54 protein-coding genes (1 of these 54 running past the window's edge) are annotated in these 57671 nt (G+C 43.6%); 21 read left to right on the top strand and 33 right to left on the bottom strand.

Features of this window, described 5'->3' with window-relative positions; genetic code table 11:
• The 3 genes in view from ccoG to FCV43_RS17850 are tightly spaced (at most 48 nt apart) and all read left to right on the top strand, a layout consistent with a single transcriptional unit that may run on beyond the window.
• Window positions 1–919, top strand: partial view of a cytochrome c oxidase accessory protein CcoG gene (gene ccoG / locus FCV43_RS17860; RefSeq protein ID WP_136995911.1) — the 3' portion only. It extends 500 nt beyond the left edge of the window; only the last 919 of its 1419 coding nucleotides appear in the window; its start codon lies off the left edge, out of view; its stop codon occupies window positions 917–919.
• A gap of 48 nt (window positions 920–967) precedes the next feature.
• A complete protein-coding gene (locus FCV43_RS17855) occupies window positions 968–1954 on the top strand; it encodes a serine/threonine protein kinase (protein WP_017051913.1) in 987 nt (328 codons plus the stop codon).
• A 48-nt stretch (window positions 1955–2002) separates the two neighbouring features.
• Window positions 2003–2602, top strand: coding sequence for a thiol:disulfide interchange protein DsbA/DsbL (locus tag FCV43_RS17850; protein WP_136995910.1), 600 nt, complete (start codon window positions 2003–2005; stop codon window positions 2600–2602).
• Between the two features lie 61 nt (window positions 2603–2663).
• Here the strand turns inward: FCV43_RS17850 and FCV43_RS17845 are convergent, their stop codons facing one another.
• Window positions 2664–4187 carry a YifB family Mg chelatase-like AAA ATPase gene (locus tag FCV43_RS17845; RefSeq protein ID WP_136995909.1) on the bottom strand — a complete coding sequence of 508 codons (1524 nt, stop codon included), beginning with the start codon at window positions 4185–4187 and terminating at the stop codon, window positions 2664–2666.
• A gap of 495 nt (window positions 4188–4682) precedes the next feature.
• Here FCV43_RS17845 and ilvG point away from each other — a divergent pair, with 495 nt between their 5' ends.
• The 5 genes from ilvG (at window position 4683) to ilvA (ending at window position 11041) form a co-directional block, all read left to right on the top strand.
• On the top strand, window positions 4683–6329 hold the full coding sequence (gene ilvG / locus FCV43_RS17840; RefSeq protein ID WP_017051916.1) for an acetolactate synthase 2 catalytic subunit: 1647 nt from the start codon (window positions 4683–4685) through the stop codon (window positions 6327–6329).
• The gene (gene ilvM / locus FCV43_RS17835) at window positions 6329–6613 is read left to right on the top strand and encodes an acetolactate synthase 2 small subunit (protein WP_017051917.1); all 285 of its coding nucleotides are present in this window, start codon (window positions 6329–6331) and stop codon (window positions 6611–6613) included. Before ilvG ends, ilvM begins: the two co-directional genes overlap by 1 nt.
• Before the next feature lie 10 nt (window positions 6614–6623).
• Complete coding sequence (locus FCV43_RS17830) at window positions 6624–7562, top strand: branched-chain amino acid transaminase (RefSeq protein ID WP_113798243.1); 939 nt, start codon at window positions 6624–6626, stop codon at window positions 7560–7562.
• Window positions 7563–7623: 61 nt separating this feature from the next.
• Window positions 7624–9480 (top strand): dihydroxy-acid dehydratase, encoded by a 1857-nt coding sequence (ilvD, locus tag FCV43_RS17825; protein WP_136995908.1) that lies wholly within the window; start codon window positions 7624–7626, stop codon window positions 9478–9480.
• 31 nt (window positions 9481–9511) lie between these two features.
• Window positions 9512–11041, top strand: coding sequence for a threonine ammonia-lyase, biosynthetic (gene ilvA / locus FCV43_RS17820; protein WP_136995907.1), 1530 nt, complete (start codon window positions 9512–9514; stop codon window positions 11039–11041).
• Window positions 11042–11147: 106 nt separating this feature from the next.
• Here ilvA and punR read toward each other — a convergent pair whose 3' ends face one another.
• On the bottom strand, window positions 11148–12071 hold the full coding sequence (gene punR / locus FCV43_RS17815; RefSeq protein ID WP_017054334.1) for a DNA-binding transcriptional activator PunR: 924 nt from the start codon (window positions 12069–12071) through the stop codon (window positions 11148–11150).
• Between the two features lie 147 nt (window positions 12072–12218).
• Between punR and punC the strand changes: the two genes are divergently transcribed.
• Window positions 12219–13421, top strand: coding sequence for a purine nucleoside transporter PunC (punC, locus tag FCV43_RS17810; protein WP_017054333.1), 1203 nt, complete (start codon window positions 12219–12221; stop codon window positions 13419–13421).
• 82 nt (window positions 13422–13503) lie between these two features.
• Here the strand turns inward: punC and FCV43_RS17805 are convergent, their stop codons facing one another.
• Window positions 13504–14277 carry a transporter substrate-binding domain-containing protein gene (locus FCV43_RS17805; RefSeq protein WP_017054332.1) on the bottom strand — a complete coding sequence of 258 codons (774 nt, stop codon included), beginning with the start codon at window positions 14275–14277 and terminating at the stop codon, window positions 13504–13506.
• A 93-nt stretch (window positions 14278–14370) separates the two neighbouring features.
• Here FCV43_RS17805 and FCV43_RS17800 point away from each other — a divergent pair, with 93 nt between their 5' ends.
• Window positions 14371–15114, top strand: a complete 744-nt coding sequence (locus FCV43_RS17800) for an amino acid ABC transporter permease (protein WP_029203545.1) — start codon at window positions 14371–14373, stop codon at window positions 15112–15114.
• 97 nt (window positions 15115–15211) lie between these two features.
• On the opposite strand, the gene glmU is transcribed toward FCV43_RS17800, so the two are convergent.
• From glmU to FCV43_RS17685, 23 genes are all read right to left on the bottom strand, one after another.
• A complete protein-coding gene (gene glmU / locus FCV43_RS17795) occupies window positions 15212–16576 on the bottom strand; it encodes a bifunctional UDP-N-acetylglucosamine diphosphorylase/glucosamine-1-phosphate N-acetyltransferase GlmU (protein ID WP_017054330.1) in 1365 nt (454 codons plus the stop codon).
• Window positions 16577–16724: 148 nt separating this feature from the next.
• Entirely contained in the window at window positions 16725–17147 is a 423-nt protein-coding gene (locus FCV43_RS17790; RefSeq protein ID WP_017054329.1) for a F0F1 ATP synthase subunit epsilon, read from the bottom strand.
• Window positions 17148–17165: 18 nt separating this feature from the next.
• The gene (gene atpD, locus FCV43_RS17785) at window positions 17166–18569 is read right to left on the bottom strand and encodes a F0F1 ATP synthase subunit beta (protein ID WP_017054328.1); all 1404 of its coding nucleotides are present in this window, start codon (window positions 18567–18569) and stop codon (window positions 17166–17168) included.
• A gap of 52 nt (window positions 18570–18621) precedes the next feature.
• The gene (gene atpG / locus FCV43_RS17780; RefSeq protein WP_017054327.1) at window positions 18622–19488 is read right to left on the bottom strand and encodes a F0F1 ATP synthase subunit gamma; all 867 of its coding nucleotides are present in this window, start codon (window positions 19486–19488) and stop codon (window positions 18622–18624) included.
• Between the two features lie 42 nt (window positions 19489–19530).
• Window positions 19531–21072 carry a F0F1 ATP synthase subunit alpha gene (atpA, locus tag FCV43_RS17775; RefSeq protein WP_017054326.1) on the bottom strand — a complete coding sequence of 514 codons (1542 nt, stop codon included), beginning with the start codon at window positions 21070–21072 and terminating at the stop codon, window positions 19531–19533.
• Between the two features lie 13 nt (window positions 21073–21085).
• Window positions 21086–21619: a F0F1 ATP synthase subunit delta gene (gene atpH / locus FCV43_RS17770; RefSeq protein ID WP_136995906.1), complete on the bottom strand. Its 534-nt coding sequence runs from the start codon at window positions 21617–21619 to the stop codon at window positions 21086–21088.
• A gap of 15 nt (window positions 21620–21634) precedes the next feature.
• On the bottom strand, window positions 21635–22105 hold the full coding sequence (gene atpF / locus FCV43_RS17765) for a F0F1 ATP synthase subunit B (RefSeq protein ID WP_017054324.1): 471 nt from the start codon (window positions 22103–22105) through the stop codon (window positions 21635–21637).
• A 57-nt stretch (window positions 22106–22162) separates the two neighbouring features.
• Window positions 22163–22420: a F0F1 ATP synthase subunit C gene (gene atpE / locus FCV43_RS17760; protein WP_005372317.1), complete on the bottom strand. Its 258-nt coding sequence runs from the start codon at window positions 22418–22420 to the stop codon at window positions 22163–22165.
• 54 nt (window positions 22421–22474) lie between these two features.
• Window positions 22475–23287 carry a F0F1 ATP synthase subunit A gene (atpB, locus tag FCV43_RS17755; RefSeq protein ID WP_017054323.1) on the bottom strand — a complete coding sequence of 271 codons (813 nt, stop codon included), beginning with the start codon at window positions 23285–23287 and terminating at the stop codon, window positions 22475–22477.
• Window positions 23288–23295: 8 nt separating this feature from the next.
• The gene (locus tag FCV43_RS17750; protein ID WP_017054322.1) at window positions 23296–23685 is read right to left on the bottom strand and encodes a F0F1 ATP synthase subunit I; all 390 of its coding nucleotides are present in this window, start codon (window positions 23683–23685) and stop codon (window positions 23296–23298) included.
• A gap of 191 nt (window positions 23686–23876) precedes the next feature.
• Entirely contained in the window at window positions 23877–24758 is an 882-nt protein-coding gene (locus FCV43_RS17745) for a ParB/RepB/Spo0J family partition protein (RefSeq protein WP_136995905.1), read from the bottom strand.
• Between the two features lie 24 nt (window positions 24759–24782).
• Window positions 24783–25556 carry a ParA family protein gene (locus tag FCV43_RS17740; protein ID WP_017054320.1) on the bottom strand — a complete coding sequence of 258 codons (774 nt, stop codon included), beginning with the start codon at window positions 25554–25556 and terminating at the stop codon, window positions 24783–24785.
• 13 nt (window positions 25557–25569) lie between these two features.
• The gene (rsmG, locus tag FCV43_RS17735) at window positions 25570–26202 is read right to left on the bottom strand and encodes a 16S rRNA (guanine(527)-N(7))-methyltransferase RsmG (protein ID WP_136995904.1); all 633 of its coding nucleotides are present in this window, start codon (window positions 26200–26202) and stop codon (window positions 25570–25572) included.
• Window positions 26202–28097 carry a tRNA uridine-5-carboxymethylaminomethyl(34) synthesis enzyme MnmG gene (gene mnmG / locus FCV43_RS17730; RefSeq protein ID WP_017054318.1) on the bottom strand — a complete coding sequence of 632 codons (1896 nt, stop codon included), beginning with the start codon at window positions 28095–28097 and terminating at the stop codon, window positions 26202–26204. The genes rsmG and mnmG overlap by 1 nt, the downstream gene beginning before the upstream one ends.
• A 487-nt stretch (window positions 28098–28584) precedes the next feature.
• Entirely contained in the window at window positions 28585–29019 is a 435-nt protein-coding gene (gene mioC, locus FCV43_RS17725) for an FMN-binding protein MioC (protein ID WP_017054317.1), read from the bottom strand.
• A 53-nt stretch (window positions 29020–29072) separates the two neighbouring features.
• On the bottom strand, window positions 29073–30434 hold the full coding sequence (gene mnmE / locus FCV43_RS17720; RefSeq protein ID WP_017054316.1) for a tRNA uridine-5-carboxymethylaminomethyl(34) synthesis GTPase MnmE: 1362 nt from the start codon (window positions 30432–30434) through the stop codon (window positions 29073–29075).
• Window positions 30435–30582: 148 nt separating this feature from the next.
• Window positions 30583–32202: a membrane protein insertase YidC gene (yidC, locus tag FCV43_RS17715; RefSeq protein ID WP_136995903.1), complete on the bottom strand. Its 1620-nt coding sequence runs from the start codon at window positions 32200–32202 to the stop codon at window positions 30583–30585.
• A gap of 2 nt (window positions 32203–32204) precedes the next feature.
• Entirely contained in the window at window positions 32205–32462 is a 258-nt protein-coding gene (gene yidD, locus FCV43_RS17710; protein WP_084654886.1) for a membrane protein insertion efficiency factor YidD, read from the bottom strand.
• Window positions 32429–32752 carry a ribonuclease P protein component gene (gene rnpA, locus FCV43_RS17705; protein ID WP_017054314.1) on the bottom strand — a complete coding sequence of 108 codons (324 nt, stop codon included), beginning with the start codon at window positions 32750–32752 and terminating at the stop codon, window positions 32429–32431. The genes yidD and rnpA overlap by 34 nt, the downstream gene beginning before the upstream one ends.
• Window positions 32753–32795: 43 nt before the next feature.
• A complete protein-coding gene (gene rpmH, locus FCV43_RS17700) occupies window positions 32796–32930 on the bottom strand; it encodes a 50S ribosomal protein L34 (protein ID WP_017054313.1) in 135 nt (44 codons plus the stop codon).
• Window positions 32931–33135: 205 nt separating this feature from the next.
• A complete protein-coding gene (locus tag FCV43_RS17695) occupies window positions 33136–33873 on the bottom strand; it encodes an amino acid ABC transporter ATP-binding protein (protein WP_136995902.1) in 738 nt (245 codons plus the stop codon).
• A complete protein-coding gene (locus FCV43_RS17690) occupies window positions 33870–34541 on the bottom strand; it encodes an amino acid ABC transporter permease (RefSeq protein ID WP_017054311.1) in 672 nt (223 codons plus the stop codon). Before FCV43_RS17690 ends, FCV43_RS17695 begins: the two co-directional genes overlap by 4 nt.
• A gap of 84 nt (window positions 34542–34625) precedes the next feature.
• On the bottom strand, window positions 34626–35387 hold the full coding sequence (locus FCV43_RS17685) for an amino acid ABC transporter substrate-binding protein (protein WP_136995901.1): 762 nt from the start codon (window positions 35385–35387) through the stop codon (window positions 34626–34628).
• 309 nt (window positions 35388–35696) lie between these two features.
• On the opposite strand from FCV43_RS17685, the gene dnaA reads away from it, so the two are divergent.
• The 5 genes from dnaA to FCV43_RS17660 all read left to right on the top strand — a co-directional run bounded on the left by dnaA (window position 35697) and on the right by FCV43_RS17660 (window position 42694).
• The gene (gene dnaA, locus FCV43_RS17680) at window positions 35697–37103 is read left to right on the top strand and encodes a chromosomal replication initiator protein DnaA (protein WP_017054309.1); all 1407 of its coding nucleotides are present in this window, start codon (window positions 35697–35699) and stop codon (window positions 37101–37103) included.
• A 26-nt stretch (window positions 37104–37129) separates the two neighbouring features.
• A complete protein-coding gene (gene dnaN / locus FCV43_RS17675; protein ID WP_017054308.1) occupies window positions 37130–38230 on the top strand; it encodes a DNA polymerase III subunit beta in 1101 nt (366 codons plus the stop codon).
• 7 nt (window positions 38231–38237) lie between these two features.
• Window positions 38238–39317 carry a DNA replication/repair protein RecF gene (gene recF, locus FCV43_RS17670; protein WP_136995900.1) on the top strand — a complete coding sequence of 360 codons (1080 nt, stop codon included), beginning with the start codon at window positions 38238–38240 and terminating at the stop codon, window positions 39315–39317.
• Between the two features lie 18 nt (window positions 39318–39335).
• On the top strand, window positions 39336–41753 hold the full coding sequence (gene gyrB / locus FCV43_RS17665) for a DNA topoisomerase (ATP-hydrolyzing) subunit B (RefSeq protein WP_017054306.1): 2418 nt from the start codon (window positions 39336–39338) through the stop codon (window positions 41751–41753).
• Between the two features lie 503 nt (window positions 41754–42256).
• The gene (locus FCV43_RS17660; RefSeq protein ID WP_017054305.1) at window positions 42257–42694 is read left to right on the top strand and encodes an Hsp20 family protein; all 438 of its coding nucleotides are present in this window, start codon (window positions 42257–42259) and stop codon (window positions 42692–42694) included.
• An 87-nt stretch (window positions 42695–42781) separates the two neighbouring features.
• Here the strand turns inward: FCV43_RS17660 and FCV43_RS17655 are convergent, their stop codons facing one another.
• From FCV43_RS17655 to glyQ, 3 genes are all read right to left on the bottom strand, one after another.
• Window positions 42782–44032, bottom strand: coding sequence for a valine--pyruvate transaminase (locus tag FCV43_RS17655; RefSeq protein WP_017054304.1), 1251 nt, complete (start codon window positions 44030–44032; stop codon window positions 42782–42784).
• Window positions 44033–44324: 292 nt separating this feature from the next.
• The gene (gene glyS, locus FCV43_RS17650) at window positions 44325–46391 is read right to left on the bottom strand and encodes a glycine--tRNA ligase subunit beta (protein WP_136995899.1); all 2067 of its coding nucleotides are present in this window, start codon (window positions 46389–46391) and stop codon (window positions 44325–44327) included.
• 2 nt (window positions 46392–46393) lie between these two features.
• Window positions 46394–47314 (bottom strand): glycine--tRNA ligase subunit alpha, encoded by a 921-nt coding sequence (gene glyQ, locus FCV43_RS17645; RefSeq protein ID WP_017054302.1) that lies wholly within the window; start codon window positions 47312–47314, stop codon window positions 46394–46396.
• 403 nt (window positions 47315–47717) lie between these two features.
• Between glyQ and FCV43_RS17640 the strand changes: the two genes are divergently transcribed.
• Window positions 47718–47975, top strand: coding sequence for a hypothetical protein (locus tag FCV43_RS17640; RefSeq protein WP_017054301.1), 258 nt, complete (start codon window positions 47718–47720; stop codon window positions 47973–47975).
• Window positions 47976–48056: 81 nt separating this feature from the next.
• On the opposite strand, the gene tusA is transcribed toward FCV43_RS17640, so the two are convergent.
• Window positions 48057–48308, bottom strand: a complete 252-nt coding sequence (gene tusA, locus FCV43_RS17635) for a sulfurtransferase TusA (protein ID WP_017054300.1) — start codon at window positions 48306–48308, stop codon at window positions 48057–48059.
• A gap of 141 nt (window positions 48309–48449) precedes the next feature.
• Here tusA and FCV43_RS17630 point away from each other — a divergent pair, with 141 nt between their 5' ends.
• Window positions 48450–48635: a hypothetical protein gene (locus FCV43_RS17630; RefSeq protein WP_136995898.1), complete on the top strand. Its 186-nt coding sequence runs from the start codon at window positions 48450–48452 to the stop codon at window positions 48633–48635.
• Window positions 48636–48764: 129 nt separating this feature from the next.
• Window positions 48765–49709 (top strand): LysR family transcriptional regulator, encoded by a 945-nt coding sequence (locus FCV43_RS17625; RefSeq protein ID WP_136995897.1) that lies wholly within the window; start codon window positions 48765–48767, stop codon window positions 49707–49709.
• A 157-nt stretch (window positions 49710–49866) separates the two neighbouring features.
• Here FCV43_RS17625 and FCV43_RS17620 read toward each other — a convergent pair whose 3' ends face one another.
• From FCV43_RS17620 to fadB, 3 genes are all read right to left on the bottom strand, one after another.
• Entirely contained in the window at window positions 49867–50847 is a 981-nt protein-coding gene (locus FCV43_RS17620) for an MDR family oxidoreductase (protein ID WP_017054297.1), read from the bottom strand.
• Between the two features lie 304 nt (window positions 50848–51151).
• Entirely contained in the window at window positions 51152–52315 is a 1164-nt protein-coding gene (gene fadA, locus FCV43_RS17615) for an acetyl-CoA C-acyltransferase FadA (RefSeq protein WP_136995896.1), read from the bottom strand.
• A gap of 27 nt (window positions 52316–52342) precedes the next feature.
• Entirely contained in the window at window positions 52343–54514 is a 2172-nt protein-coding gene (fadB, locus tag FCV43_RS17610) for a fatty acid oxidation complex subunit alpha FadB (protein WP_136995895.1), read from the bottom strand.
• A gap of 216 nt (window positions 54515–54730) precedes the next feature.
• Between fadB and FCV43_RS17605 the strand changes: the two genes are divergently transcribed.
• The 3 genes from FCV43_RS17605 to hemG are packed head-to-tail and all read left to right on the top strand — an operon-like array spanning window position 54731 to window position 57398.
• Window positions 54731–55354 carry a YigZ family protein gene (locus FCV43_RS17605; RefSeq protein WP_136995894.1) on the top strand — a complete coding sequence of 208 codons (624 nt, stop codon included), beginning with the start codon at window positions 54731–54733 and terminating at the stop codon, window positions 55352–55354.
• A 48-nt stretch (window positions 55355–55402) separates the two neighbouring features.
• The gene (locus FCV43_RS17600) at window positions 55403–56860 is read left to right on the top strand and encodes a TrkH family potassium uptake protein (RefSeq protein ID WP_029203544.1); all 1458 of its coding nucleotides are present in this window, start codon (window positions 55403–55405) and stop codon (window positions 56858–56860) included.
• 10 nt (window positions 56861–56870) lie between these two features.
• Window positions 56871–57398 (top strand): menaquinone-dependent protoporphyrinogen IX dehydrogenase, encoded by a 528-nt coding sequence (gene hemG / locus FCV43_RS17595; RefSeq protein WP_017054292.1) that lies wholly within the window; start codon window positions 56871–56873, stop codon window positions 57396–57398.
• The last annotated feature ends 273 nt before the right edge of the window (window positions 57399–57671 follow it).

Here is a 57671-nt window from a genome sequence, read left to right as displayed (position 1 = left end):
AGCTTGGATAGGTATCGCGTTACTAACAGGCTTAACCTTTGTCGGCTATTTTGTACCAGTCAAAGATTTGGTGATTGATTTCTTTACCTTTAACGCCAGCTTTTGGCCTGCATTCTGGGTCATCTTTTTTGCGGCATGTACTTATGGCAACGCAGGTTGGATGCGATCCATTGTTTGCCTTCACATGTGCCCATACGCTCGTTTCCAATCAGCTATGTTTGATAAAGATACGTTTATCGTCGGTTACGACACTAAACGTGGTGAAAACCGTGGTCCTCGCTCACGCAAAGCCGATCCGAAAGCATTAGGATTGGGCGACTGTATTGATTGTGATTTATGTGTTCAGGTATGCCCGACAGGTATTGATATTCGTGATGGTCTGCAATATGAATGCATCAACTGTGGTGCTTGTATTGATGCATGTAATAAAACCATGGATCGAATGGGTTACCAACAAGGTCTGATTAATTACACCACTGAACACCGCTTATCTGGTAATCATACTAAGGTCATGCGACCGAAACTATTAGGTTATGGCGGCATTTTAGTATTAATGATTGGCCTCTTCTTTGTTCAAATCGCCAGTGTTGCACCGGTTGGCTTAAGTGTACTGAAAGATAGAAACCAGTTAGTCAGAGTCAATAGCCAAGGTTTCTTTGAAAACACTTATACCTTAAAAGTCATTAATAAAACTCAGCAGACCCAAAGCTATGATTTAGAGGTAACAGGATTGCCAGGTGCTATTTGGTATGGCAACCAAACTGTCACCGTTGAGCCAGGGGAAGTACTGAACTTACCGATGAGCTTAGGGATTGATCCTGAAAAAATCAGCTCTCCAGTTTCAAAGATTCAGTTTATACTCACAGACAGTGACCAGTTTACAGTTGAAGTGGAAAGCCGCTTTATAAAAAAACTGTAACCCTTAATTTTTAATGGAAAAAGGCTCAGTAATGAGCCTTTTTTATTTATGACTGAGCAAAATTTTAACTTCAATGCCCTAACGCCTGACTTCATGTGGTACGCACTAGAGAGTATCGGCGTCCGCGCAGAATCAGGCTTGCTGGCTTTAAATAGCTATGAAAATAGAGTCTACCAATTTGTTGATGAAGACAAAAAACGCTACGTCGTAAAGTTTTATCGACCTGAGCGTTGGAGTTCACTACAAATTCAAGAAGAGCATGACTTCACCCTAGAATTGGTTGAACAAGAGATCCCTGTCGCTGCGCCATTACGTATCAATGGACAGACGCTACATTTTTATAAAGGCTACACATTCGCACTGTTTTCTAGTGTTGGCGGGCGTCAGTATGAGGTCGATAACTTAGATCAACTTGAAGGTGTGGGCCGATTTTTGGGTCGCATTCATAAAGTAAGTTCACAAAAACTATTTCAACACCGACCAACCATTAGCCTTGAAGAGTACTTATACCAGCCAAGAAAACTTCTACAGCAATCGACCTTTATACCATCTCATTTAGAGTCGGCTTTTTTTAATGATCTTGATCTGCTGATTAATTTACTCGAACAACATTGGAGCGACGATTCACAAATCATACGTCTGCATGGCGACTGTCATCCCGGCAACATTCTATGGCGTGATGGCCCCATGTTTGTCGATTTAGATGACGCGAGAAATGGCCCAGCAGTACAAGATTTATGGATGTTAATGAATGGCGAGCGCCAAGATAAACTCGTTCAACTGGATATCATCTTAGAAGGCTATCAAGAGTTTTGTGACTTTAACCCTACAGAATTGAAACTTATTGAACCATTACGTGGTCTACGAATGGTGCACTACATGGCATGGTTAGCAAAAAGATGGCATGATCCTGCTTTCCCACTCGCCTTCCCTTGGTTTAACGATCCTAAATATTGGGAAAGCCAAGTGTTAGGATTTAAAGAACAAATTGCGGCGCTCAACGAAGCTCCTCTTTCACTTATGCCGCAGTGGTAATACATTCGATCCCTCGCTTAAAGGGACTTACTATAATGGAGAACAACAATGAAGAAGCTACTCGCACTTGCAGCAACTCTACTACTGAGCCTATCCGCTCATGCTGCTCAATTTAGTGAAGGCGAACATTACAAAGTATTGGATCTTGAAGCTTCCAAAAAGCCTGTCGTAAATGAGTTTTTCTCTTTTTACTGCCCACACTGCAATAGCTTTGAACCTATTATTGAGCAATTGAAAACCAAACTTCCAGAAGGCGTGAAACTGAATAAAAATCACGTATCTTTCATGGGTGGCCCGATGGGTAAATCAATGAGTAAAGCTTACTCAACCATGATAGCTCTAAAAGTCGAAGATAAGATGGTTCCGATTTTATTCAATCGAATCCACAACATGCGTAAAGCACCGAAAGACGACGCTGAATTACGTCAAATTTTCCTTGATGAAGGCATTGATGCAGCAAAATATGACGCAGCGTTCAACGGCTTTGCTGTCGATTCAATGGTTCGTCGTTCAGACAAAGCCTTTAAAGACAGTGGACTTACAGGCGTTCCAGCAGTCATTGTGAATAACCGTTACCTTGTGGAAGCACAAAGCATTCAGAGCCTTGATGAGTACTTTGAACTCGTGAACTTCTTACTGAAAAAGTAATTCATGATAAAAGGGAGCCTCGTTATCGGCTCCCTTTTTACAAACCTACTCCGTAAAAACGTTATACCGCCTGTGCTGTCAATTGTTTCAATAATCTATCCATAGAGCGATAACCTAACGCTTCCGCTAAATGCTTCTTCTCAATACTTTCAACGCCTTCAAGATCCGCAATCGTCCGCGCCACTTTAATGATTTTATGGTAAGCACGAATCGATAAACCTAACCGATGCAGTGCATTCTCCAAAAACTCAGAATCTTGTTTCATTAAAGGGCAAAACTGCTCAATTTCACGACTGCCTAATAATGAGTTAACCTTTCCATTTCGGGCCTGCATTCGTTCTCTTGCAATCAAAACTCTCTCTTTTACGACTTGTGTGGCTTCACCTCGATCGCCACCTTCAGATAGCATTCCTTTCGGTAATAAAGGGATTTCAAGTGACATATCAAAACGATCCAACAGTGGCCCTGATAAACGATTTAAATAGCGCAAAATAATCTGTGGATTCGTTCGTGATTGCTCACCTTCGTAATACCCTGTTGGACTAGGGTTCAATGCACCGACTAATTGAAAACGGGCTGGAAATCGAGTTTTCCCCGCAGCACGAGAGATGATGATCTCTCCAGATTCAAGCGGTTCCCGTAACGAATCCAGCACCTTACGTTCAAATTCCGGCATTTCATCCAAAAACAGCAAACCATTATGTGCTAATGATATTTCACCTGGCCGTGGTATCGATCCCCCTCCCACCAGCGCTGCCATCGAACTCGAATGGTGCGGTGAACGAAAAGGCCGCTGTTTCCAGTTATGTTGATTGATCTCCTGCTGAGTCAACGACGCGACCGAGGCAGTATCCATTGCTTCCGCTTCATTCATATCAGGCAATAAGTCACACAACCGAGAGGCGAGCATGGTTTTACCTGTACCGGGCGGCCCAAGAAAAAGCAAATTATGATTGCCAGCCGCCGCGATCTCTAACGCCCTTTTCCCCTGTTGCTGACCAATAATATCCTGTAAATCCCGTTCTAAAGGCTTGTGAACATGAATCGATGGCGTTTGAAATAGACTAAGAGTCTGTTGCCCGCATAAGTCAGCACATACTTCGAGTAAACTCTGTGCGGATTTATGGTTATCCTTGCCAACCAGAGCCGCTTGATCGCCATTTTCATGCGGAACCACCAAACACCGTTGTTGTCGATTTGCGGCTAACGCGGCAGGTAGAACACCTTTTACCGCGCGTAATTCACCAGATAATGCCAACTCTCCAATAAACTCACACCCTTCTAATTTCGTTAGCGCGATTTGCTGAGATGCAGCCAATATCCCAAGCGCAATAGGCAGATCAAATCGCCCTCCCTCTTTAGGCAAGTCCGCTGGAGCCAAGTTAACGGTGATCCGCTTGGCTGGAAACTCAAATTTAGAGTTAATGATCGCACTGCGTACCCGATCCCGAGACTCTTTAACCGTGGTTTCAGGTAACCCAACCAAAGCAAAACCGGGCATCCCATTACTAATATGTACTTCTATCGTGACTTTGGGTGCTTCCACCCCAACGCTGGCCCGACTATGAATAATCGCTAATCCCATGAGCATCCCTAAGTGGCGGAGTTACAAGAATTTATCCTCAATAAAGAGCTTAAACTCACTTCAATAAGATGTTATATAGCGTGTTTGTATTAGTAGGAAATGTGAAAAAAGTATGAGTTTTCTCTTGTCACGTAGCAGATTTGTATGATAACACTAGAGACGCAAACCATTTCGTAAGACATTACGTAACAAAAATAAGAGATGTATGAAATTTAACGCCCGCACTTACGCACTGATTAACCTGATTATCGTGGTCATTATTAAGACCGCGCGGGGGCGAGTGGGCAGAAAATAACCACAAGATTTTACAAACCCTCGCACTGAAAAGTCCGGGGGTTTTTTCTAATTTATAGACCTAAAATTACACTTTATAACTCAAGAAAATATCACTCAATACGATATTCAGACAGATCGATGACAGGAAGAATGGGAGCACAAGATGTGCAGTCAAAATGGATTAAGCTACCAACCAAAAAGTAGCACAGGAGGATTACGATGAGAGGTGCAGATTTAGTCGTATCCGCATTAAAACAACAGGGCATTAAAACCATTTTCGGTTACCCCGGTGGGGCCATTATGCCCATTTATGATGCACTCTATGATGGCGGCGTGGAGCATATCCTTTGTCGTCACGAACAAGGCGCAGCAATGGCGGCTATCGGTATGGCTCGTGCCACACAAGATGTCGCGGTATGCATGGCGACCTCAGGCCCAGGTGCAACGAACCTCGTCACCGGCCTCGCCGATGCTTTCCTTGATTCAATTCCTCTTGTAGCGATTACTGGGCAAGTTGCCAGTTCTCATATCGGCACCGATGCATTCCAAGAGATGGACGTCATTGGAATGTCTTTAGCTTGTACCAAACACAGCTACCTGGTGACTCATATTGACGATCTCGCACCAACACTCTCTGAAGCGTTTGAAGTTGCAAAAACAGGCCGCCCTGGCCCTGTTATTGTCGATATCGCAAAAGATGTACAGCTTGCCGAAGCTCCTGTTTCTGTCATTCCTCCATTTGTGCCACCAGCAATGCCCGTTGCAAGCGAAGCCTCACTTCAACAAGCTCAAGCACTGTTAGCCGCCAGCACGCGCCCTGTACTGTATGTCGGTGGCGGTGTTCAACTTGGCAAAGCCACTGAATCAGTGCGCGAGTTTTTACGCTTAAACCCAATGCCATCGGTCAGCACACTGAAAGGATTAGGTACGGTTGAACGTCATGACCCGCACTTTTTAGGCATGCTAGGGATGCATGGAACCAAAGCGGCAAACTTAGTGGTTCAAGAGTCTGATCTGCTGATCGTCGTCGGCGCAAGGTTTGATGACCGTGTGACAGGCAAACTTGATACTTTTGCGCCACATGCAAAAGTCATCCATATCGATATTGATGCCGCAGAGTTCAATAAATTGCGTGTTGCCAATGCGTCATTGCGCGGCGATATCAACTTGATCCTTCCACAGTTAGAGCTATCACAAGACATTAGCCCTTGGGTACATCACTCAGAAAGCTTACGTTCAGGCTTTAAGTGGCGTTATGACCATCCTGGCGATCTGATTTTTGCTCCATTAATGCTTAAACAGCTATCGGATATGATGCCGGAAAATTCAATCATCTCGACCGATGTTGGACAGCACCAAATGTGGGCAGCGCAACATACTCAACCTCGTGAACCACAAAATTTCATTACATCCGCAGGTCTTGGCACCATGGGCTTTGGCCTACCTGCAGCGATGGGCGCAAGTGTTGCTCGACCAGATGACCAATCCATTCTCATCTCTGGTGATGGCTCGTTCATGATGAATGTGCAGGAGTTAGGTACGCTGAAACGCCGCCAGATCCCCGTAAAAATCGTACTGATCAACAACCAACGATTAGGCATGGTACGCCAATGGCAATCACTCTTTTTTGATGGCCGCCATAGCGAAACGATCTTAGATGACAACCCTGATTTCGTTATGCTTGCCAAGGCTTTTGATATCCCAGGAAAAACCATTACTCGTAAAGAAGAAGTCGAGCCCGCGCTAAAAGAGATGCTAGAAAGTAAGACAGCTTACATGCTGCATGTTCTTATTTCTGAAGAAGAAAATGTATGGCCGCTGGTTCCACCGGGCGCATCAAACAGTGACATGTTGGAGAACACCTAATGGAAAGATACTTATTAGATATCAAAGCCGATGATAAGCCCGTATTGCTTGAGCGTGTATTACGTGTGATCCGCCACCGTGGTTTCATCATCAAACAAGTTGCTGCGACACAAAACCATGAAAGCAAAGTGGCTAGCGTCGAAATTATTGTCGACAGTGACCGCCCTATCTCTTTCTTAGTGAATCAAATCGAGAAGCTATGGGACATCAAAAATGTTGATGTGATCACGATTAGTAAGAACGAATTGCCAAACAATAATTTACAACAGAGCATAAATGCATAAGGACATCAAAATGACTGCAAAAACAGCCGACTACATTTGGTTTAACGGTGAAATGGTTCCTTGGGCAGAGGCAAATGTTCATGTTCTTACTCATGCGATGCACTACGGTACTTCCGTTTTTGAAGGCGTTCGTTGCTATAACACGCCAAAAGGCCCAGTGATTTTCCGTCACCCTGAACATGCCAAACGTCTTAAAAATTCAGCCAAGATTTACCGCTTTCCGATCCCTTACACTGAAGAAGAGATCATGGAGGCAACACGCGAAACTCTCCGTCAAAACAAACTGCAATCCGCTTACATTCGCCCACTAGGCTTTGTTGGCAATGTAGGGCTTGGCGTCTGTCCACCAGAAAATACTGAGATGGATTTAATTATCGCGGCCTTCCCTTGGGGTTCGTACTTAGGCGAAGAAGCGCTTGAAAATGGCGTTGATGCGATGATCTCAAGTTGGAATCGCGCGGCACCTAATACCATCCCAACCGCAGCAAAAGCCGGCGGTAACTACTTATCGTCCCTACTTGTTGGCGGAGAAGCTCGCCGCAATGGTTACGATGAAGGTATCGCTCTCAGTGTAGACGGTTACTTATCCGAAGGCGCTGGTGAAAATATCTTTGTCATTCGTGATGGCATTCTCTCTACACCACCAGCGACCAGTGCCATTTTGCCGGGAATCACTCGTGACTCAATCATGGTGCTTGCCAAAGAGATGGGTTACGAAATTCGCGAAGAAAACATTGCCCGCGAAGCGTTATACCTTGCTGATGAAATTTTCATGACAGGCACCGCAGCTGAAATCGTACCGGTTCGTACCGTCGATAAAATCACGATCGGAGAAGGCAAGCGAGGCCCGATAACACAACAAGTTCAAGCGGCTTACTTTGGGCTGTTCAACGGCAAAACAGAAGATAAATGGGGCTGGCTAGACTACGTTTACCCACAAGACGTTTAACCATAGAAAGTGCCACCCCAGATAACGCTTAATTAGCAAAATATTGAATAAGGAAATACAAATGCCAACGGCTCCTAAGAATAAATATCGCAGTGCTACCACCACTCACGGACGTAACATGGCTGGTGCTCGTGCCTTATGGCGCGCAACTGGTGTAAAAGAAGAAGATTTCGGTAAACCGATTATTGCCGTCGTCAACTCTTTCACTCAATTTGTACCTGGCCACGTTCATCTTAAAGACATGGGTCAACTGGTGGCGGGTGAAATTGAGAAAGCAGGCGGCATAGCCAAAGAGTTCAACACCATCGCGGTCGACGATGGCATCGCAATGGGTCATGGAGGTATGTTGTACTCACTACCATCACGTGAGTTGATTGCTGATTCAGTCGAGTACATGGTCAACGCACACTGCGCCGATGCGATGGTTTGTATCTCTAACTGTGACAAAATTACTCCGGGAATGATGATGGCCGCCATGCGCCTTAATATCCCAGTGATCTTTGTATCAGGCGGCCCAATGGAAGCGGGTAAAACCAAGCTTTCCGATCAGATCATCAAACTCGACCTTGTCGATGCCATGATCCAAGGTGCCGATCCAACGATTTCGGATGAACAGAGTGAGCAAGTGGAGCGATCTGCGTGCCCAACTTGTGGCTCATGTTCAGGTATGTTTACCGCTAACTCAATGAACTGTTTAACCGAAGCGCTAGGGTTATCTCAACCGGGCAATGGTTCAATGCTCGCCACTCATGCAGACCGTGAGCAGTTGTTTATCAATGCGGGTAAACGCGTGGTTGAATTAACTAAGCGCTATTACGAGCAAGGTGATGACTCCGCTCTGCCACGTAACATTGCCAATAAAGCTGCGTTTGAAAATGCCATGGCACTTGATATTGCGATGGGCGGATCGAGTAATACTGTGCTTCACCTAATCGCCTCAGCTCAAGAGGGGGATATTGACTTTGATATGGAAGATATCGACGCAATGTCTCGCCGTGTTCCACATTTATGTAAAGTTGCCCCTTCTACACCTAAGTACCACATGGAAGATGTACACCGTGCTGGTGGCGTAATGGCGATTCTAGGTGAACTAGATCGTGCAGGTCTATTAAATGGTGAAACCAATACCGTATTGGGTTTAACCATGAAAGAGCAATTAGCTCAATACGACATCATGCAGACTGAAGATGAAGCGGTACTTAAGTTTTTCCGCGCGGGCCCAGCTGGCATTCGCACCACGAAAGCTTTCTCACAAGATTGTCGCTGGGATCGATTAGACGATGATCGTGAGAATGGATGTATTCGCACCAAAGAGAACGCTTTCAGCCAAGAAGGTGGGCTTGCGGTGCTGTCTGGCAACATCGCGGTTGATGGCTGTATTGTCAAAACCGCAGGCGTTGATGAAGAAAACCTTAAATTCCAAGGCCCAGCGGTCGTATTTGAGAGCCAAGATACTGCGGTTGACGGTATTTTAGGTGGCCAAGTTAAAGCTGGTGATGTTGTGGTGATCCGCTACGAAGGACCAAAAGGTGGCCCAGGAATGCAAGAAATGCTCTACCCAACCACGTATCTAAAATCGATGGGGCTAGGTAAAGCGTGTGCATTATTAACCGACGGTCGATTCTCAGGCGGAACATCCGGCCTCTCAATTGGTCACGTATCTCCAGAAGCAGCAAGTGGTGGCACCATTGGTTTGGTTCAACAGGGCGATATCATCACTATTGATATTCCAAACCGCTCGATTACATTAGATGTTACTGAAACTGAATTGGCCGCTCGTCGCAGCGCTCAAGATCAACAAGGCTGGAAACCAGTTAACCGCCAACGTGAAGTTTCGTTTGCTTTGAAAGCGTATGCCAGCATGGCAACCAGTGCCGATAAAGGCGCGGTTCGTGATAAGTCGAAATTGGACGATTAGTTCGGCCACAGAGAAAAGGATTACTGTTCTTATGACGACAACTCAACAAACTGGCGCAGACTATCTGCGTCAGATCTTACGTGCTCCCGTCTATGAAGTAGCAACGGTCACCCCATTGCAAGCGATGCCGCGCTTATCTGAACGCATGGGGAACCACATTCAGATCAAACGTGAAGACCGCCAACCAGTACACTCTTTTAAGCTAAGAGGAGCCTACAATATGGTCTCTAGCTTGTCTGATGTACAAAAACAAGCAGGGGTCATTGCAGCCTCGGCAGGCAACCACGCTCAAGGCATGGCGCTGTCTGGAACAAAATTGGGGATCCAAACCACCATTGTGATGCCCAAAACAACACCCGATATCAAGGTCGAAGCCGTTCGTGGATTTGGTGGTAAGGTTATTTTACACGGCAGTAATTTTGATGAAGCCAAAGCAGAAGCAGAACGTTTATCCGCTGAGTATGGCTATACGTTTGTTCCTCCGTTTGATCACCCATTAGTGATCGCAGGGCAAGGCACGATTGGCATGGAAATGCTGCAGCAAAATGGTCATTTAGATTATATTTTTGTTCCTGTTGGTGGCGGTGGTTTAGCAGCAGGTGTTGCGGTATTAATCAAACAGTTGATGCCGGAAATCAAGATCATTGCAGTTGAACCTGAAGATTCTGCCTGCCTAAAAGCCGCCTTAGATGCCGGAGAACCTGTCGTTCTTGATCAGGTCAGCATGTTTGCCGATGGTGTTGCGGTGAAACGTATTGGTGAAGAGACTTTCCGACTTTGCCAGCAATATATCGATGGCCATATTACGGTTTCCAGCGATGAAATCTGTGCTGCCGTTAAAGATATTTTTGAAGATACTCGCGCCATTGCGGAACCTTCCGGTGCGCTGGCACTTGCTGGATTAAAAAAATACGCAGAAGCCAATCAACTCAAAGATAAACAACTTGGCACGGTTTTATCAGGTGCTAACACCAACTTCCACGGTTTGCGCTATGTTTCCGAACGTTGTGAACTCGGTGAAAAACGCGAAGGGTTACTCGCGGTGACTATCCCTGAACGCCAAGGTGCATTCTTAGAGTTCTGCAATATTATTGGTGGTCGTGCGGTTACTGAGTTTAACTATCGTTATAACGATAATCGCTTAGCGAATATCTTTGTTGGTGTCCGTTTGCAAGGCGGTCAAGATGAGCTTCTCAGCATTATTGATGATTTGCGTGAAGGTGGCTATCCCGTCGCCGATCTTTCTGATGATGAAATGGCGAAACTCCATGTTCGCTATATGATAGGCGGAAAACCCTCTAAGCAACTCAAAGAGCGGTTATACAGTTTCGAGTTTCCGGAATACCCAGGAGCGCTACTTAAGTTCCTCAGCACTTTAGGAACACATTGGAATATAAGCCTGTTTAATTACCGAAATCACGGAGCTGATTATGGACGAGTTCTTTGTGGTTTTGAGCTTGATGAGCAAGATTTAGCTCAGTTTTCGACGCATTTACGCGAACTTGGCTACCAGTGCAAAGATGAAAGTGATAACCCATCGTATAAGTTTTTTCTTTCATAAAAGAGAGTGTTAAGAAGGTCATTTCTTCTTAAAAACGGTCGTTAGATAAACAAGCGAGATACTCATATCTCGCTTGTTTTATTTGTGTAGCTGATGCTCATTTTTATTACCCGATATCACCTAATCGACGCTCATCCAACCAATCATGATACAACTGTTCACTCGACCCTAAATAGTCCACCATCCATTTAATCAGCTTGTGGTTATCGTCTTTTCGCCAAACTAAACAACACTGACTCAATGGTTTATCATCAGGCATGACTTTTTCAACCAACTGACCATCGGCGATCAATGGTGCGGCGATATGGCGCGGCATATAACCCACACCAACCCCATTCTTCAAACACTCAATCGCACTATACCAATTAGGCAATAGCAGACGTCTTTGCTGCGGATAATGCCCAGTATGACGCTTGGGTAGCACACTGGATGTATCATCTAAACATATGGCAGGAAACTGGCTAACGAACGATTCTGTGAGGTTTTGTTCTTTCACACATGGATGACTTGGTGACATCACTAGAGCCCAATCCAAGAGACCCATCTCTTTTACCTCAAAATCGCCGCCTACTGGAATAGCAGAGGTCGCACCAATAACAATATCCGCCCTGCCTTGTGCGATCGCTTCCCAAGAACCATTAAAAACCTCCATATTGATCTGCAGTTCAGCAAACTCAAATGTCTGGTAAAAATCTTCAATCATGGGTTTCATTTTATCGAGCTTAACCACGTTATCTAGGGTTAACTTTAGCGTTTTCTGCCAGCCATGAGCCGCTCGTTTGGTTTGCGCTTTTACTTCTGACATCTGCCTAAGTAGCACGCGAGCTTCTTCAATAAATAACTCACCAGCCGGTGTTAACTCGACCTTTCTTGGTAATCGCCGAAACAAGATGACATCCAAATCTTGCTCAACCTGTCTAACTCCATAACTGATCGCAGAAGGAACTTTATGTAACACCTCAGCGGCGGCGGTAAAGCTACCGAGTCGAGCCACCGTATCGAGCATTTCCAATGATGATTTAGAGAACATAAGCTTTCAAATTTTTTGATTGATAACCACAAATTTTAACGTTTTATTTTATAAAGGTCGAAGGAATACAATGAAAACGTAAATAAACAAGGGCTGGCGCCAACCTAAACAGTTCATCAACAGACAAATATTTTGAATGGAAATCGTATGAAAATCTCCAAGTTACAACTCATCTACTTAGCTGCGCTTTCGATGTTAGGTTTTATAGCCACAGATATGTATCTCCCTGCGTTTAAAATTATGGAGACAGACTTCGCCACAGGCCCAGAACAAATCGCTCTTTCTCTCACCGTATTTCTTGCGGGTATGGCGATAGGGCAACTGCTATGGGGCTTAGCTTCTGATAAATTTGGCCATAGAAACACCTTGGTTGTCGGCCTAGGCGTGTTCACTCTCGCTTCATTTGGTTTAGCCTTTAGCACTGAAGTTTGGCAACTATTAAGCTTGCGCTTCATTCAAGCGATCGGCGTATGTGCACCTGCGGTTATTTGGCAGGCGATGGTCATAAAACGTTATCCAGCAAGTGGTAGCCAACAAATTTTTGCGACAATTATGCCCTTAGTCGCGCTATCACCAGCCCTAGCACCTCAGTTAGGTGTGTTACTTGCGGACAACTTTGGCTGGCACAGTATTTTTATCACATTAACGTTAATGGGTGTCATGCTGGTATTAGCAACCATGAGCCAACCTCAAGAGAAGGTTGAAAGTAAGCAAAGCTCAATCAAAACAGATATCAAAGCGTTACTGCACTCTAAAACCTATGTGGGCAATGTCATGATGTTTGCAATGGCGTCCGCTGCATTCTTCGCTTACTTAACGGGGATGCCTGAAATCATGAGCCAACTAGGCTATGAACCAAAAGACATCGGTTTAAGCTTTATCCCGCAAACCATCGCTTTTATGGTCGGTGGTTACATGGGCAAAGTTGGTGTGAAAAAATTTGGTGATGAAAAGGTTCTGAAGCAATTAATTGGTCTTTTCAGTGTCGCGACTCTGCTTATTTTCATCGCATCTCAGTGGACGCTATCATCCATTTGGCCAATTTTAGCCCCCTTCTGCTTAATTGCGGTAGCAAATGGTGCGTTATACCCAATCGTCGTAAACCGCGCACTATCTAGCGCAAAAAACAGCCCAGCAACCGCTGCGGGCCTACAAAATAGCCTGCAAATCTGTGTCAGTGGTTTTGCAAGCGCACTTGTAGCGGTCTTCGCAAGCCAAGCTCAGATGGTGACTGGTATTGCGATAATCATTTGCCTAGGCGGTTTATGGGTAGGTTATATCGTGTCGAACAGAGAGCTATCTAAACACTTCAGAGCACCAGACAACGCTCGAGTGGTCAGCGACGAATAATTAAAAATTGATTAATAGACAACTCGGTTAGCTAGAAAACAAAAAAGCCGCGAAATTCGCGGCTTTTTTATATGATACATCACTATAAACTTTTCAAGCCCCACTTTTCAGCGGTCGCTTTGAAAAAACCTTGCGTCTTTTTCAGCTCAACCCAGTGGTTCACATAATTGATCCACACTTGGTCATCTTGAGGAAGTAACATCGAAATGGGTGTTGGTCGACGCGGATCTTCGACAGGCACAATCGCTAACTGTTTAAATTTCTCCACCAGCGTCGCGGCTTCAACATTGGACGTCACTGATACATCAGCACGGCGAGCCAGTAATTCCTGAAAATCACGAGCAGGCGCTTCTATAACAATGTGTTTTGCTTCAGGGAAAAACTCTTTAACCATCTTCTCTTGCACAGTACCCAGTGTCGCCGCAACTTTGATGTTCGAATCATTAAAGTCCTCCCAACTGGAAAATTTAGTCAGGTCTTTTTTTTGTACAACTGGAACAAAAGCTAAATAAAAGTAAGGCTGACTATAACCCGCAACTTTGGCACGCGACATATTCAGCGACGCACTTCCGGTAATGTCATATTTATTCGCGGTAATGCCATTAACCAAGGTTTTCCAATCGGTTGCGATATATTCGACCTTGACTCCAAGATCTTTCGCCAATTCCGTCGTGACATCAATATCAAAACCGCGATAACTATTGGTTGCTGGATCTTTCATGGTCATCGGGTTCCAGTCTCCCGTTGTTCCCACTCGCATTACGCCAGTGTCTAAAATCTCTTTTAAACGGCTATCCGCCGAAACTTGTCCAACCGCGAGCAAACACATTCCTAATGCTATAATGAATCTCTTCATTGTCTATTCCTTAATATTATTAACTTTTTTTCTCATAGTCTTGATAACATAGCAGTAACATCGAAATTTTATTAGTTAGGATAGTAACTTATTGTGAATTACCGACACTTTTTCTTCCTTTTTACTCCCTTACTTATCACTGGTTGCTCTAGTTATGAGTGGGGATGGTATGTGCTTGATCCTTCCACCGAGCAAGGTCGGACAAACATCGGTTTTCTCTTAGGTGGTTTTGAAGATACGATAGCAGTATCCCTCCTGAGTATGCTCTTTGCTATGTCGATTGGACTAATGATCGCACTACCCGCTCTTTCAGATAAGAAATGGCTCAATCTAATCAACCGTGTTTATGTAGAGACGATCCGCTCTATTCCGGTTCTGGTGCTTTTACTGTGGGTTTATTACGGTATGCCTACACTGATGGATATCTCACTCAACCACTTTTGGGCTGGGGTGATCGCATTAACCATCGCAGAAAGTGCCTTTATGGCCGAAGTATTTCGTGGTGGCATTCAAGCGATTCATAAAGGTCAGCACGAAGCCGCAGAATCACTTGGATTGAATTATTGGCAGAAGATGCGCTTTATTATTCTTCCTCAAGCATTAAGACAAATTCTGCCACCGCTAGGTAATCAATTTGTCTACATTCTCAAAATGTCTTCGCTGGTGAGTGTAATCGGCTTAAGTGATTTAACTCGACGAGCTAACGAGCTGGTGGTTAATGAGTACTTACCTCTAGAGATATACACATTCTTGGTACTTGAATATTTAGTGCTTATCCTAGTGGTTTCACAAGGAGTAAGAATGTTGGAAAAACGAATTGCGGTACCGAGCCACTAATCAGTCATAAGTGGGTAATTGATTCACACGATTTGAACATAAGACACAAAAAGTAAAAAAGCCGCAAACAGTGCGGCTTTTTCGTTTAACTCTTGAATTACTTCTTAATTTTCGCAGGTCTCTGCCAGTTTGCGATTTTACGCTCTTTCGCTCTGCTAATAACCAATTCGCTTTCCGCGACATCTCTGGTAACAGTCGAACCAGCACCAATAGTTGCACCGTCTGCAATAGTGACAGGAGCAATTAATTGGCTATCTGAACCAACAAAAACATCATCACCAATAATGGTTTTAAATTTATTAGCACCATCATAATTACAAGTGATTGCACCAGCACCAACATTCACACGTTGGCCAATTTCAGCATCACCCAAGTACGTTAGGTGATTGGCTTTAGAGCCTTCGCCTAAACACGTATTTTTCACTTCCACAAAGTTACCTACATGCGAATTATTACGCATATCGGCACCAGGGCGTAAGCGAGTAAATGGACCCACAGTACAGTCTTCACCAACGGTTGCACCTTCAATGACACTGTATGGACGAACGATAGTGTTATCATCAATCTCACAGTCTTTTAGTACACAGCCAGCGCCAATTTTGACATTATCACCAATGGTAACAGTACCTTCGATAATCACATTCGCATCGATCTCAACATCCATACCATATTGAATTGAACCACGTAGATCAAAACGAGCAGGATCGCGTAGCATAACACCTTGCTCTAATAAGTACTGAGCTTGCATTTGCTGATAGGCACGCTCTAATCGAGCTAACTGAGCACGGTCATTCACCCCTTCCACTTCGATAGGGTTCGCAGGATGAACCGCTTCAACCGCACGTCCTTCATTATGCGCAGCAGCGATAACATCAGTAAGGTAGTATTCGCCTTGGGCATTTTGGTTATTTAAGCCAGATAACCAACGTTTCAGATCACCACCTGTCGCCACCATGACGCCGGTGTTGATCTCTTTAATTAGTTTTTGTTCATCAGTCGCATCTTTCTGCTCAACAATCGCCACAACAGGACCATTCTTACGCACAATACGGCCATAGCCCATCGGGTTATCAAGCACAACGGTAAGCAGTGCGATACCGCCAGTAGGTTGTGCTTCCAGTAAGTTTTCAATGGTCTCAGAAGAGATCAATGGAACATCGCCATAAAGCACTAAGATCTTTTCATCATCTTCAAACTTTGGTGAAGCTTGATCCACAGCGTGACCGGTACCCAACTGATCCGCTTGAAGGATCCAGTTAACTGGCTCTTCTGCTAATACACTCTTCATTTGATCACCACCGTGACCATATACAAGGTGAATGTTATGTGCTCCAAGATCGCTGCAAGTATCAATCACATGCTTAACCATTGGCTTACCCGCCAATGTATGAAGTACCTTTGGCATATTGGAGTACATACGAGTGCCTTTACCCGCAGCCAGGATAACTGAGCTAAATTTCATGTTCTAACCTATGACGTTTTTTTAATGCGACTATTTTAGCCGGAATTCATTAAGCTGTTAAATCTGTATTACAAATTATTGATATCAAATAAGCAAAAAGGCGACCAATTGGCCGCCTTTGTCTCAACGTTGCTACTTAATTGCTTAATTAGCGACGTTTCTTCGTCAGTTCGATAACTCGTAACTGAGCAATGGCTTTAGCGAGTTCGCTTGCCGCTTGTGCGAAGTCCATGTCGCCATGCTGATTCTGGATATGTTCCTCAGCTTTGCGCTTGGCTTCTTCCGCCTTAGCTGCGTCTAGCTCTTCACCACGAATTGCTGTATCAGCCAGTACAGTAGCTGTACCCGGCTGAACTTCAATCATACCACCAGAAACATAAATAATTTCTTCGTGGCCGTGCTGTTTCACGATACGCACCATGCCAGGCTTAATAGCGGTCAGCAGCGGGGTGTGACCATGGAAAATACCAAGTTCACCTTCGCTTCCGGTCACCTGAAATGTTTCAACACGACCTGAGAAAAGTTTTTTCTCTGCGCTTACTACATCTAGATGAAAGGTTATTGCTGCCATATCGCCTCCTATTTAGCCTTATAGCTTCTTGGCATTCTCAATAGCTTCGTCGATAGTACCGCAGTACATGAACGCTTGCTCTGGAATGTCATCGTATTCACCAGCTAGTAGACCTTTAAAGCCACGTAGAGTCTCTTTAAGAGCTACGTAAACACCAGGGTCACCTGTAAATACTTCCGCTACGTGGTAAGGCTGAGTAAGGAACTTCTCAATCTTACGAGCACGAGATACAACTTGCTTATCTGTTTCAGATAGCTCGTCCATACCTAGGATAGCGATGATATCTTTCAGCTCTTTATAGCGCTGAAGTGTCGTTTGAACACCTTGAGCAATATCATAGTGCTCTTGACCAACCACTAGTGGATCAAGCATACGAGATGTTGAATCTAGTGGGTCAATCGCAGGGTATAGACCCATTGCAGCGATGTTACGGTTAAGTACAACCGTTGCATCCAAGTGAGCAAACGTCGTTGCTGGAGATGGATCCGTTAAGTCATCCGCAGGTACGTATACCGCCTGAACAGAAGTGATAGAACCCTGTTTAGTCGATGTGATACGTTCCTGAAGAACACCCATCTCTTCAGCTAGTGTTGGCTGGTAACCTACCGCAGATGGCATACGACCTAGTAGAGCCGAAACCTCAGTACCTGCAAGTGTGTAACGGTAGATGTTATCTACGAATAGTAGAACGTCACGACCTTCGTCACGGAAACGCTCTGCCATTGTAAGACCAGTCAGTGCAACACGTAGACGGTTACCTGGTGGCTCGTTCATCTGACCGTAAACCATTGCTACTTTTGATTCTTCAGGTTTTTCGATGTTTACAACACCCGCTTCCTGCATTTCAAAGTAGAAATCGTTACCTTCACGTGTACGCTCACCAACACCCGCAAATACGGATAGACCTGAGTGTTGTAGTGCGATGTTGTTGATAAGTTCCATCATGTTAACGGTCTTACCTACACCAGCACCACCGAATAGACCAATTTTACCACCCTTAGCGAATGGACAAATCAAGTCGATTACTTTAACACCAGTCTCTAGAAGTGCAGTCTCATTAGACTGTTCTTCGTAGCTTGGAGCTTCACGGTGAATTGCATAATGCTCTTCAGCACCAATGTCGCCACACTCATCAATCGCATCACCAAGTACATTCATGATACGGCCAAGAGTTTTAGTGCCCACTGGAACTGTAATTGGAGCGCCAGTATTTTCTACTGTCAAACCACGACGTAAACCATCAGAGCTGCCCATTACGATTGCGCGAATTACGCCACCGCCAAGCTGTTGCTGAACTTCAAGAACAAGACGTTCTTTCGCTTCAGTAACATTCAGAGCATCGTATACACGTGGTACTTCGCCCTGTGGGAACTCTACGTCGACTACCGCACCGATGATCTGTACGATCTTACCTGTAGCCATCGTTAATCCTCTAAACTAATTAGTTTTACCTAAGCTTTAAACCGAATACGCTTTAAACTGCTGCAGCACCGGAAACAATTTCTGATAGCTCTTGTGTAATCGCCGATTGACGGGCTTTGTTATACACAAGTTCTAAATCATCAATAATGTCACCAGCATTATCAGTTGCAGCTTTCATTGCAATCATTCGCGCCGCTTGCTCTGAAGCAAGGTTCTCTACCACACCTTGATATACTTGTGATTCGACATAACGAACCAACAGAGTATCAAGAAGAGGTTTCGGCTCGGGCTCATAAATATAATCCCAAGAATGATCGCGCTGAACTTCTTCGCTATCCGATTTAGGCAAAGGTAGTAATTGATCGATCGTTGGTTCTTGGACCATAGTGTTTTCAAACTTGTTGAACACTAGGTATAGACGATCTAATTCGCCTTCATCATATTTCTTCAGCATTACGCCAACTGAACCGATTAGGTCTTCAAGACTTGGGCTATCGCCTAAACCTGAAACCTGTGCAGCTACTTTAGCGCCACTGTTATTGAAAAATGCTGTCGCTTTTGAACCCACAACTGCAAGTTCAATTTCAGCACCTTTCTCAGACCAAGCTTGCATGTCATGCATAGCTTTTTTGAACAAGTTAATGTTCAAGCCGCCACACAAGCCACGGTCAGTAGAAATAATGATATAACCAACACGCTTGGCTTCACGCTCATCTAGGTACGGATGTCTGTACTCAAGATTTGCGTTTGCCAAATGACCGATCACTTTACGCATTGTTTCAGCATACGGACGAGAAGCTTCCATCGCATCTTGCGAGCGACGCATTTTTGAAGCTGCTACCATTTCCATTGCTTTCGTGATCTTTTGAGTGCTTTTTACACTCCCGATCTTATTACGAATCTCTTTTGCGCCGGCCATCGTTACTCTCCGTTAGTGGGTGACCCTAAGGCCACCAACCAATTACCAGGTCTGGGTTGCTTTGAAATCATCAGTAAGCTTTTTAAGCTTAGCTTCGATATCGCTGTTGTAAGCACCCGTAGCGTTGACTTCAGTAACGAAATCAGCGTATTGACCATGAGCGTACGACAGTAGTGATGCTTCAAAATCTAGAACTTTATCCAGTTCTACATCATTCAAGTAACCACGCTCTGCCGCGAAGATAACTAGTGCTTGGTCAAAAACAGACATAGGAGCGTACTGTTTCTGCTTCATTAGTTCTGTAACTTTTTGACCATGGTCTAGCTGCTTCTTAGTCGCTTCATCAAGATCAGACGAGAACTGTGCGAATGCCGCTAGTTCACGATATTGAGCTAGTGCAGTACGGATACCGCCAGATAGCTTCTTGATGATTTTCGTTTGCGCTGAACCACCTACACGAGAAACTGAGATACCTGGGTCAACAGCAGGACGAACACCAGCGTTGAATAGCTCAGTTTGTAGGAAGATCTGACCATCGGTAATAGAGATTACGTTAGTCGGTACGAATGCAGATACGTCACCAGCCTGCGTTTCAATGATAGGTAGAGCAGTTAAAGAACCAGTCTTGCCTTTCACTTCACCGTTAGTGAATTTTTCTACGTATACTTCGCTTACACGAGCAGCACGCTCTAGAAGACGAGAGTGAAGGTAGAAAACATCACCAGGGAACGCTTCACGACCCGGTGGACGTTTTAGTAGTAGAGAGATCTGACGATACGCTACCGCTTGCTTAGATAGATCATCATAAATGATCAGTGCATCTTCGCCACGGTCACGGAAGTATTCACCCATCGCACAACCTGAGTACGGTGCAAGGTATTGCAGCGCAGCAGATTCAGAAGCAGAAGCAACAACAACAACGGTATTAGCCAGTGCGCCGTGCTCTTCTAGTTTGCGAACTACGTTGGCAATAGTCGATGCTTTCTGACCGATTGCTACATAGATTGAGAAAATACCAGAATCTTTCTGGTTAATGATTGCATCGATCGCCATTGCTGTTTTACCAGTTTGACGGTCACCGATGATTAGCTCACGCTGACCACGGCCGATTGGAATCATTGAGTCAACTGACTTATAGCCAGTTTGTACTGGTTGGTCTACCGATTTACGATCGATTACACCAGGTGCAATCACTTCTACTGGAGAAGTTAGTTTCGCTTCGATAGGGCCTTTTCCATCAATAGGCTCACCAAGTGTGTTTACAACACGACCTAGCATTTCTGGGCCTACTGGTACTTCAAGGATACGACCAGTACCTGTTACTTTCATGCCTTCTTGTAAGTCGACATATGGGCCCATTACAACCGCACCAACCGAGTCACGCTCAAGGTTAAGTGCTAGTGCATAATGGCCACCCGGTAATTCAATCATTTCACCTTGCATCACGTCCGCTAGGCCGTGAATGCGGATGATACCGTCGCTTACCGATACGATAGTACCTTCGTTACGAGCTTCACTAACAACGTTGAAAGATTCAATACGTTGTTTGATTAGATCGCTTATTTCAGTGGAATTAAGTTGCATGCTCCAATCCCCATTAAGACTGCAAGGCATCGCTCAGGCGGTTCAAACGACCACGCGCTGAGTTATCGATGACTAGGTCTCCGGCTCGAATAATAACCCCACCAAGTAGGGTCTCATCTACACTGCAATTCAGCTGAACTTTGCGTTCAAGACGCTGCTCAAGTTTGCTGCTGATTTCTGTGCGTTGTTCTTCAGAAAGTTCGACGGCTGAAAGTACTTCAACATCAATTTTCTTCTCATGCTCTTGTTTAAGCATTAAAAACTCTTCACAGACTTCAGGCATGGCCTTTAATCGGCCATTTTCAGCCATCACCTTAATTAGGTTTTGGCCGAATTCATCAAACTGTTCGCCGCAAATTGCGATAAATATTTCAGACAATTGCTCAGCAGATACAGATCCACTTAGCAAATCAGCAATTTCATCGTTTTTTGCTACTTCGGCAGCAAAGGTTAGCATTTGACCCCATTGGTCTAGCTCACCTTTCTCAACCGCAAAATCAAACGCTGCTTTAGCATAGGGGCGTGCGATTGTAGTCAAATCAGACATATCCTGCCCCTCGCTTTAAAGTTTTGCAGTAATGTTGTCAAGAATATCTTTGTGCGCATCTTTATCGATTGTACGCTCAAGGATTTTCTCAGCACCAGCTACAGCCAGAGTTGCAACTTGTTTACGAAGCTCATCACGAGCGCGGTTACGTTCAGCTTCAAGTTCTGCTTCAGCTTGTGCTAGGATTTTCTGGCGTTCTGCCTGAGCTTCCTCGCGTGCTTCATCAACAATTTGAGCTTTACGCTTATTCGCTTGATCGATTACTTCAGTTGCAGTGCGTTTCGCTTCTTTCATTTGGTCAGAAGCGTTGGCTTGTGCTAAATCTAAGTCTTTTGCAGCGCGTTCAGCAGCTACAAGACCGTCAGCAATTTTTTTCTGACGCTCTTCAATTGCTTGCATGATTGGCGGCCATACATATTTCATGCAGAACGCTACAAACATTGCAAAAGCAATTGCTTGACCTAGCAGAGTTGCGTTTATATTCACAACAGCTACCCCTCGTTAAGTATCAACTACAAAAATTTAATTAACGTAAGTCGTTAATTAGCCTGCTAGTTGACCAACAAATGGGTTAGCAAACGTGAATAGTAGAGCGATTACGATACCGATCATTGGAACCGCATCAAGCAGACCAGCGATGATGAACATCTTAACTTGCAGCATAGGAGCCATTTCTGGTTGACGAGCAGCACCTTCAAGGAATTTACCACCTAGAAGTGCGAAACCAATCGCAGTACCAAGAGAAGCAAGACCGACGATGATACCCACGGCGATTGCTGAAAAGCTCAGTAAAGTTTCCATTACTATCTCCAATTTATAGTTGTTGGCTTAATGCCTAAATAAAAGCTTAAAAAATTAATGATCGTGGTCTTCGTGTGCCATTGACAGATAAACAATTGTCAACATCATGAATACGAATGCCTGAATCAGGATTACCAAAATATGGAAGATTGCCCACGGAAGTGAACCCATCCATTGTAGCCACCATGGTAGCATTGCTGCACAAAGAATAAATACAACCTCACCAGCGAACATGTTACCGAATAAACGCATACCAAGAGAAAGAGGTTTAGCTAAAAGCGATACCACTTCAATTAGAAGGTTAAACGGAATCATAGACCAGTGATTAAATGGATGTAACGCTAATTCTTTTGCGAAGCCACCCAGGCCTTTCACTTTGATGCTGTAGTAGATCATCAGAGCAAAAACACCCAGAGCCATAGCCATGGTGATGTTTACATCAGCAGAAGGAACCACTTTTAAGTAAGGGATGCCTAGCCAATGTTGTGCTGGGTAAGGTAAGAAATCAATTGGAACTAAGTCCATGATGTTCATTAATAATACCCAACAAAAGATAGTCAGTGCCAGCGGAGCTATAAGTGGGTTGCGTCCATGGAAAGTATCTTTGACGTTTTGGTCAACGAACTCTATTACCATTTCAACGGCACACTGTAGCTTACCTGGTACACCTACTGTTGCTTTCTTAGCGACAGAATGGAAAATCCAAAGGAAAATCAGTCCTGTAAACACAGAAAAAAACAGGCTATCGATATGTACGTTCCAGAAGCTTGCTTCATCCGCTACCAAACCCAATTTCGCAAGCGATAGGTTTGATAAGTGGTGGGCAATATATCCGGATTGTGTTAGCGCTTCACCTGGCGCAGCCATAACTCATCCTATTTTTTGTTGTTAATGAATAGCACTGGCGCAAAGATGTTAATCCCTAATGCCAGCAAATAGGTTAGTTTGAGGGGAACAAGTTCCACCTGCATATACACGTAAGCAACAGAAAATAGTACAACCGTGATTAGGATTTTTAAGGCTTGTCCTGTATAGAAAGAGGCCGCGATGCGCTTGGCAGCACGAGCTCCACTAAACATGAAAGCACACAACGCGAAAACCGCGTTAGCAATGACAAAAATACCACCACCAACAAGCGCTGAAAGGCCCCAATCAGCATTTACGGCTATAGCCATCCCTGCTGCCACTAACATAACCGCGCCAAACTCGATCATTAACAATTGCTTTGCAAGCTCTCGTCCTGGTCTCGCTAACGCAGCTACCATGTATTCGTACCTCTAATAATATCCACTATGCACCTCATACTGCTCAGTGCGGGGAATTTTCCGAAAATTATACGGTGAGTCAAACTGATTGCAATAAAAACGCAGCAAAAAGTTACACTTTTGTTTACAAACCGACAACTTTCGAATGAAATTTCATTTTTTGCATAATTGACCTAAATCAATTATCTCATTTAGCTATGTAGCTTGGCAATAAGTTGCTCTAATTTGTGAGGTTCATCAATACTAATCGTTATTTTTGACTTACCGTTGACAGAGCGAACTACCGACACTTTTGAGCCAAGAATATCACTTAAGCTCTGTGACATTTGCTTAGCATCTTCATCTTCAGGTTGGTTTTTACCTTCAACCTTTGGAGATAAACATTTTTTAACCAATTGCTCTGTCTGGCGAACGGTTAATTGTTTCGCTGCTACATTCTGCGCAACCTCAACTTGCTGTTCACCTTCTAAAGCAAGAAGCGCTCTAGCATGCCCCATTTCTAGCTGTTTAGTTAAAACTAAACCTTTTACGTCATCATGGAGCTGATTTAGACGTAATAAGTTACTGACTGTCGTTCTAGATTTGCCAATAACTTCAGCAACTTGTTGATGCGTTAAGGAAAACTCATTCTGTAACCGCTCTAAAGCTTGAGCTTCTTCCATAACGTTAAGATCTTCACGCTGTATATTTTCAATCAACGCCATTGCAATCGCAGCTCGATCTTTTACATTTTTCACCAAACATGGGACTTGTTTTAGCCCTGCTTGCTTAGCCGCTCTCCAACGTCTTTCACCCGCGATAATTTCAAACTGACCTTGCTCAATCTGACGGACAATGATCGGTTGAATAATGCCTTGTGACTGAATAGAAGCCGCAAGTTCTTGCAACGCTTCTGGTTCCATATCTTTACGAGGTTGATACACACCCGCTCTTAAGCTGTTAGTCGATAAATCTTTTAACTCGCCATCAGAAGAGAGCAATTGACTATGTGAGGCGACTTGCTGTTTCTCACGAGCTAATGAACTGGTTGCAAGTAAAGCATCCAATCCTTTTCCTAAACCACGCTTAGACATTGAGCGAATTCCTTGGATTAAAGTTTATACTGGGACTTCTTCACGACGAAGCATTTCACCTGCCAAAGCTAAGTATGCTTTAGCCCCGGCGGAATACTTGTCGTAATACATAGCTGGTTTTCCATGACTTGGAGCTTCAGCTAAGCGAACGTTACGTGGAATCACTGTGCGATACACTTTGCTACCAAAGTGCTTCTTAAGCTGGTCGGAGACTTCGTTGGAGAGTCGGTTTCTCGGATCGTACATTGTACGCAACAAACCTTCTATCTTTAGATTTTCATTCACGACTGCAGCCAGTTTGCTGATGGTATCCATTAACGCAGTTAAACCTTCTAACGCAAAATACTCACATTGCATTGGCACTAATACAGAATCCGCTGCTGCCATTGCGTTGATTGTAAGAAGATTTAAAGAGGGAGGACAATCAATAAAGATGAAATCATAGTTATCACGAACCATAGATAGCGCATTTTTTAACCGAACTTCACGCGCAAAGACTTCCATTAGTTTAATTTCAGCCGCGGTTACATCTCCGTTTGCAGCAATGAGGTCATAGTTGCCATTCGTGCTGCGCTGTACCACTTCACTAAATGCAGTATCTTCGACCAATAAATCATAAGCAGTGGCATCAACTTGATATTTATCGATCCCACTCGCCATTGTGGCATTGCCTTGAGGATCAAGATCTATCACTAATATCTTACGCTTAGTGGCAGCCATTGAAGCGGCTAGGTTGACACAGGTTGTGGTTTTCCCCACTCCGCCTTTCTGATTAGCTATTGCTACGATTTTTCCCACGATTGCCTCGCTGTTATCCCTTACGCGATAAGATTACCAGATGACGCTCACCTTCAAGCTCTGGAACCTGTAAAGCTTTGACATCTGTCACGGTACACCATTCTGGAATAAGCTCAATTTCGTTTTCAGATAATTGACCTTTTAGCGCCATAAACACACCAGTATTATCTTTTGGTAAGTGATGACACCATTCCACCATATCCGTCATTGAAGCAAATGCACGGCTGAGTACACCATCAAATTTATCTTCAGGTTGATACTCTTCTACGCGACTTTGAATAGGCGTCACATTTTTGATGCCTAATTCGTGGGTAGCCTGTTTAATAAAACGAATTCGCTTACCTAAACTGTCTAATAAGACAAAGTCATAATCTGGATTCATGATTGCAAGTGGTACGCCAGGTAAGCCAGGCCCAGTACCAACGTCAATAAAACGCTTTCCATGTAAGTATGTACTTACAATAATACTGTCTAAAATATGTTTAATCAGCATTTCCATAGGATCGCGAACCGAGGTGAGGTTGTAAGCTTTATTCCACTTATTCAACATCTCCACATAACCGACGAGTTGTTCACGCTGATTCTCATTCACTTCTAAATCAGTTTGAGCTAATAATTGGTCTAGTTTTATACGTAATACGCTCATTAAGCTTGCTCGCCTTTTTTCAGTAAACCTTGTTTTTTCAGATGCACCAATAAAATAGAAATGGCCGCTGGAGTGATACCAGAGATACGCGATGCAATACCTAATGTTTCCGGCTTGGCCGTGGTCAATTTCACTACGACCTCATTTGATAGCCCTTTCACTTCACTGTAATCAAGATCGATTGGCAGTTTAGTGTTCTCGTGGCGTAATGATTTGTCGATTTCATCTTGCTGACGCTGAATATAACCTTCGTATTTCACCATTATCTCAACTTGCTCTGCGGCTTGTTGATCTTCAAGGGCTGGAGCAAACATATCCAAACCAGTCAGCAGTGGGTAGGTGATCTCTGGACGACGTAAAAGATCTTCACCACTCGCTTCGCGTGACATTGGTGTCTTCAATAATGCGTTAAGATCCGCGATACCTTCAGATTTTGGGTTCATCCATAGATCTTTTAATCGTTGGCGCTCTTGCTCAATATTTTCAACTTTTTGGTTGAATCGAGCCCAGCGAGCATCATCAATAAGACCAAGCTCATGCGCTTTTTCTGTCAAACGTAAATCAGCATTGTCTTCACGAAGCAATAAGCGGTATTCCGCACGTGAAGTAAACATACGGTAAGGTTCTTTCGTGCCCATTGTCGATAAATCATCGATCAACACGCCCATATAGGCTTGATCACGTCTTGGGCTCCATGACTCTTTACCTTGTGTATACAAGCTTGCGTTTAGTCCGGCCATTAAGCCTTGAGCTGCCGCTTCTTCATAGCCTGTTGTGCCGTTGATTTGGCCAGCAAAGAATAATCCACCAATAAATTTCGTTTCGTAGCTCTGTTTTAAATCTCTAGGATCAAAGAAATCATATTCAATCGCGTAACCTGGACGAACAATATGTGCATTTTCAAAACCTTTCATTGAACGAACAATTTGAACTTGTACATCAAAAGGTAAGCTTGTTGAAATACCGTTAGGGTACAACTCATGAGTCGTGAGTCCTTCAGGCTCAATGAAGATTTGGTGGCTGTTTTTGTCAGCAAAACGCATCACTTTATCTTCAATTGATGGGCAATATCTAGGTCCAATACCTTCGATAACACCAGCATACATTGGGCTGCGATCTAAATTAGCACGTATTACATCATGCGTTTTTTCATTGGTATGCGTGATAAAGCATGGAATTTGGCGAGGTTGTTGGCTGCGTGATCCCATGAAAGAAAATACAGGCGTTGGGTTATCACCATGCTGAGCTTCAAGTACGGAAAAATCAACGCTACGGGCATCAATGCGTGGTGGTGTACCTGTTTTGAGACGATCGACTCGGAATGGTAACTCACGTAAACGATCTGCTAGTGCGATTGACGGAGGATCTCCTGCTCGCCCTCCCGCAGAGCTTTCCATTCCGATATGAATTTTTCCACCAAGGAAAGTACCAACCGTTAACACTACGGCTTTGGCATGGAATTTTAATCCCATTTGAGTAACGACACCTACGACATGATCATTCTCAACAATGAGATCATCGACTGATTGTTGAAACAGAGTTAGGTTTGGTGTGTTTTCAAGAGCATGGCGTACATAACTTTTGTACAGAGCTCGATCAGCTTGAGCACGAGTTGCTCTTACTGCAGGACCTTTTGATGCATTCAAAGTTCTAAATTGAATACCTGCGTGATCGATAGCTTGTGCCATCAATCCACCCATAGCATCGACTTCTTTGACAAGATGACCTTTACCGATACCACCAATTGCCGGATTACAAGACATTTGTCCTAACGTGTCGATGTTATGAGTAAGCAAGAGTGTACTTTGTCCAGTACGGGCTGATGCGAGTGCGGCTTCCGTTCCTGCATGACCGCCACCAACAACAATGACGTCAAATTTTTCGTGATAAAGCATGGACCGACCTCAGGTATAAAAACGATTTAATGGACAGAGAAAATGGAGCGCTATTCTACCTTTTTTCCATGGACTAGAGAATCGCTTTTAGCTTTTTTTGATCAAAGCTCCTTTCCTTAATATATATAAGATCTTTATAGAGATCTTTTATTAGATCTATTATTAGGATCGAGTGTTTCTGTGGATAAGTGGAAAATGATCAACAAGATCATTGATCTTTTGTGGATCAAAAGGTGTGATCTAGTTTGGATCAATCGGAGGATTAGCTGGGATCAAAATGGCTACTTATGCACAGGGGGATCCAAGCATATAAGTTATCATTGGGATAACTATAGGTTTAACACTGGAAATGAGCTATGTTATCCACAAGTGGTTTGTTTGTTTTTTGAGCAAACAGTTTTGTGAAATTAGAGAAAGTTATTCACAAATTTAAAATTAGGCATAAAAAAAGGCGGTAGACACCGCCTTTATAGAGATAATTCTAGCTCTAAAACTGGTCAAAATGCTGGTTTAGCCACTCTTCTGCAGCGTCTTCTGGTACTGATTGGGATAAAATATCAATGGTAAAACAGTCACTGATCGAGGTTGTTCCTATCTCTTTTAAGAGTGAAAAAGCATGCAAACCAGCAGCACAAAAAGTGTCATAACTGGAGTCACCAATCGCAATGACAGCGAACTTAACGCCATCCATTTTAGGTGGATTTTTTTCTAATTCAGAGATAAACGGCTGGATATTATCTGGGTACGCGCCTGCACCGTGAGTCGATGTGATGACTAACCAAGTGCCACTATTAGGAATAGAGCTTATTTGAGGTTGATTGTGGATGACTGTCTCTAGCCCTTTCTCTTGCAGAAGGTCACTTAAGTGATCTCCTACGTATTCGGCACCACCGAGAGTACTGCCAGTAATGATATGAATCATTCTTTATTCCTTGTAATAAAAAACGCGATGTCTATTAAATCGCGTTTAATGGTTTATTTTCCGATACAGAATGAAGAGAAGATTTTTCCGAGTAAATCATCGGAACTGAACTCACCTGTGATCTCATTTAGGTACTGTTGAGTGATGCGAAGCTCTTCTGCCAGAATTTCACCTGCCATATACCCTTCTAGCTGCTGCTGGCCTATGTTTAAGTGCTCTGCTGCTCTCTCTAGCGCATCAAGATGGCGTCTACGAGCCATGAAGCCACCTTCGTTGCCACCAGCAAAGCCCATGCACTCTTTTAGGTGATTACGTAAAGCATCCACACCTTCTCCCGTTTTCGCTGACAGTCGAATAAGCGTCGGATCGTTTACGTGGCAAATACCAAGATCTTCGGTAGTTTGATCCGCTTTATTGCGGATCACTGTCATTCCAATATTGTTTGGTAGTCGATCGACAAAATCAGGCCAAATTTCTTTAGGATCCGTCGCTTGCGTGGTTGTACTGTCAACCATAAATAGAACACGATCGGCTTGTTCTATCTCTTTCCATGCGCGTTCAATACCAATTTTTTCGACTTCATCAGAAGCTTCTCGCAATCCAGCGGTATCAATAATGTGCAGCGGCATGCCATCGATATGAATGTGCTCACGTAATACATCTCGTGTTGTACCTGCAATATCTGTCACAATGGCGCTCTCTTTACCAGAAAGAGCATTCAGCAAACTTGATTTTCCCGCATTTGGGCGGCCAGCAATGACGACTTTCATCCCTTCACGCATGATTGCACCTTGATTGGCCTCTTTGCGTACCGCTTCCAAATTATCGATGATGGCTTGTAAGTCACCGCTTACTTTTCCATCCGCTAGAAAATCGATCTCTTCTTCTGGAAAATCAATAGCAGCTTCTACGTAGATTCGTAGGTAGATGAGCGATTCAACAAGGGTATTGATGCGCTTTGAAAATTCACCTTGAAGCGATTGTAGTGCTGATTTTGCGGCTTCTTCTGAACTGGCGTCAATTAAGTCAGCAATGGCTTCTGCTTGAGTTAAGTCCATCTTGTCATTTAAGAAGGCGCGTTCAGAGAATTCTCCAGGCTTCGCTGCTCGTAATCCGGGGATCTCAAGAATGCGTTTGATTAGCATATCCATGACAACAGGACCGCCGTGGCCTTGCAGCTCTAAAACATCCTCTCCAGTAAAGGAGTGCGGGTTTGGAAAATAGAGTGCAATACCTTGATCGAGTTCGGTTCCATCTTGCCCTTTAAACGGAAGATATTCAGCATAACGTGGCTTTAGCTCACGTCCGGTAACCTCTATAGCAACTTGGGTCGCTTTAGGGCCTGATACTCGAATAATACCGACTCCGCCTCGCCCTAGGGCGGTAGCTTGAGCGACAATGGTGTCTGTAGTCATAATGTGCCTACTTAAATTTAATACGGTTCAATGTGAATCATTAATGAGTAATATCATTAAAATGTAATGAGTTGAATTGTAATCAGCGAAATACAAAAAGGCGACCTTTTGGTCGCCTTTCTCTATTTTTTTAGGTTACTACTAAATGTTATTTAGTATGCAGACCTTTCTTTTCCAGCGCTCGGTAGATAAGCGTTTGCTGAATCAGAGTTACGATGTTCGATACTAGCCAGTATAGAACCAGACCTGAAGGGAAGAACAGGAAGAAGAATGTAAACATAACCGGCATAAAGGTCATGATCTTCTGCTGCATTGGATCCGTTACTGTCGTTGGGCTCATCTTCTGAATTAGGAACATTGAAGCACCCATTAGAAGTGGCAAGATGTAGTATGGGTCTTGTGCTGAAAGGTCAGTAATCCAACCGAAGAACGGTGAATGACGTAGCTCAACAGACTCCATTAGTGCCCAGTATAGTGAAATGAAGATTGGCATTTGAAGAACGATTGGTAAACAGCCACCGAGTGGGTTTACTTTCTCTTTCTTGTACAGCTCCATCATTTCTTGGCTCATGCGTTGACGGTCATCGCCAATACGTTCACGCATTGCGGTCAGCTTAGGCTGAAGCATACGCATTTTCGCCATAGACGTGTACTGAGCTTTCGTTAGTGGGTACATAGCACCACGAACGATGAATGTTAGACAGATAATTGCCAGACCCCAGTTCACAACGATACCTTGAATGAACGAAAGCAGAGTATGAAGTGGTTTCGCAATAAACCATAACCAACCGTAGTCCACTACTAGATCTAGGTTTGGTGCAACGGCAGCCATTTGCTCTTGAAGTTTAGGACCAACCCAAAGCGTTGCTTGGAAATTGGCACTGTCGCCTGTCGCAATTGTTTTGTTTGGCATACGAACGCCAATGTCGGCAAGGCTACCAATAACACGAGTGTAAAGGTTGCTGCCTGCTTCGTCGCGTGGGATCCATGCGCTTGCAAAGTAGTGCTGAATCATTGCTGCCCAACCTTGGCCATTGGCTAGGTTAAGAGACAGGTTGCGATCTTGCATATCATCGAAGCTGTATTTTTTGTAACGCGTATCTTCCGTAGAGTAAGCACCACCACGGTAAGTTGGCATTGTTAGGCTGCCACCATCGTCCATTACGTTTTGACGTAGGTGAGCGTACATGCCGAATGTTGCATTATTGCCAGAGTTGTTGATTACATCGTATTCAACATCAATTGCGTAGCTGCCGCGCTTAAGGATGAATGTTTTTGTGTAATCTAAGCCGTTAGTTTGGTAAGTCATTGGGATGCGTAGTTCATCTTGACCGTCAGCCAGCGTAAAGCTGTCTGCTGAAACCGTGTAGCTTGGGCGGTTAGTGCTGCTTAAATCGATACCTTGAGGACCCACTAAACCGCTTTGAGCGATAAATTGGTGACCAGGTTCGTTTTTAAGAAGAGTAAAAGAATCTTCAGAATCAAATTCTGCAGAGTAATCATTTAGGTTTGCTGTAACTACATCACCACCAACTGTATCGATTGACAGAGTCAAAACATCAGTAATTACTTGGATAGTTTTTGCTGATGCTTGTTGAGCTGGAGCAGGATCAAGCTCGTTAGCCAAAGATGGAGCAGGTAGTGTGCTGCTTGGTTGTGCCTGTTCAACCGCTTGTGGTGCTGGATTCTTTGCAATGTTCCATTGTTGGAACAATAAAAAAGAAACTAGAGCCAGTGCGATTAGCAGGATATTACGTTGAGAAGCCATCGTTATTTATCTCTGTCTTGTTTTTGGACTGGTGGAATGGGGTCAAATCCCCCTTCATTCAAAGGGTGACATTTTAATAGACGTTTGCCTGATAACCAACACCCTTTTACAAAACCGTGAGCTTTCAATGCTTCTAACGCATACAAAGAGCAGGTTGGAGTAAACCGACAGCGAGGTCCGATAAGGGGACTAATGAACCATCTGTAAAGATGGACCAGCCCAATAGCTAACCTCGTGAAGGGCGAGACAGGCGAAGCCATAATTTTTCAAAGAGCTTGAACATTTCATCATTGCTTAAATCTTGAGCACTCTTTTTTGCAATTACAACAAAATCTTTGTTAGGAAGTTTATGTTGTTGATTACGGAAACTTTCACGAGCAATACGTTTAAAGCGATTACGACCGACTGCGGTTTTAATCTGTTTTTTCGGAACTGCTAATCCAAGACGAGGATGAGAAAGAGAGTTATTGCGAGCAATAATGGTGAAATGGGGGGAGCCTGCTCTATGAGCTTGCTGGAAGACATTTTGATAATGCTCGGGAGTTAACAAGCGTAACTCCCGATTGAACGCGAACGTATTCAAAATAATTTAATTATTTTGAAAGGCGCTTACGGCCTTTTGCACGACGTGCATTGATTGTTGCGCGGCCGTTCTTAGTCGCCATGCGAGCACGGAAACCGTGTGAACGCTTGCGCTTTAGAACTGTAGGTTGAAAAGTGCGTTTCATTGTAATTACCTTACTGATCAGTAGTTTTTAGGTTTTGTTAAACCCGGCGTGGGCATATTTTCTTGTCTTTATTAAGAACAGGAAATCCGACGCCTCTCAACAAAGAGGCGGAATTGTAATCACTGGCTCTCAAAGAGTCAATAATTGGTTCAACGATAATTCCGGTCGACGGATTATACGTTTTGTGAGCAAGAGCGCAAGGATCCTATTCGATCCCGACCAAATTTAAGAATTTTAGTAGCCTTGGGTCTTGCGGATCATTGAATATTTGATCCGGTGTTCCCTGTTCTACTATCTTGCCTTCAGCCATGAAGATCACTCTATCTGCGACCTCTTTTGCGAACTGCATTTCATGTGTTACAACCAACATGGTTTGATGTTGAGTTGCTAATTGTTTCATTAATGCGAGAACTTCCCCAACCAATTCAGGATCTAATGCTGATGTTGGCTCATCAAATAGAAGAAGCTCTGGTTGTAATGCCATCGCGCGGCCGATGCCAACTCGTTGCTGTTGGCCTCCTGAGAGTGCGGCTGGATAACTGTCGCCTTTGTCGCTTAAGCCGATATCATCCAAGATCTGTTGTGCTTTGGCATACGCTTGATCTTTTTTCCAATCACGAACAGTGATCAAGCCTTCTGCTATGTTTTGGCGTGCGGTAAAATGAGAAAATAGTGCATAATTTTGGAAAACAAAGCCTGTTTTTCTTCGTAACGCAAGAATTTCTGCTTTGGTAAATTTCTCTGTATCCACATCGATATCATCAATGCTAATCGTGCCTTTATTGGCTTGCTCAAGAAAGTTAATACAGCGTAATAAGGTTGATTTTCCTGTACCACTAGAGCCGATAACAACGATTATCTCACCCTGTTTTATTTCTAAATCAATACCTTTTAGGATCTCATTATCGCCGAAGCTTTTATGGATATTGGTTAGTTTTATCATCGTTGGTATGCCTTGTTCATTTTTGCTTCAGCCCAAATCTGCACTCGAGTTAAGATGATGACCACTCCCCAGTAAATGAGAGCGACGGCTAAGAAAGCTTCGAAAAAACGGAAACTGGATGCAGCTTCCATCTGAGCTCTTGCCATTATCTCGGCAACACCTAATGTAAAAGCAAGTGATGTCGATTTGATCATATCAATGAAGTAGTTCATCAATGATGGCAGGGCAATACGTGTCGCCTGTGGAAGAATGATTCTTCGCATGGCTTGGCTTGTCGTCATGCCAACCGATAAGCTGGCTTCCATCTGGCTACGATCTATTCCCATGATGGCAGCACGAATACTTTCAGCCATATAAGCAGCAAAGTGGAGAGTAAGCCCAATCACCGCAGCACTGAAGGCATCTAGCCCGACGAGAATAGGAAAGACTTGTGGCAGACCATAATAGAGTAAGAAAAGCTGAACGAGTAATGGCGTACCACGGAAAAAGCTAATATATAGCTGGCTGAGTTGATCGAATACAGGGATCTTGAATACGCGAATGTTGGCAAGAATGACGGCCAGTATCAGTGAGAATAGTAATCCCCAGATAGCCATTTCCATGGTTGTGCCAAGGTACTTAAACAGTATCGGCAACAGTTCCAGCATGTAATTAAAATCAAATCCCATTATTTATCTCTTTTGTACAACGTAAAGAAAGCAAAAACCCACTACATCATTGATAAAGTAGTGGGCTGATTGACGACAATCAAATTACTTTTGGGTGATGTCGGCACCAAACCACTTTTCAGAAATTGAACCTAGCGTTCCATCAGCACGCATCGCCGCTAATGCTTTGTTCACATCTTGTTGTAGCTTTTTACCATTATCATTATTTAAAAATGGCCAAGCATTTTCGATGGTTTCAAACGGTTGACCAGCGAGTTTCAGTGGTAGGCCTGTTTTTTTAATTAACTCTAGCGCTGATAGGCGATCCATGACAAAAGCATCGGCACGGCCAAGTGCGACATCATGTTCAATACCTGTGTCGTAGGTTTTGATCGTAATTGCGTTGTTTTTATCGTAATCACGCAGCAGTTGCTCGAAGTTTGAGCCTAGGTTGACTGCAACGGTTTTACCGCTTAAGTCTTCAATACTTTTAATCGCGTCATTGTTTTTGCGAACGGTTATTTGCGCACCATCTACCACATAAGGGTCAGCAAATAGGTATTTAGCTTGACGAGCTTCAGTGATCGTAATCTGATTTGAGATGGTATCAATTCGACCTGTTTCTAGTAGGCCAAACAAGCCAGAGAAGTTAGCGGTAACATACTCAACTTTGTAGTCGTTACGACGGCCAATTTCATCCCACAAGTCCACTTCAAAGCCTTGTAGCTTATCTTGTTTAACGAATGTGAAAGGGAAATAGCGGCCAGACATGCCGACTTTCACTTCAGTTGTAGCAGCGTAAACGGCTTGTGTCATGGTTGCTGATAGAGCAATCGCAGTAAGCGTACCTTTAATCCAGTTTTTCATTTTATAACTCCTTATTTTTATAGGACAGGATGTTACTGGGAAAAGACTCAATAGAATAAATAACTAGTAGTTATTAACCATAACTGAAAGGTGGGTTTCGTTCTGGGGATAAGTGTGGTTGATCCTTCAATTGTGGATCAATGTGTGGGTAAATTTGGGGTGATTTGTGTGGATCAACTGTATTAGCCATCAAATATTGTGAATAACTTCGATCTTATTCACTGGATCCTCGATCAAGTGCTGGTGATCTGGGTTATCAACAGGTAAAATTGCCAATCTTTTCCGATAATCTAAATAGGGTGGGGCATCGTGTCATCTTCGCTTTGGTTGCAATGTTTGCAACAGCTTCAAGAAGAGCTACCAGCAACAGAATTCAGCATGTGGGTTCGTCCGTTACAAGCAGAGCTCAATGACAATACTCTTACTCTATTTGCACCTAACCGTTTTGTACTGGATTGGGTTCGCGATAAGTACCTGAATAATATTAACCGCTTACTTCAAGAGTATTGCGGTAATGATATCCCGAGCCTGAGATTTGAGGTCGGTAGCCGCCCTGTGGCAGCAGCACCGAAACCTAAGCCCGTACGCTCTCAAGCGGATGTTGCGGCAGAATCTTCAGCGCCAGCTCGAATGCAAGCTCGCAGACCTGTGCATAAAACATGGGATGATGAATCTGAGGTGATCAATATTAATCACCGCTCGAATGTGAATATTAAGCATAAGTTTAATAACTTTGTGGAAGGTAAATCGAACCAGTTGGGTTTAGCAGCAGCGCGTCAGGTATCGGATAATCCTGGTACGGCGTATAATCCACTATTTCTTTATGGTGGTACCGGTTTAGGTAAGACTCACTTATTGCATGCCGTCGGTAATGCCATTATCGACAACAAACCGAATGCAAAAGTTATCTACATGCATTCAGAGCGTTTTGTTCAGGATATGGTGAAAGCGCTGCAAAATAATGCGATCGAAGAATTTAAGCGCTACTACCGTAGTGTTGACGCATTATTGATCGATGATATCCAATTTTTCGCTAATAAAGAGCGTTCTCAAGAAGAGTTCTTCCATACATTTAACGCTCTGCTTGAAGGCAATCAACAAATTATATTAACTTCTGACCGTTATCCTAAAGAGATAAACGGGGTAGAAGATCGCTTAAAATCTCGCTTTGGTTGGGGCTTAACGGTTGCTATCGAGCCACCAGAACTAGAAACACGCGTGGCAATTTTAATGAAAAAAGCGGAAGACCATCAGATTCATCTGGCGGACGAAGTGGCTTTCTTTATCGCTAAGCGTTTGCGTTCTAATGTACGTGAGTTAGAAGGTGCGTTAAATCGTGTTATCGCCAATGCTAACTTTACTGGCCGCCCTATCACCATTGATTTTGTTCGTGAAGCACTGCGTGATTTACTCGCGTTACAAGAAAAACTCGTGACCATTGATAATATTCAAAAAACAGTCGCTGAGTATTACAAAATCAAAGTTGCTGATTTATTATCTAAACGTCGTTCACGCTCTGTGGCACGACCTCGTCAACTGGCCATGGCTCTAGCCAAAGAGTTAACCAACCATAGCTTGCCTGAAATTGGTGATGCGTTTGGTGGCCGAGACCATACCACGGTATTACACGCATGCCGTAAAATTGCTCAGTTGCGCGAAGAAAGTCATGATATTAAAGAAGATTATTCAAATCTAATTAGAACCTTGTCTTCTTAATTGCCCGTTATTGCTAAGAGTTAAATATGAAATTTACGATTGAACGTAGTCACTTAATCAAGCCTTTACAGCAAGTATCTGGCGCGTTAGGTGGTAGACCGACTTTGCCTATTCTAGGTAACTTGCTGCTAAAAGTAGAAGATAACGTACTGTCATTGACGGCTACCGATCTTGAAGTTGAACTGATCAGTCGCGTGACACTAGAAGGTGAATTTGAAGCGGGTACTGTTACCGTACCTTCACGTAAGTTCCTTGATATTTGTCGAGGTTTATCTGATAGCGCAGTGATCACTGTGGTATTAGATGGCGATCGTATTCAAGTACGCTCTGGCCGCAGTCGTTTCTCTTTGGCTACCTTACCTGCGAATGATTTTCCAAATATTGAAGATTGGCAAAGTGAAGTTGAAGTCACAGTGACTCAAGCTGAGTTGCGTGGCCTAATTGAAAAAACTCAATTTTCGATGGCAAACCAAGATGTGCGTTATTACCTAAACGGCATGTTATTTGAGATTGAAGGCTCAACGTTGCGATCTGTTGCAACCGATGGTCACCGTATGGCGGTATCGCTCGTGTCATTAGGTGCAGACTTTGCTCAAAAGCAGATTATTGTGCCGCGTAAAGGGGTACAAGAGTTAGTGAAACTGTTAGATGCACCTGAGCAGCCAGTGACACTGCAAATCGGCAGTTCTAACGTCCGAGCTGAAGTGAACAACTATGTATTCACTTCTAAGTTAGTTGATGGCCGTTTCCCTGATTATCGCCGCGTAATGCCACAAAATACCACCAAAACCCTTGAAGCTAGCTGTGATGAACTACGTCAGTCGTTTTCTCGTGCCGCTATCTTATCGAATGAAAAATTCCGTGGCGTTCGCGTTAATCTTGTTAATAACGAGATGAAAATTACCGCCAACAACCCTGAGCAAGAAGAGGCTGAAGAGGTGTTGGATGTTACGTATGAAGGCGATGATCTCGAAATTGGTTTTAATGTTAGTTACGTCTTAGATGTATTAAATACGCTACGTTGTGATCAAGTTCGGATCTCAATGTCAGATGCGAATGCCAGCGCCTTAGTTGAAAATGCTGAAGATGATAGTGCGATGTATGTAGTTATGCCGATTCGTCTGTAACGTACAAATGCCTTTAACGCGTTTAATCGTCAAACAGTTTAGAAATATTGAAGCCTGTGATATTCAACTATCATCAGGCTTTAACTTTCTTATAGGCCCGAATGGAAGCGGGAAAACCAGCGTACTTGAAGCCATTTATCTGCTGGGGCATGGCCGTTCATTTAAGAGCTCTCTAACGGGGCGAGTCATTCAAAATGAGTGTAGTGAACTCTTTGTTCATGGTCGTTTTATGACCTCTGATCAATTTGAGCTACCTATTGGCATAAATAAACAGCGTGATGGCTCAACAGAGGTTAAAATAGGCGGTCAATCTGGGCAGAAGTTAGCACAGTTAGCACAAGTATTGCCTTTGCAATTGATTCATCCCGAAGGTTTTGATTTACTTACCGATGGCCCTAAACACCGTCGTGCATTTATTGACTGGGGTGTGTTTCATAGTGAGGTTGGTTTCTATGAGGCATGGGGGCGAGTTAAGCGTTTAAGTAAGCAGAGAAACGCATTACTGAAAACTGCTCATGATTACCGAGAACTCAGTTACTGGGATCAAGAACTCGCGCAATTGGCTGAAAAAATCAGTCAGTGGCGTTCAGATTATGTAGAGCAATTAAAGGTCGTGGCCGAAGAAATCTGCCGCACGTTTTTGCCTGAATTTGATATCCAGTTAAATTATTACCGTGGGTGGGATAAAAATACACCTTACGCCGAAATTCTTGAAACGAATTTTGAACGAGATCAGCAACTTGGTTATACCTTTAGTGGGCCAAATAAAGCGGATCTTAAGATAAAAGTGAACGGAACACCTGTAGAGGATGTTTTGTCACGCGGTCAGTTGAAGTTAATGGTTTGCGCGTTGCGTGTAGCGCAGGGACAGCACTTAACTCAAGTGACAGGAAAGCAATGTGTTTATCTTATCGATGACTTTGCTTCCGAATTAGATAGCCAACGTCGTGAGCGCCTAGCGGACTGCTTAAAAAAGACGGGGGCTCAGGTTTTTGTAAGTTCTATCACCGCCAGCCAAATTGCAGATATGCATGATGAAAACAGTAAGATGTTTCATGTGGAACATGGCAAAATAGAGCATAGTTAATTAGTGAGAGAGTAATTCATGTCAGATAATTACGATTCATCGAGTATTAAGGTACTGAAGGGTCTGGATGCCGTTCGAAAGCGTCCAGGAATGTACATTGGCGACACGGATGATGGTACCGGTCTGCACCACATGGTATTTGAGGTGGTGGATAACTCAATCGATGAAGCGTTAGCAGGCCACTGTAATGATATTATCGTCACGATCCATGAAGATAATTCTGTCTCTGTGAGCGATGATGGTCGTGGTATTCCGACTGAAATTCATGAAGAAGAAGGTGTATCAGCCGCTGAAGTAATCATGACGGTTCTTCATGCGGGCGGTAAGTTCGATGATAACTCTTATAAAGTATCTGGCGGCTTGCACGGTGTGGGTGTTTCAGTAGTAAACGCACTTTCAAAGCAGGTTGATCTTACGATTAACCGTTTAGGTGAAACGCACCAACAAACTTATTGCCATGGTGAGCCTCAAGCGCCACTAGCTGTAATAGGTAAAACAGAAGCAACCGGTACTAAGATTCGCTTTTGGCCAAGTGAAGAGACGTTCACGAATGTCGAATTCCATTACGAAATTTTAGCGAAGCGACTACGTGAGTTATCATTCTTGAACTCTGGCGTTTCCATCAAACTCGTTGATGAACGCGAAGAAGATAAAATGGATCACTTCATGTATGAAGGTGGTATCCAAGCGTTTGTTGATCACTTAAACACCAATAAAACACCAATCATCCAGAAAATCTTCCACTTCGATTTTGAACGTGAAGATGGCATTACCGTTGAAGTCGCAATGCAGTGGAATGATGGCTTCCAAGAGAACATCTACTGTTTCACCAATAACATTCCACAGCGAGATGGTGGTACTCACCTTGCTGGCTTCCGTGCGGCATTAACGCGTACGTTGAACAGCTTCATGGATAAAGAAGGTTTCTCTAAGAAAGCAAAAGCATCTACTTCTGGTGATGATGCACGTGAAGGTTTGACGGCTGTTGTTTCGGTAAAAGTGCCGGATCCTAAGTTCTCTAGCCAAACGAAAGATAAATTAGTTTCTTCAGAAGTTAAATCTGCTGTTGAATCAGCAATGAACGAAAAACTGGCTGAGTTCCTAATTGAGAACCCAACAGAAGCTAAGATTGTTTGTTCTAAAATTATCGATGCGGCTCGTGCTCGTGAAGCAGCGCGTAAAGCTCGTGAAATGACTCGTCGTAAAGGCGCATTAGATTTAGCGGGCCTTCCAGGTAAACTTGCGGATTGTCAGGAAAAAGATCCTGCACTTTCTGAACTCTATATTGTGGAAGGAGACTCTGCTGGCGGTTCAGCCAAGCAGGGGCGTAACCGTAAAAACCAAGCGATTCTTCCACTGAAAGGTAAGATCCTAAACGTTGAAAAAGCACGTTTTGATAAGATGCTATCTTCTCAAGAGGTTGCGACGCTGATTACTGCATTAGGTTGTGGTATTGGCCGTGATGAATACAACCCAGACAAACTGCGTTACCACAACATCATCATCATGACCGATGCCGATGTCGATGGTTCTCACATTCGTACGCTGCTACTGACGTTTTTCTACCGTCAAATGCCTGAGCTAATTGAACGTGGCTACATTTATATTGCTCAACCGCCACTATACAAAGTGAAAAAAGGTAAGCAAGAGCAGTACATCAAAGATGAAGAAGCGATGGATCAATACCAAGTTTCTTTAGCGCTTGATAACGCTGAATTACACGTGAATGCAGATGCACCAGCAATTTCTGGTGAAGGTCTTGAGTCGCTTGTTCAGCAATATAATGCTGGTATTAAGCTGGTGGACCGAATGAGCCGTCGTTACCCACGCGCTCTGATTCATGAGCTTATCTACACACCACGCCTAACGGCTGAACAGTGTCATGATGCTGGCGCCGTTGAGACTTGGGGTAAAACCTTAGTTGAGCAATTGAACGCGAAAGAAGAGGGTGCGAGTCAGTACAGCTTAGAAGTTGAACAGCATGCAGAGCTTGGTCTTAATTTACCAAAAATTGTCGTTCGAACTCATGGTGTGACTCACGAATACGCATTGAGTGTAGACCTGTTTAACTCTAAAGAGTACGGCAAATTAGCAGATCTATCAGAAGCGTTACATGGCTTGATTGAAGCGGATGCTTACATCAAACGTGGCGAACGAACACAGCCTGTGGATACTTTTGTTGAAGCATTGAACTGGTTGATTAAAGAGTCTCGTCGTGGTTTAAGCCTACAGCGTTATAAAGGTCTAGGTGAAATGAACCCAGATCAGCTTTGGGAAACCACAATGGATCCTGAAACTCGTCGCATGATGCAAGTGAAAATCGATGATGCTGTTGGTGCCGATCAACTGTTTACAACGTTAATGGGTGACCAAGTTGAACCTCGCCGTAATTTCATCGAAGATAACGCACTTAAAGTAGCAAACCTAGACGTTTAGTCTCTTTGATACTTCGCTCTTTCGCTTAATTTCTGTGTCAGAGGTGCTCACATACATTCGTATGCTCCGCGCCTCTTCCTTGAACTAAAACGAAATAGCTTCGTCTCAAAAAACTAAATTTTTTATTAAAAGACTGCCAGAAATGGCGGTCTTTTTTGTTTTTAAGTTACTGAAAAATATTGAATTAGGAAAATAATTAAAAATAATCCCTTGAAACTCTTTTGACCAATCCATATATCTATTTGTGAAGAGGAGACCATTCTTGCTAGATAACTAGAAGAGACAGGGCCTCGGAAATCGCTGACCAACTATCGCTCATGAGAGGATACGTTTGGCAGCCCACAATTTAAAAATGATTCATGTTCATGTCCCAGAGTTGTCGCTAATTGAGGTGAAGCCAGAGGAATGAATATTGACACTCTTAGCGGTTTACTAAGTCATTCACTGTATTGATTTTAGTCATACTCCACGCTAAGACTATTGCTTAATGAAAGGATAGTACTATGAGAACTGTAGATTTCACTCCCCTATACCGCAACGCTATTGGCTTTGATCGTCTGTTTAATCTGATGGAAGCGAATACGTCAAAAAATTCTTCTGGTGGTTACCCGCCGTACAATATTGAACAGCAAGATGAAAATAAGTATCGCATTACAATGGCGGTCGCCGGTTTTGCTGATGAGCATTTAGACATCACTCAGAAAGAGAATATGCTGATTGTTCGTGGTGAGCGTCAAGCTGAAGAAAATAAAAACTATGTTTATCAAGGTATTGCAGAGCGCGATTTTGAGCGTAAATTCCAATTGGCGGATTACGTTAAAGTGATTGGCGCAACAATGGAAAATGGCTTGCTGCATGTGGATTTAGAAAGAGAAATCCCAGAAGCGATGCAGCCACGTAAAATTGCAATTAATGGTAAAAACCTAATTGATAATAATTAAGTCAAACATCGAATAGATAACGGCTTTACCTTAAGCTAAGACAAGAAGAGCGCCCATTGGCGCTCTTTTCAGTTCCACAACGCTTATCTAACCTTGTTGATAAGCTTTTTCGATCTCTTCTGCGATAATATTGATGCCTTTCTGCATCATTTCATCATCTTGTACGTAGTTCATGCGTAGGCACTGATGAGCGTGCTCCCAGTCATCTTCCTGACCAATAAAGAAGTATTCGCCAGGAACGATCAGTACGCCACGAGCTTTCAAACGATTGTACAGTTCCATGGTGGTAATCGGCAGTTCATCAAACCATAACCATAAGAAGATCGCACCTTCAGGCTTGTGGATCCGAAAGCGTTCATCTGGAATCGCTTGTTGTAGTAACTCGACAGCACGCAACGATTTTTGTTTGTAGAAAGGTTTAATCACATCCGTGCTCAAACGTAGTAGATCGTTATTCGTAATCATATGGTTGGCGATCGCAGGGCCTAAGCTACCAGGCGCTAAACTGATGATGCCATTCATATTGGTGAGCGCTTGAGTCACTTCTTCACTGGCGATCACAATGCCGCAGCGGACACCAGGTAAGCCAAGCTTAGAAAGGCTCATACACAATATCGTGTTCTCATTCCAGAAAGGTTCGACATCTTCAAAGATAATATTCGGAAAAGGTAGGCCGTAAGCGTTATCTATCAGTAGCGGAATATTGTTTTCGCGAGCGAGTTTGTCCAATTTACGAACTTCTTCATCGGTCAGGACGTTGCCTGTTGGATTGGTTGGGCGAGAAGCACAAATCGCGGCAACAGAGTCATCGATTTTTAGCTCTTCGAAATCGACATGATATTTAAACTGGCGATTATCCAGCATCTCAATCTCTGGGTGGTAAGAGACAAAAATATCGTCATCAATACCCGCATCGCCATATCCAATGTATTCGGGTGCTAATGGCAATAGAATTTTCTTATGCGAGCCGTCAGGTTGTTGTCCTGCTAATAAGTTAAATAGGTAGAAGAAACCACTTTGACTGCCGTTGGTTAGGCTGATGTTCTTTTCGCTGATGTCCCAACCGTAAGTTTCTTTGAGTAACTTAGCGAGTGACTTTACGAAGGCATCTTTTCCTTGAGGGCCATCGTAATTCGCCATGGCAGCGACAAGTTCACCATTGGCGAGCATCTCTCCACTGGCTTGGCTAAAGTAATCGAGCATGGCTGGAATGGCGGCAGGGTTACCACCACCGAGCATGATGGCTCCTGGTGTGCGTAGGCCATCATTGAGATCGTCCATTAGACGAGTTATTCCAGAATATCGATTAAACTTTTCACCAAACTTAGAAAATTGCATTACTTATCGTACCTAATTCATTAATAGTTCTTTTTATTGAGGGCTTTCCACGAGTGGAAAAGTGCTGTGTTAACTATGAACATACCGCACAAATTTTGCGACGAAAAGCACGAAAAGTTAAAAATTGAAAAAAAGGCAAAGTTACGATGAAGATAAGCGAATCGCTTGCCCAATTTGAAATGAGACGATTATCAGAATGACACTATTTAGGAGGCTTTAAAGGTGAATGTAAGGGATGAAAAAAGGGAAGCAAAAATGCTTCCCTAATATTTTTTCGCTACGGATGTAATGATTATTTCTGTAGAAGAGAAATATCAGCAATCTGTAGGAATAGGTTACGCAGGTTGTTCAGTAGCGTTAGACGGTTCTTCTTAAGCGCTTCGTCATCAGCCATAACCATTACGTTATCGAAGAATGCATCAACGGGTTCACGTAGGTCAGCAAGTTTGCTTAGGGCTTCTTGGTAGTTACCTGTTGCGAATGCTGGTTCTAGTGCTTCTGTCATTACTTCAACGTTTTCAGCTAGAGCTTTCTCTGCGTCTTCTTGAAGAAGAGCTAGATCGATTTCAGCTGGTAGTTCGCCATCGAATTTCGCAAGGATGTTACCTACACGTTTGTTCGCTGCTGCTAGTGCTTCTGCTGCTTCCAGTTCACGGAAGTGAGAAACGGCTTTAACACGTTGGTCAAAGTCAGCTGGCTTAGTTGGACGACGTGCTAGTACCGCTTGGATGATATCAACGCTGAAACCAGCATCTTGGTACCATGCGCGGAAACGACCTAGCATGAAGTCGATAACGTCAGCTTCTACGTTGTCGTTGGTTAGCTTGTCGCCTAGTAGCTCTTTCGCTTTACCGATCAGATCCGTTAGGTCTAGGTTGTAGCCGTTTTCAACGATGATACGTAGCACACCTAGTGATGCACGACGTAGAGCGAATGGGTCAGAACCTTTTGGTGCTTGGCCAATACCGAAGATACCTACGATAGTGTCTAGCTTGTCTGCCATTGCGACTGCTGAAGAGATACCCGTGCTTGGTAGGTCGTCACCAGCGAAACGAGGCATGTACTGCTCGTAAAGTGCTAGTGCTACTTGCTCGTCTTCACCATCGTGAGTCGCGTAGTGCATGCCCATTACACCTTGTGTATCCGTGAATTCGAATACCATAGATGTCATTAGGTCACACTTAGCCAGTAGGCCTGCGCGCTTAGATTTCTCAACGTCAGCATCGATTTGCTCAGCGATGTAGCCAGCAAGTTCTGTGATGCGGTCTGTTTTGTCTTTGATAGTACCGAGCTGCTTCTGGAAGATAGCTTGGTCTAGCTCTGGAAGACGGTCGATCAGCGGGCGCTTACGGTCTGTGTTGAAGAAGAACTCAGCATCAGCAAGACGTGGACGTACAACTTTCTCGTTACCTTCGATAACGTGACGAGGCTCTTTAGACTCGATGTTTGATACGAAGATAAAGTTAGGAAGTAGCTTCTTGTTTTCATCGTAAACAGGGAAGTACTTTTGGTCACCTTTCATGGTGTAAACCAAAGCTTCAGAAGGTACTTTTAGGAACTCTTCTTCAAACTTCGCTGTAAGTACTACTGGCCATTCAACCAGAGACGTTACTTCTTCAACAAGGTCATCTTCTAGGTCAGCTTTACCGCCAACCGCTGCTGCCGCTTTTTGAGAGTCAGCAAGGATGATTGCTTTACGCGCTTCGTAATCCGCCATTACTTTACCGCGCTCTTCTAGGATCGCAGGGTACTGGTCAGCAGAGTCGATTGTGAACTCTTGTTCGCCCATGAAACGGTGGCCTCGGATAGTACGAGCAGAAGCTACGCCTAGGATTTCGCCTTCAACAAGCTCATCACCTAGTAGTACTGTCAGTGTTTTCACTGGACGGATAAATTGAATGTCTGAGTTACCCCAGCGCATTGCTTTAGGAATTGGTAGGCCCGCGAGTGCTTTCGCAGCGATGTCCATTACCAATTCTTGAACTGGTTTGCCAGCTACTTCTTGTTTGAAAAGAAGCCATTCGCCTTTGTCTGTTTTCAGACGATCAGCTTGCTCAACAGTAATACCGTTACCACGAGCCCAACCTTGTGCTGCTTTGGTCGCGTTGCCTTCAGCATCGAATGCTACAGAAATTGCAGGACCACGTTTTTCAACGACTTTGTCTGCTTGGCCTTCAGCCAGTGCTGTCACTTTAAGTGCTAGGCGACGAGGTGCTGCGTACCACTTGATGCCTTCGTGAGAAAGTTCAGCAGATTTAAGACCAGCTTCAAAGTTAGAAGCAAAGGCTTCTGCTAGAGAACGAAGTGCTGTTGGTGGAAGCTCTTCCGTACCTAGTTCAATTAGAAAATTCTTCGCCATAGTTACTTCTCCTCGCTCTTCTTACACATTGGGAAGCCAAGTGCTTCACGTGATGCGTAGTACGCTTCTGCTACCGCTTTAGTCAGGTTGCGAATACGAAGGATGTAACGCTGACGTTCTGTTACTGAAATTGCTTTACGAGCATCAAGTAGGTTAAATGCATGACCCGCTTTAAGAATGCGCTCGTAAGCTGGAAGTGGCAGTGGTTTTTCTAGTTCAAGTAGCTCTTTACACTCTTTCTCACACTGGTCGAAGAAACCGAATAGGAAATCTACGTCTGCGTGTTCAAAGTTGTAAGTTGACTGCTCAACTTCGTTTTGGTGGAAGATATCACCGTAAGTCACGTTAGAACCATCTGGTGCTACGTTCCATACAAGATCGTAAACAGAATCTACTTCTTGGATGTACATTGCTAGACGCTCAATACCGTAAGTGATCTCACCTGTTACTGGTTTACATTCAAGGCCGCCAACTTGTTGGAAGTAAGTGAATTGAGTCACTTCCATGCCGTTTAGCCATACTTCCCAGCCAAGACCCCAAGCACCCAACGTCGGGTTTTCCCAGTTGTCTTCTACGAAGCGAATATCATGCACAAGTGGATCGACACCAAGCACTTCAAGAGAGCCTAGGTACAACTCCTGAATATTATCTGGAGAAGGTTTTAGTGCTACTTGGAATTGATAGTAGTGCTGCAGACGGTTTGGGTTTTCACCGTAACGGCCATCAGTAGGACGACGTGAAGGTTGAACGTATGCCGTAGACATTGGCTCTGGGCCAAGTGCACGTAAACATGTCATTGGGTGAGAGGTACCCGCACCTACTTCCATATCTAAAGGTTGAACAATGGTACAACCGTTTTGAGCCCAATAATCCTGCAGCGCGAGGATCATTCCCTGGAAGGTTTTGATATCGTATTTTTGCATAATTAAATTCGCGCGATTCTTTTGTCTGAGTTCTGAAAATAACCTTCGATTATACGCAGATATTCAGAAAGCGAGTAGGGGCAATGTTGGTTATTTAATCAGCATGGTTCGAGTTTTCGCTGTTTTTTGATTATTTTTAGTTGAAGAGGTGGGAGTTAAAGGAAAAATCGGTTGAACTTCATTTATTCGTGAATTTTAACGCGCATCTAAAATAAGGATAAATAGAGCCTTTTTGTTGGATGAATTAAGCCTTAATGACTGAGTTATTACTGAGTAGCAAAACGAAATTTAGCTTAGATCAAAATCTCATCCGAAATCGTATTTAAGCGTGATGACTGACACACAAGTGTCACAATTGTCATGCTACTTTAATCTTAAGAGTTACAAATAGGAGGGTACGATTATGTTGACTCGCTACATGGGAATGACTCCAGAAAAACAAAGTTATCTTTTTACCGTTGGCTTAGCGTTAACTTTGTTAGGTATGGTTTTGACTGAAATGTGGTTACCTATGGTGGTTGGCTCTATTGTCATGACGGGCCTTGCTGCTGAAGCTTGGATCCGAGTCGCACATATTATTCCAATGCGTAAGGATATGCGTGAAATGCAACACCAACTCGATAAGCTTCAATCACAACTGCATAATGTTGAAAAAGAATAAAAAAAGCCGCCAGTTAGTCATATGGCGGCTTTTTCTTTGATTCTTACTGAGCTTTTTCAGTCAACGAGTCGTTAAATTTAACTACTCTTCTAATCCTTTTCTGATCAAATAGGTATAAGGCAGGCTTTCTACTTGAGCACTCACAAGTTGGTGATCCATAAAGCGACAAAAACTTGGGATATCTCGCGTGGTGGAAGGATCGTCAGCTTTTACTAATAGTACGTCGCCATCCTGCATGTTGCGTATTGTCTTCCTAACCATCATTACCGGCTCTGGGCAGCGTAATCCTTCCGCTTCAAGTGTGTGAGTGGCCAGTTCCAAATTGATTGTCATGGTGATATCTCTAGTGTTTTATCGTGCTTTTGAGCTGGGAATGATACTTCTGTAGAAAAAATATGCAATAACCCTTGGCAAATCGATCTATTTGTTTTAACTTAATTAACAACCTAGTAACAATTGAGCTAAGGAGTGGCGATGTTGACTGCACTAGATAGGTTAACGATTTATTCGGTTTTATGCTTTATCTCTTTTTGTGCCTTAGTGCTTAGGTCACCAGAAGAAGCGTCATTTATGCCTTTGATTGGTATGAGTGCCACAATTATTGGTATTTGGAGTGAGATGCGCCGTTGGCATAGCTCTTCGGAAGAACAAGAAAACTAAATCCAAACCTGAACAACACCTTATTCCGACACTATCCCCATTTTTCTTGGGCTTCCCCGCTTAACTGCGGGATTTTTTTTATCTAATGCATGGTATAAATGTGAAGTGTCAGTTCGCAGGATTAAGATTGTGGAATTAGAAGAGATATATCGTCGCGATTTAAATTTATTAGTCGCATTAAAAGTGTTACTCGAAGAGAGCAGCGTCAGTCGGGCAGCCGTTCGCCTTAACTTGAGCCAGTCTGCGATGAGTCGAGTGTTAGGGCGCTTACGTGACATGCTAGATGATCCTCTTTTTACTCGCCAAGGTCAGCATCTTGTCCCAACTGAAAAAGCGCGTGAAATTAATTCTCGGATCAATCAGCCGTTAGAATCTTTACGCCAACTTCTTACTCCCAGTGATTTTTCTCCTCTGTATTGCGATCAGCACTTTATTATTGCGACGACAGATTATGCGATGCAGACGATCTTGCCTTATGCCTTGCCTAAAATTTATGAACAAGCCCCGAATATCTCTTTGGAGTTTGCTCCACTGCAACATGAGCACTTATTTAAACAACTCAGCACTGAGCGTGTGGATATGGCAATTTGTAGGCCGATAGGTTCTGTTGCCCCATTGAAGCAAGAAGTTTTAGGGCTGGTGGGCGTGTCTTGTCTGGTGTCTAAGAATCACCCATTAGCAAATAAGCCGCTGTCGCTGGAAGATTATGTGTCACTGCCTCATGCGATGATTGCGATAAGTGATGGGGTGAAAGCTCTGCTTGATAATGCGCTCGTCAATCAAAAAGAGCGCCGTATGGTGCTACGTGCTTATCACTTAGAAGCCGCGTTGGCGATTGTCGATAAGATGCCATTAGTGATCACTGTCCCTGCTGATTTAGCTTATCTTGTGGCAGAACGTTATGATTTGGTGGTTAAACGGCTTCCATTTGAGTTCACACCGTTTGATTATTCGCTGATTTGGCATTCACGTTGCGATACGTCACCTGCTCAGGCTTGGCTGCGTCGCGTACTTAAAGATGAGTGTAGAAAGCTGATTACAAAAAGAGTGGAAGATATAGGTCTGGGCAGTTAGTTGGATTCGTTATGGTTACTATTATTGATTAGATTGATGGCGTGGATTTATTGAATCGCTTAGCTAATGTCTCAATAGACTGGATATAAAAAAGGTGATGCCATGAGCATCACCTTTCTTCTTTGGTGCTATCTTTTTTGAAGCGATAGCATTTGGATTAAATCTTAATTACAACACGACCTGTGATTTGGCCGTTAGTGATATCTTCAGCGGCTTGGATAGCCTCTTCTAAAGAGACCTCTTTACTTGCTTGGTCATAGAATGACTCTGGTAATAGTTCAGAAAGTTGTTCCCACGCTTTAATGCGTTTCTCTCGTGGGCACATTACGGAATCAACACCTTGTAGGCGGACATTACGTAAAATAAATGGCATAACCGTTGTCGGTAAGTCAAAACCACCAGCAAGGCCACATGCAGCCACAACGCTGTTGTAATCCATTTGAGCCAATACTTTTGCTAATACTTTGCTGCCAACCGTATCAATCGCGCCTGCCCATAGCTGTTTCTCTAATGGTTTTGCTGGTTCTTCAAGTTCAGCTCGCTCAACAATGCGGCTTGCTCCGAGTGATTTAAGTAGCTCTCCGTTTTCTGAAGCTCGGCCAGTGACGGCTGCTACTTTATAACCAAGTTGGTTAAGCAGAGTAATTGACACGCTGCCTACACCACCGCTTGAACCTGTCACGAGGATCTCACCGTCTTCTGGTTTCACGCCTGCATCAACAATGGCCTGAACACAAAGCATTGCTGTAAAACCAGCGGTACCAATCGTCATTACTTTTTTAGCATCAAGCCCTTTTGGCATAGGCACTAACCAGTCGCCCTTTAAGCTTGCTTTCTCTGCCATTCCGCCCCAGTGACCTTCACCAACGCCCCAACCAGTAAGAACAACTTCATCACCTTCTTTATAGCGAGGGTCATCTGAGTGAGATACTTTCCCTGCTAAATCAATACCGGGAACCATTGGGAAGTTACGGATGATTCGTCCTTTACCTGTAATTGCTAATCCATCTTTGTAGTTTAGAGAAGAGTAGTTCACATCGATCTTTACGTTACCTTCAGGTAGCTGTGACTCTTCAATTTCGGTTACCGCTGCGATGGTCTTTTTGTCTTCTTGGTTTAGGACTAATGCTTTAAACATAAAAATTCTCCAGAGATTCCAATGTAGGTGTGGTGACATCGCTGAAAGGTTCAATATGGATTCAGCTTATCAATATCTGTTTTGTTAATGACAATGAGTGTAGGACAGAGTGATAAAGAAAAAAAATGATACTTTGACATGTTTACTATGCGTTTTATACATACATTAATTGTCGATGATCACCGATAAAAAAAGAGATAGAAGGCGGTGTGTGCATTCTATCTCTTCGTTTCATCGGGTGTATGCAGACTCTTATGATATCCGCATACTGTCAGAACGCTTTAGCCTCTATGAATATTTAAAGCTATGGACGTTCAAAAATCGTCGCAATACCTTGGCCTAAACCAATACACATTGTGGCTAACCCATACTTCGCATCTTTTGCTTCCATCAGGTTGATCAATGTTGTGGAGATACGAGAGCCAGAGCAACCCAGAGGGTGACCTAATGCGATAGCGCCCCCATTTAGGTTGACCTTTTCATCGACTACATCGAGCAAACCTAAATCTTTCGCACACGGTAATGATTGTGCAGCAAAGGCTTCATTGAGCTCGACGACATCCATATCGCCTATCTCTAGGCCGGCACGTTTAAGTGCTTTTTGTGTCGCAGGAACTGGGCCATATCCCATGATTGAAGGATCGCAGCCAGCAATCGCCATAGAGCGAACTTTTGCTCGAATAGTTAAGCCGAGTTCGTTGGCTTTATCTTCACTCATGATGAGCATGGCAGAAGCACCATCAGATAGCGCTGAAGAGGTGCCCGCAGTGACCGTACCATTTGCAGGATCAAATACAGGACGGAGTTGAGATAAGCCTTCAACTGTTGTCTCCGGGCGGATAACTTCATCGTAATCTAACGTAAACAGCGATCCATCAGCGGCATGTGCTTCAGTAGGAAGGATTTCATTCTTGAAACGACCTTCTACAGTAGCGGCTTGTGCTCTGGCGTGAGAACGTGCCGCGAATGCATCTTGATCTTCACGGCTGATACCGTGTATTTTACCGAGCATTTCAGCGGTCAATCCCATCATGCCTGCGGCTTTCGCTACGTGCTTCGACATGCCCGGGTGGAAATCAACCCCGTGATTCATTGGGACGTGTCCCATGTGTTCAACACCGCCGATCAAGCAGATTTCAGCATCGCCGACCATGATGGAGCGTGCCGCATCATGCAGAGCTTGCATAGATGAACCACATAAACGGTTCACCGTTACTGCACCAATTTCAATCGGCAGGCCAGCAAGTAGGGCGGCATTACGTGCCACGTTAAAACCTTGCTCTAGTGTTTGCTGTACACAACCCCAATAAATATCTTCGATCTGTTTTGGGTCGACTTGAGGGTTACGCTCTAAAATGCCTTTCATTAAGTGAGCCGATAAATCTTCAGCTCTTGTGTGACGAAATGCTCCACCTTTAGAACGTCCCATCGGTGTACGAAGACAATCAACAATTACTACGTTATTCATCTTTATATTCCTTTTCCAAAGATAGAGTTAAAGTGAGCTAGATTGTTGAGATTGGTAAAAGCTTTCGCCGCTTTCTGCCATATCTTTCAACATCTGAGGAACATGATACAAAGCACCAAGCTCTTGGTATTGTTCAGCCATTTGTACATAGTTTTGAATACCAATACTATCTAGGTAACGGAATACACCGCCTCTGAATGGTGGGAAGCCTAAGCCATATACCAGTGCCATATCCGCTTCTTGAGGTGATGCAATAATCCCTTCTTGTAAACAGAGAACGACTTCATTAATCATTGGAATCATGACGCGTTGAATAATCGTCTGATCATCAAAGTCTTGAGCGTCACTGCACACATTTTTCAGTAAAGGTAGAACATCTTCTGTGAATGTCTTTTTCGGTCGACCTTTTTTATCTACGCTATAACTGTAGAAACCTGAACCGTTTTTCTGACCGTATTTATCCGCTTCAAATAACGCATCGATGGCATCTTTACTACTTTTGCCCATTCGATCTGGGAAGCCTTGCGCCATAACGGCTTGTGCATGGTGCGCAGTATCAATACCAACAACGTCAAGTAGGTAAGCAGGTCCCATTGGCCAGCCAAATTGACGTTCCATAACTTTATCGACTTTTGTGAAATCAGCACCATCACTGAGCAGTTTGCTAAACCCACCAAAGTAAGGGAATAACACGCGGTTGACGAAGAAACCGGGGCAGTCATTGACAACAATAGGTGATTTCCCCATTTTTGCTGCGTATGCCACCACTCGGTTGATCGTCTCGTCAGAGGTGTGTTCGCCACGAATGATTTCAACAAGGGGCATGCGATGTACTGGGTTGAAGAAGTGCATGCCGCAGAAATTTTCAGGGCGTTTGAGTGATTTTGCTAATAAGTTGATTGGAATCGTCGAGGTATTTGATGTGACAACTGTATCTTCACCGACATGTGATTCGACTTCACTTAATACTGCGGCTTTGATTTTTGGGTTCTCAACCACGGCTTCTACGATGATATCGGACTGTTCGATGCCCGCATAATGTAGGCTTGGAGTGATCGATGAAAGAATCCCTGCCATTTTGAAACCATCTAAACGACCACGAGATAAGCGTTTATTGAGTAGCTTAGAAGCCTCATTCATGCCTAAATCTAGCGATGCTTGTGCGATGTCTTTCATTATTACCGGAACACCTTTCAGAGCAGATTGATAAGCGATACCACCACCCATAATACCGGCACCTAATACCGCTGCTCGCTGAGTTTCTTTGCTTGCTGATTTCGCGGCAGTTTTTGCGATACCTTTAATGTATTGATCGTTGAGGAACAGACCAACAAGAGCTTGGGCGACTTCTGATTTGGCGAGTTTTACGAAGTATTGTCTTTCAACATCGAGTGCGCCATCTCGGCTTAAACGTGCGGCATCTTCAATCGCTTTAACAGAGGTGATCGGTGCTGGGTAGTGAGGCCCTGCTTTTTGAATGACCAAACCTTTTGCCATCGTAAAGCTCATCATCGCTTCTAGCTTGCTTAGCGTGAGAGCGGATGTTTTCTGCTTGCGTCGAGCTTGCCAATCGAGCTGTTCATTTTTAGCGAGAGTGATGGTATTGATGGCTGAGTCGAGTAATTTATCGCTGTCTACAACGGCATCGAGAAGGCCAATTTTTAATGCGTCATCCGCTCGGCTCGCTTTTCCTGCGGTAATAATTTCCATGGCGCTATCTGCACCTATTACTCTAGGTAGACGAACACACCCACCAAATCCTGGCATGATACCTAGTTTAGTTTCAGGTAGACCAATGCTGGTGGTCTTGTCTCCAATCCGGAAATCGGTCGCGAGTACACACTCACAACCGCCACCAAGTGCATGACCGCGGATCATCGAAAGTGTTGGAACAGGAAGATCTTCAAGCTTGTTGAAGATGCTATTGGCAAACTTAAGCCACTCTTCTAGCTCTGCTTCTGGTTTCGAAAACAGACCAAGAAACTCGGTAATATCTGCACCAACAATAAAAGTGTCTTTGTTTGAAGTAAGGATTAATCCACTTAAACTTTGGTGTTGATTTAGAGCATCGAGTGCTTTATCTAGTGATTCAAGAGTTGCAAGATCAAGCTTGTTGACCGACGCTGGTGCGCAAAAGCTCAATTCTGCGATACCGTCTTGTAATTCCTTAACTTGTAGGGTGTTCGATTGGTAAATCATTATCTATCTCCGTCACTCACAATCCTTGATTGTTTGAGAGAATTAGTGTTGTTTTTATGTTCTGGTTAGACCAGTAATTCTAGTGTGGACTTGTAGATGGTCAAACTCAATACATTTTTTAAACATTTGTTTAACATTGTGCGCAGGGTCAGATCTAGGATCGCTTTTATTTGGAGCGTGTTACACTAGCGCCACTATTCATATAAATTGATAACCATGAATTTTCTTCCCTATCTAATTCCTTCTTCACCTGTGACATTTGAAGAAGAAATTAAAAAAAGCGTCTTCATAACTCATTTAGCCCATACACCAAGTGTAGAAGCTGCGAAGCTGTTTGTTGAACAGATCAAAGCTGAACATTCTGGAGCTCGACATAATTGTTGGGGTTTTGTCGCTGGCCGAGCTGAAGATTCAATGAAGTGGGGGTTTAGTGATGATGGTGAACCTTCTGGGACCGCAGGAAAACCAATCTTAGCGCAATTATCAGGATCTGGAGTGGGTGAGCTAACGGCGGTTGTCACACGTTATTCGGGTGGAGTTAAGCTTGGAACGGGTGGTTTAGTCAAAGCATATGGTGGCGGAGTGCAACAAGCATTAAAGCTGCTTCAAACAATCGAGAAAAAAATCACCACTCACTTGCGGCTAGAGTTAGACTACTCTTTTATGCCTATCGCACAATCAGTGATGAGCCAATTCGATGCAGTCGAAGCTCAAGCTGACTATCGTGAGCATGTTGTTATGGATATTGAGATAGAACAGCGTCATGTTGATGCCTTTACTCAAATCATTATAAATAAAAGCGGTGCCAAAGCGTTGGTCACCGGAATAAAAGATAACTAGGAAGTTAGAAGCGCCGCTTTATTTCAAGCTAAGTTTCGTTAATTATTCATGCAATTTCGATCAATCATACGAATCGTCGGGCTGTTGCTCGCTCTATTTAGTGTTTCCATGCTAGCGCCTGCATTTGTGGCGTTACTGTACCGTGATGGTGCTGGTGTTCCTTTTGTTACCACTTTCTTTGTTCTGCTTTTTTGCGGAGGGATCTGTTGGTTTCCAAATAGACGTCACCGACATGAATTAAAAGCGAGGGATGGGTTCCTGATTGTCGTTTTGTTTTGGACGGTAATCGGTAGTGCTGGTTCACTTCCCTTTCTTATTGCTGATAACCCTAGTATTTCAGTTACCGATGCCTTTTTTGAATCATTCTCAGCGTTAACGACAACGGGAGCGACCGTTATTGTCGGGTTAGATGAGTTGCCTAAAGCGATTCTGTTTTACCGCCAGTTTCTACAATGGTTTGGGGGAATGGGGATAATCGTACTTGCGGTTGCGATCTTACCTGTTCTTGGGATCGGGGGAATGCAGTTATATCGAGCCGAAATTCCAGGCCCAGTTAAAGACAGTAAAATGACTCCGAGAATAGCCGAAACCGCGAAAGCGTTGTGGTATATCTATTTAAGTTTGACTATTGCGTGTGCTTTTGCTTTTTGGCTTGCAGGAATGAGTTTCTTCGATGCCATTAGCCATAGCTTTTCGACTATTGCGATCGGTGGATTTTCAACTCATGATGCCAGTATGGGTTATTTTGATAGCCACGCGATAAATATGATCACCGTTGTATTTCTTCTTATCTCTGCATGTAACTACTCTTTGCACTTTGCTGCATTTGCCTCTGGTGGCGTGCACCCTAAATATTATTGGAAAGATCCTGAATTCAGAGCCTTTATCTTTATTCAAAGCGTTCTGTTTCTTGTTTGCTTCTTATTGCTTTTGAATCACCAGTCTTATGACTCCATCTATGACGCTTTTGATCAGGCTCTATTCCAAACAGTATCCATCTCAACAACGGCTGGTTTTACCACGACAGGATTTTCAGAGTGGCCACTGTTTTTACCTGTGCTGTTACTCTTCTCTTCCTTTATCGGCGGTTGTGCAGGATCAACTGGTGGTGGAATGAAGGTGATTCGAATTCTGCTTCTTACTTTGCAAGGTGCTCGTGAAATGAAGCGTCTTGTCCACCCTAGAGCGGTATACACCATTAAAGTAGGTGGTTCAGCCCTACCGCAAAGAGTTGTTGATGCGGTATGGGGATTCTTTTCCGCCTATGCATTGGTTTTTGTAGTTTGTATGCTCGGGTTGATAGCGACAGGAATGGACGAACTCAGTGCGTTCTCCGCAGTTGCAGCAACACTCAATAATTTAGGCCCAGGTCTTGGAGAGGTGGCGCTCCACTTTGGTGATATTAATGATAGTGCTAAGTGGGTATTAGTCGTCTCCATGTTATTTGGCCGTTTAGAAATTTTCACTCTTTTAATTCTTTTGACTCCTACGTTCTGGCGTAGCTAAGGAAACTCTCGTGGCAAAAGCTCTTTTTCTTTATTCAAGCCGAGAAGGCCAAACGAAAAAAATCCTTCAGTATATAGAGGGTGAACTTTCAGATTACTCTTGTGAAACTAAAAATCTCAGTGAAATAGAAACGGTGGACTTTTCTCAGTATGAGCGAGTTTTGATCGGTGCTTCTATTCGCTATGGTCATCTAAACAAAGATCTATACCGTTTCATCAGTAAAAACTTAACTCAGTTGGAGTTAAGCAAAGTCGCTTTCTTTTGTGTCAACCTTACCGCGAGGAAAGAAGACCAAGGGAAAGATACGCCAGAAGGTAGTGCGTATATCAAAACCTTCTTAAAAAAATCACCGTGGAAACCTAAGATGATTGGCGTTTTCGCTGGAGCTCTCTATTATCCTCGCTATAACTTCTTTGATAGAACCATGATTCGTTTAATTATGACGATGACTGGAGGAGAGACAGATACAAGCAAAGAAGTTGAATATACGAATTGGGAAAAAGTATCTCAATTTGCTCAAAAATTTAAAGATATGTAATCAGAATGTCGATTTATATGGTCTTTTGAATGTTTTTTAGTCGAACGATAATAAAATGCATTTTTTTTGCAAAAAGGGGTTGCCAATGTGATCGCAATCTCTATAATGCCACCTCGCTGACACGGTAAGGGCTCACAGAGAGTTCTGAAGTGATTCAGAAGGACAATTTAGAGTTACGAAATAACTTAAAAAAGTGTTTGACACTTTTAGTTGAATCGCTAAAATGGCCGTCCGTTTTGAGCAAAGCTTAAAACAAGCTCTTTAACAATTTAG

Origin of the sequence: Vibrio genomosp. F6 (genome assembly GCF_005146325.1) — a bacterium.
Taxonomy (GTDB): Bacteria; Pseudomonadota; Gammaproteobacteria; order Enterobacterales; family Vibrionaceae; genus Vibrio; species Vibrio cortegadensis.
The sequence above is the reverse complement of the archived record's forward strand: the minus strand, read 5'-3'. Positions and strand labels throughout refer to the sequence as shown.

Bases quoted from the DNA above. Each gene is read 5' to 3' on its own strand.
- FCV43_RS17855 (WP_017051913.1), top strand. From the start codon at position 968: ATGACTGAGCAAAATTTTAACTTCAATGCCCTAACGCCTGACTTCATG.
- FCV43_RS17850 (WP_136995910.1), top strand. From the start codon at position 2,003: ATGAAGAAGCTACTCGCACTTGCAGCAACTCTACTACTGAGCCTATCC.
- FCV43_RS17845 (WP_136995909.1), bottom strand. From the start codon at position 4,187: ATGGGATTAGCGATTATTCATAGTCGGGCCAGCGTTGGGGTGGAAGCA.
- ilvG (WP_017051916.1), top strand. From the start codon at position 4,683: ATGAGAGGTGCAGATTTAGTCGTATCCGCATTAAAACAACAGGGCATT.
- ilvM (WP_017051917.1), top strand. From the start codon at position 6,329: ATGGAAAGATACTTATTAGATATCAAAGCCGATGATAAGCCCGTATTG.
- FCV43_RS17830 (WP_113798243.1), top strand. From the start codon at position 6,624: ATGACTGCAAAAACAGCCGACTACATTTGGTTTAACGGTGAAATGGTT.
- ilvD (WP_136995908.1), top strand. From the start codon at position 7,624: ATGCCAACGGCTCCTAAGAATAAATATCGCAGTGCTACCACCACTCAC.
- ilvA (WP_136995907.1), top strand. From the start codon at position 9,512: ATGACGACAACTCAACAAACTGGCGCAGACTATCTGCGTCAGATCTTA.
- punR (WP_017054334.1), bottom strand. From the start codon at position 12,071: ATGTTCTCTAAATCATCATTGGAAATGCTCGATACGGTGGCTCGACTC.
- punC (WP_017054333.1), top strand. From the start codon at position 12,219: ATGAAAATCTCCAAGTTACAACTCATCTACTTAGCTGCGCTTTCGATG.
- FCV43_RS17805 (WP_017054332.1), bottom strand. From the start codon at position 14,277: ATGAAGAGATTCATTATAGCATTAGGAATGTGTTTGCTCGCGGTTGGA.
- glmU (WP_017054330.1), bottom strand. From the start codon at position 16,576: ATGAAATTTAGCTCAGTTATCCTGGCTGCGGGTAAAGGCACTCGTATG.
- FCV43_RS17790 (WP_017054329.1), bottom strand. From the start codon at position 17,147: ATGGCAGCAATAACCTTTCATCTAGATGTAGTAAGCGCAGAGAAAAAA.
- atpD (WP_017054328.1), bottom strand. From the start codon at position 18,569: ATGGCTACAGGTAAGATCGTACAGATCATCGGTGCGGTAGTCGACGTA.
- atpG (WP_017054327.1), bottom strand. From the start codon at position 19,488: ATGGCCGGCGCAAAAGAGATTCGTAATAAGATCGGGAGTGTAAAAAGC.
- atpA (WP_017054326.1), bottom strand. From the start codon at position 21,072: ATGCAACTTAATTCCACTGAAATAAGCGATCTAATCAAACAACGTATT.
- atpH (WP_136995906.1), bottom strand. From the start codon at position 21,619: ATGTCTGATTTGACTACAATCGCACGCCCCTATGCTAAAGCAGCGTTT.
- atpE (WP_005372317.1), bottom strand. From the start codon at position 22,420: ATGGAAACTTTACTGAGCTTTTCAGCAATCGCCGTGGGTATCATCGTC.
- atpB (WP_017054323.1), bottom strand. From the start codon at position 23,287: ATGGCTGCGCCAGGTGAAGCGCTAACACAATCCGGATATATTGCCCAC.
- FCV43_RS17750 (WP_017054322.1), bottom strand. From the start codon at position 23,685: ATGGTAGCTGCGTTAGCGAGACCAGGACGAGAGCTTGCAAAGCAATTG.
- FCV43_RS17745 (WP_136995905.1), bottom strand. From the start codon at position 24,758: ATGTCTAAGCGTGGTTTAGGAAAAGGATTGGATGCTTTACTTGCAACC.
- rsmG (WP_136995904.1), bottom strand. From the start codon at position 26,202: ATGAGCGTATTACGTATAAAACTAGACCAATTATTAGCTCAAACTGAT.
- mnmG (WP_017054318.1), bottom strand. From the start codon at position 28,097: ATGCTTTATCACGAAAAATTTGACGTCATTGTTGTTGGTGGCGGTCAT.
- mioC (WP_017054317.1), bottom strand. From the start codon at position 29,019: ATGATTCATATCATTACTGGCAGTACTCTCGGTGGTGCCGAATACGTA.
- mnmE (WP_017054316.1), bottom strand. From the start codon at position 30,434: ATGACTACAGACACCATTGTCGCTCAAGCTACCGCCCTAGGGCGAGGC.
- yidC (WP_136995903.1), bottom strand. From the start codon at position 32,202: ATGGCTTCTCAACGTAATATCCTGCTAATCGCACTGGCTCTAGTTTCT.
- yidD (WP_084654886.1), bottom strand. From the start codon at position 32,462: ATGGCTTCGCCTGTCTCGCCCTTCACGAGGTTAGCTATTGGGCTGGTC.
- rpmH (WP_017054313.1), bottom strand. From the start codon at position 32,930: ATGAAACGCACTTTTCAACCTACAGTTCTAAAGCGCAAGCGTTCACAC.
- FCV43_RS17695 (WP_136995902.1), bottom strand. From the start codon at position 33,873: ATGATAAAACTAACCAATATCCATAAAAGCTTCGGCGATAATGAGATC.
- FCV43_RS17690 (WP_017054311.1), bottom strand. From the start codon at position 34,541: ATGGGATTTGATTTTAATTACATGCTGGAACTGTTGCCGATACTGTTT.
- FCV43_RS17685 (WP_136995901.1), bottom strand. From the start codon at position 35,387: ATGAAAAACTGGATTAAAGGTACGCTTACTGCGATTGCTCTATCAGCA.
- dnaN (WP_017054308.1), top strand. From the start codon at position 37,130: ATGAAATTTACGATTGAACGTAGTCACTTAATCAAGCCTTTACAGCAA.
- recF (WP_136995900.1), top strand. From the start codon at position 38,238: ATGCCTTTAACGCGTTTAATCGTCAAACAGTTTAGAAATATTGAAGCC.
- gyrB (WP_017054306.1), top strand. From the start codon at position 39,336: ATGTCAGATAATTACGATTCATCGAGTATTAAGGTACTGAAGGGTCTG.
- FCV43_RS17660 (WP_017054305.1), top strand. From the start codon at position 42,257: ATGAGAACTGTAGATTTCACTCCCCTATACCGCAACGCTATTGGCTTT.
- FCV43_RS17655 (WP_017054304.1), bottom strand. From the start codon at position 44,032: ATGCAATTTTCTAAGTTTGGTGAAAAGTTTAATCGATATTCTGGAATA.
- glyS (WP_136995899.1), bottom strand. From the start codon at position 46,391: ATGGCGAAGAATTTTCTAATTGAACTAGGTACGGAAGAGCTTCCACCA.
- glyQ (WP_017054302.1), bottom strand. From the start codon at position 47,314: ATGCAAAAATACGATATCAAAACCTTCCAGGGAATGATCCTCGCGCTG.
- FCV43_RS17640 (WP_017054301.1), top strand. From the start codon at position 47,718: ATGTTGACTCGCTACATGGGAATGACTCCAGAAAAACAAAGTTATCTT.
- tusA (WP_017054300.1), bottom strand. From the start codon at position 48,308: ATGACAATCAATTTGGAACTGGCCACTCACACACTTGAAGCGGAAGGA.
- FCV43_RS17630 (WP_136995898.1), top strand. From the start codon at position 48,450: ATGTTGACTGCACTAGATAGGTTAACGATTTATTCGGTTTTATGCTTT.
- FCV43_RS17620 (WP_017054297.1), bottom strand. From the start codon at position 50,847: ATGTTTAAAGCATTAGTCCTAAACCAAGAAGACAAAAAGACCATCGCA.
- fadA (WP_136995896.1), bottom strand. From the start codon at position 52,315: ATGAATAACGTAGTAATTGTTGATTGTCTTCGTACACCGATGGGACGT.
- fadB (WP_136995895.1), bottom strand. From the start codon at position 54,514: ATGATTTACCAATCGAACACCCTACAAGTTAAGGAATTACAAGACGGT.
- FCV43_RS17605 (WP_136995894.1), top strand. From the start codon at position 54,731: ATGAATTTTCTTCCCTATCTAATTCCTTCTTCACCTGTGACATTTGAA.
- FCV43_RS17600 (WP_029203544.1), top strand. From the start codon at position 55,403: ATGCAATTTCGATCAATCATACGAATCGTCGGGCTGTTGCTCGCTCTA.